We start from the raw sequence: 53915 nt of genomic DNA on the forward strand, positions 1-53915 counted from the left end.
CCACGAAGCGATTCTCCTATCAACCTTCAATTTAAGCTCAGAACGGTCAGGCGACCTCCTTTACGAGGTTCACCTGACCGTTCCTATTGATAGAAACCTGGCGCTAAGAGCTAGCCCTTCTTGGTCAATTCCAGCCCTACCAATACCGGATCATGATCCGAGGAGCGATACTGATTTGCACTGAACAGGTCCGTGACGTTGTAGTTGTGGCGGCTGTACTCGTAGCCCACAGATTCGGTAGCGTTGATATTCCAGATGTCTTGACCGGTCACCTTCGGAGTCAATTCAGGCGAGGTCAAGATGTGATCAAGGGAGCCACTGAGACCGTCATAAACGTAGCTCTGCGAGTCGGCACCTGCACCAATATCAGTGAACCCGGCTTCCTTCAAAACCCGAATAGGATCCTCCGCCGAGTAGGAATTGAAGTCACCGGCCAGCAGTACCTTCTTGGTATTGCGTGAAGCCTTCAGTTCCTGCGTGAACTTCACCAAGGCCTTGGCCTGCTCTACTCGGTCGGCGTTCCAGGCACCTTGTCCATCGCCGGAGTCGACGTTGCCGGAGCCATCCTGGGGTCCTGAGCCCTTGGACTTGAAGTGATTGGCTACCACCACGAAGCGGGTCTTCTGATTGCCGCCCACCTTCTGGAACGCTTGGCCCAGCGGATCGCGCGCATTATCAAAGGCTGGATCCTGCAAGATCACCGACTCATTAATCGGCTTCACCGCCTGAGAACGATAGATGATCGCCGTACGAATCACGTCTTCGTCGCCCGGAACCGTCTTTGGGCTCGGAACAAACCTCCACACTTTCGCGCCGGCCGCAGCGTTCAATTCATCCACGAGGTGAGCCAGGGAAGCATCGCGGTCCTCTCCAAAGCGTGCCGAGTTCTCAATTTCCTCCAGAACTACGACATCTGCGGTGAACTTGCTTAAAGCCGAGACAATCTTTGATTGCTGTCGAGTGAAGTTTTCAGCGTCAGCCGCTCCGCGAGCATCTCATCCCGAACGAACTGTCAGCGGGTTGCCGTCGCGATCACGATAATAGGTGCACCCTTCAAGCTGATCACCGGTGGTGGTGAAGTAGTTGAGCACGTTGAAACTACCAACGCTCACGTTGCCACCAACCGACTCGGGCGCCTGGGTGCTGATCTGTTCAAAGTTCAATGCAATATCGGCATCTTCGGCACCGATCACCTGACCCTGAGGCTGCAAACGCCACAAATCATAGCGATAGTCCAAAATCATTGGACCGGTAAAGGTGGCCTTGGCTCCAACCGTAACTCGTTGCTTGGCATCAATGTAGGGCAGAGCTACGGAGGTGTTCTTGGCGGTACTGAAGTTCAAGGTCGCACCATCATCAACCACAATGGCACGTTCTTCATTTTCTGCTGCCAGGGCTTTGACTTGGGCGCTATTGGGCGCAAATACATCGGTAGGCTGTCGAAGCAGTTTTTCGCCAGGCAAAATGCTACTTGTGCCCTGAGCCAAGCTCAGCTCACCGTACTGGTTCAGCGAGTAGTTATCCGAAACAGTGAAGTCCCCTTGGGGCTCAACGAGCATGGACTCGATCTGTTCGCGCGCTTCGTCTCCGCTGGGCAATGACACCGCCAATGGCTTAACACTCTCGGCTGGCTCATCCAGATGCGTGACTTCTTCGGCCTTGATTTGAGTCAGCCCGTAATATTCGCTGACATTGCCTGAGACTTGTACGTAGTCACCGACCTGCACCGAGCTGACGTCATCGGGGGCGTAAATGAAGATAGCTGGGCTACCTTCGGTTGGTACTTGACCTCCAGTACCGGGAGTCTGCACGTAGAATCCGCGGATCCCGCCATCGGCGTAGGCACCGGTGACGACACCGCGCACCGTTGCCTGAGCACCGACCATCGGCGAGCTGGCACCGGTACCCTGCACTTGTTCGATGGGGACGATCTCGCCTGTGTCCGCTTGGACTACCGAGGCACACGAAAGTGCTACGGCACCACCCAGAAGGGCGGCGGCAATGCGAGTAGTTGACCTCTTGCTCATATTTTCCTTTGGGTGATGATGATCGTTTGATCTTGAGGTAATCAAAGTACGGTGAACTACTCGTAAACTTTGGCCCGCTTTCATGCGAGCACCCCAAGAACCATCCAAAAGCATCAAGCGGTTTACGTCTAGGGGTGATTAAAAGAATATTGTCACTAATTGAACTGACCGGTCAGTTCAATTAGTCTGGTCTTGTGCTTATCGCAGATTCTGTCACCGTCAACGGCCGCCACGAAGAACTAGTGTCGCCCACCTCCTTATCCGTGGGCCGCGGAGATGTCCTCTTGGTTGTTGCCGACCCGCAGATTTCTCGCACCGCCCTGGCCCTTGCCTTGAGCGGGCGGATGCAGCCCAGTACCGGAACGGTTGCTTGGGGCCATACGGACTCCCTGAAGTCCCTGCGTCAGCATAGCGCTCTACTGGACTCCCCCGAGGTCAACGAGCCCGAAGCTCATATGAAGGTCCGAGACCTTGTCGGCGAAGATCTTGCGCTCATTCCCGGCCCTATTTGGCGCAAGCCACGAGCCAAGAAGTGGATGGAAGAACACGGATTCACCGATGTAGCCACCCACTGGGCCGATGCCATCGACCCAGCGCGCCTCCTTCACTTGCAGCTGTCACTCGCAGCGGAAAACCCCAAGCTGGAACTACTCGTTCTAGACTCCCCGGATCGTCACGATATGCACGATGAGCAGTGGATGGATCTGCTCGCCGACTTTGCTTCCTCACCTCGCGAATTCGCCGTCGTGGCCATCGTGAGCAATGTTCCTTACGACTGGGATGGTCCGGTGAGCTACCTCGGGTCAATGACACAAGATCCCGTTCTGGCCACAATCCCTGAAATCGAGCCCTTGCTCGACGAAGAAATCGACGAAGACACCACCGAAGAAGCTAACGAAGAATTTGTGCAAGAAGAACTGGATCTGGATCTGCCAGAACCAGAACTTCCAGAAGAAGATTTGCCAGAAGAAGAACACCCGCTTGTGTTGGCAGAAGACGAAAACGCCGCTGAGGGCAGCGAAGCGAAGGAAAACTAATGACGACGTTGCAACTGGCGCTCTCCGAACTCAAGCGCATGACCCGCGGCACCCTGCCGAAACTAGCGATCATCGCACTGACCTGTGTCCCCCTGCTTTACGGCGCCCTCTACCTGTACGCCAACTGGAACCCACAAGGTAACTTGGACCAAGTCACCGCAGCGGTGGTGAACCTCGACGATGGAGCCAAAAAGGACGGCAAGTTCACTCGCATTGGCGATGACGTAGTCGATAATCTTGAAGAAGACGGCACGTTCAGCTGGGCGCATCTCGACTCACGTGAAGAAGCCCAAGATGCGGTAGCCAGCGGCCAATATGCTTTCGCGCTAGTGCTCCCCGACGACTTCTCAGCAGCTCTGGTCTCCCCCGGCGACTTCAAAGACGCAGACCAAGCAGATCTTGAACTCCTGACCAACGACGCCAACAACTTCATGGTTTCCAACTTCGCCCGCACCTTAGCCGGCGAGGTACGCACCTCGGTCTCCGAAGAAGTCGGCACCGAAACCGCCTCGGCGATGATCGCCGGTTTTGTGGACATCCACGACTCCATGGGTGAGGCCGCCGATGGCGCAGAAAAGCTCTACGACGGAACCATGAGTCTGGGCGACGGCGTGGTGACCTTGGCCGATGGCACCACCAAATTGGTGGATGGCAGCAGCGAGTTGAGCGACGGCAGCGTCAAACTCAAGTCCGGCACCGCTCAGCTTTCCTCCGGGCTGCAAGAACTTTTGACCGGTCAGAAGAAGCTGAGCAACGGCACCAGCGAGCTAGCCGATGGCACCAGCAAACTTGCCACCGGCGCGGACAAGCTTAGCTCTGGCCTTAACACCATGGAATCTAAAACCGCGACCCTGCCCAGCTCGGTGAACAAGCTCAACGACGGTGCGCAGAGCGCTGAAAGTGCTGCTCAAAAGTTGGCCACTGGCTCACGTCAGGTAGCCGACGGTAACAAGCAGCTGGCCACCACCGCCGATGACGCCATCTCGGTAATCAACCAATTGCAAACCGACGCACAGAAGAAGCTGGACAAGGCTAAGACCGATACCCAGTCACAGATCGATCAGCTGGTGGCCGACGGGGTCTTGACCAAGGAACAAGCCGAAACCATTGAGACGACCGTAACCCAAAGCATCGAGGATTCCTCCGTGCCCGATGCACTGGATTCCAAGGTCACCGAGGTCAATTCCAACCTGAGCACCATGCAGGATAAGTTGCATACCCTTTCCGATGGCTCCGAACAGGTGGCTGACGGTAATCAACAGTTGGCTACCGGATTGGGCACCCTCGCCGACGGCACCAAAAAGCTGAACGCCGCGGTACCAAGCCTGGTCGAAGGCATCTCCAGCGCAGCTGACGGATCGGCCACATTGGCCAGCGGCGCACACAGCGCCAACGACGGAGCTCAGAAATTGGCAGACGGTCAAGTCTCCGCACTGAACGGCACAGCTAAGGCCGCAGACGGCGCTAAAACTTTGGATTCGGGCGCAGCGTCCTTGGTCGATGGCACCGACCAACTCCACAGCGGCCTGGTGAAACTTTCCGACGGCGTAGGCGATCTCTCCGATGGCGCCACCAAGCTCGAGGATGGTTCCGGCGACCTGGCCCACGGGCTCGATAACGGTGTCAAACAGGTCCCTAATCCCGATAAGAAGACCAGCGACAAGCTTGCCGATGTCATCGGTGCCCCTGTGGCCCTAGATAACGTCAAGCAGGCCGAGGCACAGTCCTACGGCGCCGGTTTGGCTCCGTTCTTCATGACCCTGGCAACCTACATGGGCGTTTTGGTGCTCACCCAGGTGATGCGCCCGATCACCAAGCGCGCATTGCTCTCCAACGGAAGCAACTGGAAGATCTCGATCGGCGGCTGGCTGCCCTTCGCGGCCATCGCAGTGGTGCAGACCAGTCTGCTCTATGCGGCCGTGCATTTCGGGCTGGGCCTGAACACTGCCCACCCATGGATGGCGTGGCTCTTGATGGTGCTCGCGGCTCTGTGTTTCAGCGCCCTGATCCAAGGGTTCTTCGCCTTGCTGGGCACCGCAGGTAAGTTCTTGGTTCTGGTCCTGATGGTGCTGCAGCTGATCACCGCGGGTGGCACCTTCCCATGGCAGACCCTGCCCGAGCCGTTGCAATTCCTGCACCAGATCTTGCCTATGGGCAACGTCGTGCTCGGCCTGCGGCACCTGGTTTACGGCGCCGACCTTAGCGTCATGTCCACCATCATCGGTTCCTTGATCGGCTACACCGTCCTTGGCCTGCTGCTGAGTATGCTCGCGGTGCGCAAGAATAAAACCTGGAGTCTGAAAACTCTGCAACCGGAGTTGAAAGATTGAGTGCCTCACCAGTCACCCGCCAACGTGTGCGCGCCACCAGTTCTAAGGAACGGCTTTTCGAGGCCGCAATGAAGCTGCTGGCCACGCGCTCACCCGAAGCGGTATCGGTCGATGAAATTGCCTCCGCCGCGGGGGTTTCCAAGGGCACCGTGTACTACAACTACGGTTCCAAGGACGAGCTGGTCAGCCAGATCCTAGATTTCGGTGCGCAGAAGTTGTTGCGCGAGCTCACCAAGGTCGCGACCGGGCCGGCGCCCTACCTAGTGCTGAAGTCTATGCTCGAATTCGCCATGGACTTTGTGGCCAGCTACCCAGCCTTCGTGCAACTGTGGATGCAAGAACAGCTGGGAGCCGACACCAGCAGCGTATTTACCACCATGCCCTTGCACTCCCAGGTTACCAACTTGATCATCGACGTTTTGGACCGCCTGGTGGAAATCCCAGAGTCCGAAAAGCTGCCGGTGGCTACCACTATTTTTGGTGCAGCCCTTTTTAACGCGCGCATGAGCTCGGCCCGCGAAGATGGTTTAGAGCGCGATCAGATGGTGCGTGCGGTGATGCTCATTGTTGATGGTTTGCTGGCGACCCGACCGGCTGCCACGAACTAGTCGGCTCAATTCCAGGTAGGTCGCCCGCGTAGATCACTACCCCCGGATAGTTGTTAATACGCCGCACCACCTGCTCGTACCCCTGTGCGGGTAACCGAGTCAGCAGCTCATCGAGTACCAGCACTGTCGGTTCGCGTAACAACGCGCGCGTCACCAGCAGCGCCGCCTGCTGGCTGCGCCCCAACGGCTCGCCGCCCCGGCGCAGCTTTGTCTGTTCGCGATCAGGCAACTGCTCCAAGTCCAGACCGCAATCCACCGCCAAGTCCAACGCCCGTGGCAAAGATGCCCCCGGATGACGATAGCGTAATGCCCGGGCCAGGGTGCCCCGTTCGGGAACCATCGATTCCAAAGCCGATCCAATCAGCTTTCGGCGATCCCTTGCTGGCAAATCTTCGCTACGTCCTTCGGCGATCCACACTCCAGCCAGCCGATCTTCATATTGGTCCAAGCTGCCGGTGGCAATGCCCCGAACTACTTCGGTCCGTTGCGCTTGCGTACCCTGAACCTGAATACGCTCGCCTGGCTGAGCACGTAATACCGGGAACTGCTCCCCGCCATCGGCAGGAAGCTGAATCCGCACCGCTGATCCATGCCCCAAAAGCTCCTTGGCGTCCCTGCTACTAAGCGATTCTCGATCGGCTTCTGACCACTTTCGCTGCTGTTGCCACAAAGGGGCGATAATTCGGCGCCCGGCCCTGTAGTTTTGTCGGTACTCCACCGCCTTGCCCCACTCGCCCAAGCTTCCGGAACAAATCCCCATCAGGGTCAGTGCCGTAGCCACCGCTGGGTGTCCAAGCCCCGCTAACGAAGCAGTACCCACCATCAAGGCAGTCCCAAATAGCGGCAAGGCGAGCGCTGATCCGCGTAGCGCGCCAGCATAGCGGGCACGCTGAACAGAAGCCTGAATAACTTTCAGCGACGAATCCTGCACCCGATTGACTTCACGATCGATGCCACCTGAGGCACTAATTGCCGTGCGAGCGGCCACGGTGTCAGAAATCCGCGCCGCCAAGTAGCCACGATTTTTTCGCAGTGCCCGGGCGCTATTAAAGGTTCCTGGAGCCAAGATCAGCAAGATTCCCGCTTCCAGCACAATGATCAGCACCAGGCTTCCAGCCAGTAGCGGGTGCAGCATCCATAACCCGACCCCGCTGACCACCAGCAGGGGCAGACCCGCCACCAATGGCACCAGTCCTTGCACAATCCAATTGCGGATTGAGGACAAGTCATTGGTAGAACGTGCGATGGTGATACCTGCCGAAGGACCTCGTGAGCTGCGTAAGGCATGAGACATCAGCCCACGACGCAATTGCGCCACATAATGTTGCCCCAGTTTTTCTGCCACTACACGCTCGAGATACTTGGAGCCAAAAAACCCGAGGATCAGTGCCACTACCAGCCACAGCACCCCGAGCGAGAAGCCCGAAGATAACCGCCCGATCAGCCAACCGATGCAGATGGAGAACAATCCGGCGAGGATTCCCACACCGAGCAACCCGGCCAGCAGCTTACGTCGCCCGGGTGCGATCAGCCTGGGAAGTGACGGTTCAGCGGACGAAGCAGACAATGGTGTTCCTATCGTGTGGGCAACAGGCTGGCGGCAATCTGCGGCTGGCATAGATCGTAGGTATTGATCACGGTGGTGGACAGTTGCCTTTGGGCTTCCTGAGCAGCCAGCGGCGAAGCAGTCAATACACCCGAAACAGCGGCAAGATCCAGACCCGCATCAAGCAAGATGCGCTCGCCCGCCTGTGCCCCCAGCGCGTCCTGCGAGCTAAACAGGACTCGGTCCACATGCTGCGAGAAAATTGGATCCGTCAACAGTCGCGAAGTTTCGCCTTGGAATAGGCCGTCAGCGATTTCGATCACCACAGCGTCGGCACCGGTAGCGCTCTGCTCGCGAATCATCGCAACCAACAACGAACGAACCGTCTCGTAATCCAGGCGATAGGTTGTGGGGAATCCAAAGTCGGTGAAATCGCAGACACTGAAGGCACCGGCATCGGTGAACAGGTTTGGGTCATTGCCTGCACCGGTTCCGGTGGCTTTGCCGGCGGCGACATTCATCCCGGCATTGACCAGACCATTGACCAGGCAGCCCAAAGTGGTCGATTTGCCCGAGTTCATCGAGCTACCTAGCACTGCGATCACGGGCGGACGAACTGTGTCGTTGTGTGTTGCTCGCGCCGAAATCTGTTCGATGTCTAGCGGCGCGAAGTCTGCAAGATTGACTACCTTGCCCCCGCGTGTCAGCAGTCCTACGGGTTGCAGTTGTGTGGCCATGTGGATCGACGCGTGCTGTTCAATGACCTCGCTGGCCACGCCGCCACCGGCCACTAACTGGCAGGGGCCAAGATCTTCGGGAACGTGAGCCAAGAACTGATCAGGGGCGTAGCGATGCCCGTAGGCAACCATAATTTCTTGCCCGACAAACATCAGCTGGCGACGTGAAACCGGGGACTGTAATGCCCTGTGCTTGCCAAGCTCGGTCACTGTGGCGATAACAACGTCGCCGGCTTGGGGTACGAGGTCAGCGCGGCGCACGATCTGGAAGTCTTGAGGGTTGCGGGTGAGCTCAGCACCGACAAATCGAGTCGTGTAAGCGGCGCGAATTGTGCGTGCGCGTCGCCCGTCCACATCTTGCTGCTCGTCGGTGACTACTTCGGACCCTCGAACTGGAAGCGATTGAGCGATGACGGCCATGGAACTATTTCCTCTACTAAGCACAATCCGGATCACACGTTGTGCTCCGGCGTTGGCGGTTGCGCCAACAGATCTCAGTGAAGCCAGTCTTGATTAATGAACGATTAATTACAGCTGGTGTTGTTCTGAGTTTCTGATGAGGAAGAACTCATCAACATCTCATAAACGCAGATCAACGGAGCAATGTTCAGTCCCTTGTCAGCCCGAAAATAGTGCATGAGACTTCTCTCATGCAGGCCGTGGCGCGATGAAGTGCGTAACCTTTGCATCTCGGGAATCCAAATGCGCGTACGGTTGTGTGGTCTCAAGCACCGTGGTGCCTAAGGTTGGATAGTCCATAGCCAGCTCGTACACCGATTCCTCGTCAGAATCGATCGATGCTAAGCGCATCGCCAGCTCTTGAAGCACGGGCTGGTGGCCGATCACTAGCAGGGTACTGACGGTGTCGGGCACCTCGTTGATGATGGAGCATAGTTGTGAGACGCCCGCGCCATAGATGCGCGAGTCCACATAGGGCGTTGGCCCCTTTTCACCCAGTTCTGAGAGAACCCAGGCGCAGGTCGAACGGGCTCGCAATGCGTCCGAACACAAGATGTAGTCCGGAATCAGATCGTTCTCAACAAGCCATGTTCCGGCCGATGGTGCCTCGCGGTGCCCCCGCGAAGCCAGTGGCCGCTCATGATCGCTCACGCCCAGGGGGAAGTCGGCTTTGGCGTGACGCATCAGGATGAGCTTTCGCGATTGCATGGTGTTCATCTTCCCAGCTTAAGACAGTAATGGCGGGCAAACCGAATGTGGTTCGCCCGCCATCGCTGGTTGTCTCTTTCGAAATGCTCTCTTTAGATGGAGTATTCAGGCGCTGCCCAAACAACTACCTCTGGGTGCTCATAGAAGCGGTAGCCCTGGCCGCGTACGGTGCGTACCGTGTTAGCCAAGCGGCCCAACTTGGAACGCAGACGACGAATGTGAACGTCGATGGTGCGTTCGTTAGGCACCTCTTCAGCATTGCGCCACAGGTTTTCTAGCAGTTCGTCTCGGCCCACGGTGCGGGTTCCGTTTTCAACTAGGAAGTTCAGTAGCTCAAATTCCTTGAAAGTCAGGTTCAAGGTCTCACCGTCTAGGTATACTTCGCGACGCGACAAGTCGATCAGTACACCCGATGGGCGTGGGGTGCTTGGGCGAGCTTCGGCGCGCGGACGACGCGAAACGGTTGGATCACCTAATGCCTGACGAACAACGTCGATTGGTTCACCCTGTGCGCTGGTTGGTGCCAGTGCAACTGCTGCGTGAGTCTGTGCCTGAGGAGACAGGGTGGCTAGGAAAGCGCGAACCTGGGTAGCCAGCTTGCCCAGCGAAGTTCCCTGCGCCTGAGCTGCCGTTTCGTCGAGTCCAACGTAGAGGACAAAACCGCGAGCGGAGGTATCTGCGGTGGCCGCACCAGTGGCCTGCACTGCAGTGGCGGTCGGCTGATGGGAAGTTTCGCGAGTTTCTGGGGTGTTGGAAACGGCTCGCAGTGGGCGATATCCCGCTGGTGCATAGTTACCAGCGGCCTGACGCTGTGCTGCAGCTGCGCGGTTCTGCGCATTGCGAATTGAAACGTGGACGTATCCGGATCCAGCCGACATAATATTTTCCTCTTATTAGTGCGAAGGCCAAGTGGTCTGGCGCTCGTGCTTCGGGTTTTGCTTGCGCTGTTCATGGCCTTCGTCCACGTTCAGCAGTTGGGTTTCCCGTCAGCGACAATCCAAATTTTCATCCTTCATGCCACCGACGCCGAGCATTCGATAACAAGTTGCATCGGCAAACCACGACTGTCCGTCGGGATGCGTTTTGCTGTTCTGCGCCGTACTCACACATCTAGTTTCCTCGTAACATTGTCAACTTGCAAGTAACAAACTAGAGCAATGTCCACATTGTGAGACAAATACGCCCAAAGGTGATGTACACCACTTTAGGCATTTCTGGGTTATCTAAGCGCTTAACTACTCATTATGTTCAAGCATTTCTCTTGAATAGAACATACTGACTAGCCCATACAAGAGGGTGAATATTCATTCATGGCAACACGCTGTCCACACTTCAATCATTCGTCGATCGTTCCCCTTGACCAAATTAAGTACTTCCGGTTAGCAGAAATCCTGCATAAACTCGACATACAGTCATAGCTGACGCACAGTAAAAACATATTCTCGCCCCAAGGCAATAGGAGACGCTGTTAAACATGAATGATTCTCGGTTTTCACCTTCTCAGCTCCCCCGTCTCACCCACCCGGATGGCACGCCCATCAAAGTCCTCGTCGTCGACGACGAACCATCGTTGGCCGAACTAGTCTCCATGGGCACTCGTATGCTCGGCTGGGAAGCCACGATGGCGCACGACGGCCCAGAGGCTGTCGCTACGGCCCGCTCCCTGGCACCAGATGTATTGGTCTTGGACTGGATGTTGCCAGGTTTTGACGGTCCAGAAGTTCTACGCAAGGTCCGTACCCATTTCCCCGAAATTCCGGTCCTGTTCCTCACCGCTAAGGACGCCGTCGAAGATCGCATCGAAGGCCTGGGCGCTGGAGCCGATGACTACGTCGCCAAACCATTTAGCCTCGAAGAGGTATTGATCCGCCTGCACCGTCTGGTCGAGCGCTCCGGTGCCGCCGCTGCAGATACCGCGGAATTGGTGGTTGGCGACCTCATCTTGAATATGGACTCCCATGATGTCTCCCGCGCGGGACGCGAAATTTCCTTGACCGCCACCGAGTTTGATCTGCTCAGCTACCTAATGAGCAACGCACGACGAGTCGTTTCCAAATCTCAGATCCTCGATAACGTCTGGCACTATGACTTTGATGGTCAGGCCAACATCGTCGAGCTGTACATTTCCTACCTGCGCAAGAAGATCGACGTTGACGCAGAGCCAATGATCCACACCGTACGTGGCGTGGGCTACGTACTGAAGCCGGCGGCATGAGTCGTTTCACCCCGAGCACCAAAGTCAGTTCGCCGCATTCTCTGCAGCGCAAGCTGCTACTGATTCTGCTCACCTCACTCACAGCCGTTTCCGTGTTGCTCGGTGTGCTTTACAACGCCGGCATGCGCCAAACGTTGATGGACCAGCTCAACAGCCAACTACGGCTAACCACCGAGCGCGCACTAAACTACTCACAGGGCGCGCCGGCAGTGAATTCTCGACTTGACGCTCCCGGACAATCCGCTGGAACGCTGACCGCTCGCTTTGTTGACAAGTACGTTTTCAACGGTGGGGTGCTCGATGAACGCACCGGTGAGCTGCAACAGCTCAGTCAAGAAGATGCGATTCCAATGGTTGATCTGGAACTCAGCGACGTGCATGGGGAAGGAAAATTCCACCCCATCAGGGCCCATTTGACCGTTGGCGATTATTATCTGGTCGCGGTCAAGGATTCAGGGTCCAATGGAATCCTGATTGTAGGTCTACCGCTACACAGCACCGATCTGGCCCTACGGGGCATGGCCTGGCTGACCTTATTCATCGCATTGATCCTAATTGCCGGAGCTGGTTTGGCCGGATCCTGGCTGATATCGCGTTCACTGGCCTCGCTCAAGCGCGTTGCGTCCGTCGCCGAATCGGTGGCCGCCGAAGATCTCGACTCCGGTAAAGTTGCTCTGACTCAGCGCGTGCCACAGGAAGATGCGGTGCCAGGGACCGAGGTCGGCAACGTTGGCAACGCACTGAACGCCATGATCAGCAACGTCTCTACGGCCCTAACCGCTCGCGAAAAGTCTCAGGCGCAGATGCGACAGTTTGTGGCCGATGCTTCCCACGAGTTGCGCACCCCGTTGTCCTCGATTCGCGGCTACACCGAATTGCTCTCTGCCACCGAGCATTTCTCCCCGGACGGTCAGCGCTCGGTTGACCGAGTGCTGCAACAAAGTAGCCGCATGGGATCCCTTGTGGAGAATCTGTTGCTGTTGGCACGTTTAGACGAAGAAACTTCGTTCAAGCGCAACAACTTAGATTTGGGTGTGCTCACTGCGGACATTACCGAGGACTTTAAGCTCACCGCCAGCGACCATCAGTGGGAATTTGAATGTTTGGCTGAGCAGACCACGGTCTTCGCCGATTCTGCGTCCCTGCGTCGGGTGATCACCAACCTGCTGGCCAACGCGCGCAAGCACACTTCGGCGGGCAATACCGTGACGGTGACCGTCGATCAGGACGATGAAACTGATGAAGCAATCCTCGAAGTGCGCGACACCGGGGAGGGCATCGCCGCCGAGTTCCTGCCCAAGGTTTTCGAACGTTTCACTCGTGCGGACACCGCACGCTCCGGTTCAGATGGAACTACTGGCCTCGGCTTGCCGATTGCCAAGAGCATCGTGGAAGCCCACGGCGGCAGTATTTCGGTAACCTCAGAACCGGGCAATACCGTATTTGAAGTTCGCCTGCCGTTAGCGGACGATGATCTCGAAGACAAAAAAGACAGCGACGAAACAACGCAGGCCACGGTCTAACGACCGTGGCCTGCGGGCTACTGCTGAGATTTCACTACTGCTGAAAAGTAATTAAGCGATAGGTGGGGTGACGCCGTACAGGCGATCGCCGGCATCTCCCAGACCTGGGATGATGTACGACTTTTCGTTCAGCTTCTCATCCAGCGAAGCAAGCACGATGTGCACGCGATCGTCGCCGCCGTGGATTTCTTCCAGACGAGCAACGCCCTCGGGGGCAGCGATCAAGCAGATGCAGGTGACAGATTCGGCTCCACGATCGAAGATGAACTTGATCGCTTCAGCCAAGGTTCCACCGGTGGCAAGCATTGGGTCAAGAACGAATACCTGACGGCCGGTCAGATCGTTAGGCACGCGATCGGCGTAGGTGATGATGTCAAGGGTTTCTTCGTTGCGAGCCATGCCCAGGAAGCCAACCTCTGCGGTCGGAACCAGTCGGGTCATGCCTTCGAGCATGCCCAGTCCTGCGCGCAGGATGGGAACTACCAGCGGGGTCGGCTTGGCGATGGCGGTACCGATGGTGGTGGCGACCGGGGTCTGAACTTCAACGCTTTCGGTGTTCACCTCACGAGTCGCCTCGTAGGCCAGCAGGGTGACCAGTTCGTCAGTGAGCTGACGGAAGATCGAAGACGGGGTGTTCTTATCTCGAAGAACCGAAACCTTGTGTGCCACCAATGGGTGGTCGACTACCTGTACGCGCATAAATAGAAATCTATCAGCACCACTATCGCTGAATCGATAGAAATCCCCGATTTTCCGCACTTAAACGAGAATGATGTGCCCAAAGAAACAGGAAACGGGCACCAGCACGTAAAGTGAAAGCACTATGGTGCACGAATACGATGCTTGGATGGACCTCGCGCTAGCCGAGGCACGCGCGGCGCTAGCCACCGATGATGTGCCGATCGGTGCCGTCATCGTCTCCCCTTCAGGGGAGGTTCTGGCAACCGGGCGCAATGAACGCGAAGCTATTAAGGACCCGACCGCCCATGCTGAAGTGGTCGCGATTCGCAACGCGGTGCGCGCTCTGGAAGCCCGTGGCAAAGACGATGGCTGGCGACTTTCTGACTGCACCTTGGTGGTCACCCTCGAACCCTGCGCGATGTGCGCCGGTGCGATCGTGCTATCCCGAATTCCCAAACTTGTCTTTGGCGCTTGGGATGAAAAGGCTGGAGCTTGCGGTTCAGTATTCGACATTGTGCGAGAGCCACGCCTGAACCATTGGGTCGAGGTCTATTCGAGGGTCAAAGAGCAGGAATGCGCTGAACTCTTACGCACGTTCTTCCGCTCCAAACGTACCTAGTCACGTTCGTTGGTGTGTTTCGAGCCACTTAGCGCCGAATATCGGGTACTCGTTTTTGTATTCACCTTTAGTTCGGTATAGAGTTATCAGGTCTGGTGACGTGTCCGAGCGGCCGAAGGTGCAACACTCGAAATGTTGTGTACGGTAACCCCGTACCGTGGGTTCAAATCCCACCGTCACCGCCAATGAAAACCCCGGAAATCCTTTGGATTTCCGGGGTTTTGCTTTGCCTGAACGCTGTTGGAATTTAGTTAGAGAACAAGTCAGTGAGCTTGCCCTTGGCATCCCACAGCGCCAAGGAGTCTCCCCCGTTGTTCAGCACGCCGGAGCCATCAACGTAGAACGCTTCGTCGCTGTTGGTCCCTGGGCCGGAATAGACGCGAAGCTTTTGCCCCGGAGCCAGCTCGTAACCTTCACCGATCTGCAACTTGTTGTTGGCTGCATCGCGAATCAGATAGCCGCTGACGTCGATGGTACGGCTGCCGGTGTTCTCCAAAATGACGTGTTCGCCAATTTCTGGGACCGTATCGTTGCCCGGAACGTCATTAACGGCCCCCGAAATCACGACTCCGTTGTTGGCGGGGAAGACTTTCTTACCGTCCAAGTGCCGGTCAATCTGCTGCGGGAAGTCACCGGTGATTCGCTCGACGCCCAGCGCCAACGCATCATCGACGACTTCTTCAGAGTCAACGGTATAGACACCTAGTCCTAATCCGGCGTCTTTCACACGTTGTGCACCAGCAGCGTCAAGAGTTCGGTAGCTGGTTCCGAACGCATCAGCATACGTTGCGTAGTGTTCCAGCTCCTGAGCCGAAGGAACTGTACCGGTTAGTTGCTGCAATGGAACTTCGGGAGCTAGCTGCGCAAAACGTTCATTGGATGCCGCGTCGAATCCGAGAACTTCGATCTTTCCTGCGTCGAGAAGTTCCTTCCACTCGGCGTCCTTGGCTAGTGCATCGGCGACGACCTGCTCGACGCCAGGTGACTTGGCTGGGTCCTTGATCTCGATGAACACACCCGTTTCACCGGTCAACGCCCCGGGAACATCATCAAATTGTGGAATCTTGGTGCCGACAAATTTTCCGGAGAAGTACGAACCTGCGTCGAGCTGCTGAAGTTCATCCCACGTAAATGAGGTGATGGGGTCGTTCGCTCGATCTGGGAACACATCTTCAACGTTGGTGGTGCGAGCTGGTGTGCCGTCATGGAAGATGAACGGCACACCATCTTTGGAAAGCTGAACATCGATTTCAACAAACTCTGCTCCGGACTGGCTTCCTGCCTTCAGAGCCGGGAGCGTGTTCTCCGGTGCTACACCGGCCGCCCCTCGATGTCCGATTACCAATGGAGAGGATTCAGCGGACTCGATGTTGGAGGCTAATGCTGGAGTGGATAATCCTGCAACCAAGCAGAGCGTCGCAGTACCCACAGTAATATTGCGCAGTTTCATGATGGCCTTCCTACGGCGTCATTAATGAACACCGGCCATACTTCCGCGCAGTAGTGGCTACCAATTCAAGATCAGTTGAATCAGAGATTAATCTTAACTACTCGATGTCGTGATCTTGGATCTGAGTTTCGAGATTCGTACCGTTAAGCTCCAGGTAAATCTGACCTTCAGTGACTGAAACAGACATGGTGTTACGTCGCGTCAGGGCATGGACTGCATCATCAATAAAAGAAGACTCGAACGAGCGGAAACGGATATCTTCCGATTGGTGAATAGTCTTGCCCCGCCATGACGAAATCAATTTGGCAGGATCGCGGTGGGTGTAAATGGCGGTACGTTCTGCTCGCTTGCTGCCCAAATGCAAGCGTTGAGCATCGGGTGCGCCGACTTCAATCCATGCCGTGATGAGTCCGGTTAGATCCTTGACGAGAATTGCAGGTTCATCTCCGGTGGACACACCGCCTGCAGAAAAAGTGATTCCTTCTTCATATTCCAAGCAGTAAGTGAGGACTCGGGTCACCATGTAGGCGTCGGTTTCGGAAGGGTGCTGAGCAACTCGAAGGGATAGATCCTCATAAACCCCGCGATCTACGTCAGCAAGTTGAATCTCAAAAGTGTGCATAGTCGCGCCAATAGCCATAGTTATCGAGTTTACCGTGGGCATGAGCTTGCCAAGGCATGTTCAGTCACTGGTGAAGCTAGGAGGCGTCAGGAAACCTGAAGAAAATCTGAGGTCGCTTCCCTAATTTTTTATCTAACTTCCGCACTTCGATCTGTTCGGTGAGCTTGTTTTCAGCTCTTACTAATCCGATGAGTGGAGGGGCAGTTGATTCAAACTCGACGTCCCCCGGCGGCTTGATCCTGATCTTGTGAGGATTTTCCTGGACGACTTCTTCAGTCCACCCCGGCGCTTCCTTGGCGTAGTTGCAACAGTCGCATTTCATTCCGCCATTGATTGAGCTCGTTTTTCCACCTTTGCAATGTTGCTCAATGTGATCCGCATGCCGGGGTTTGTTATTGCAATAGGGAGTCCGACAATACGGGTCTCTCAGCTCTAGAAACTTTCTTAATGAACCTTTGAAGAGACGTTCTTTGGAATCCATCGCTACTAGGTCTTTCCCACCGGGCACAATGTAAAGCCGCCGAATCACTGGGTAAGCCCGGATCCACTGACGCAACTCTTCGAGGTCCGAGGTTGGAGTGTGCTCATCGAACTGCGCGAAGGTTCCCATAATGCGCCGTGCATATCTTGCCGGCACGCTACCGTATCCACGGATTGAGGCTGGCTCTTCTCCGTCTAACAACAGCGCCAGGTCAGTCATGACGAGATTGACGTGAAGCTTAATTGGTAGCGGCGCATCATATGGGTGGCCGGTTATCTTAGCCACCAAGATGTCTGCTTTCAGTTGCTTGATGGTGCGCGGATCTCCGGATTTTTTGGCCTTCTGCGCCTCGTGTTCCAAAGCGGTCTCTATGGCCACGCCTACTTCTACGGGCAGCTGAACGTTCATGTTCACGCAGTCTTTTCCTTTGCGGAAGGCTACGCCGCGATGCTTCTTCTTGCGGTCCATTTCTTCATCGCGTTCTTCACCACGCGCTTCATCTATGGCCTTTTGAACGATGTTGTGAGCCTCTTTAGCGCCGGCATTATCAAACAGAGTGCGATTGTGAGCAAAGAAGTTATCAAAGTCCCTGCGCTCAAACGGTTCAACGTCATCAAGTGGAGCCAAAATGGACATCATCAGCTTTTCGCTGAAGTCTCCTTTTTCAAACCGAGAAAAGAGATATGGCATATCCGAGATCATAAAACGCATGCGCCGTACATAGGCGAGAGAAGCGTGCTGCGAACGCCTACGAGCCATTGCAACCTGGTGGGCAGTTCCACGTTGTTTTGTCGTGATCTGCTTTTCTGTGGTTTCTTCATTGACAACGTCAATGTGCGTCGACAAACGTGCTTGGACCGATTCGAGGAATGAGATTTGAGACTCGAGTTTCTGAAGCGCGATCTCAGAAAATGTTGGATCGTCTTGGATGAGAGCCAGATGAACCAGGGCGTGATCTTCTGAAGATAGGCACGGGGACCTACCGAAGCTGGTTCCTACCGGAATCCCATCTTCGATATTATCTCTAAACACGCCATTGTCTTCGAACATATATTCATTATACGCTCATAATTACCAAAATCACAGGGTTTTCCACAAGGGTGAACCGTGAGATCGTCGAGATATATTCGAACACTTCTCCGTATTATGAATCGTTGTCCGGGTGCTCGTCGGCCCATTGATGCGCACGCGAAACTAACTGTTCAGCGAGGGACGAAAGCTCACTTTTGCCGCTACCCAGAGCTACACCGAGCAAAAAAGTGCTCAGCGGCGCGGCCGGCCGAGCGACTTCATGGGCAACATGTTTAGCAACGTCCAAGACGGTTGCGATGTCGACGTCAGAAGAATCTAAGTCCAATTCTTTGGCCGCGGCTTCGAGCCAGCCGTTCAGTGCTTCGGGAGGTAGGTGCTGTGCCATTATCATTCCTTGTCGTTCTGGCGGGCGCGAGCAAGCGCCTGCGGGGTATCAATGTCGTCGGTGATTTCATCATCCACCCCAAGCTGCGCCAAATCTAGCTGGCCGAGAGCACGGCGCACCGGTGCGTTGATGAGTTGCTCGCCAAGTTGAGCACAGGCCGCCGCCACAGCGTCGGTGCGGTATAGGCCGGCGAGCCACTGTGTATACCCTTGGGCGTCGCGCAGCACTAGACCGTCGGCGGCTCGCTGCTCTTCATTCTCTAACAAAGCGGCAATTACCGCGTCGGGATGCTGCAGATCGCAGGCGAGAATCAGGCACCAGTCGCTGGTGACTTGGCCTATGCCAGCGGCGATGGAAGCCAACGGACCGGCAAACGGCGGGTCCTCACGCAGCACCGTATCGGCTAGTGCACCCGCGGAATCATCGCCGATCACCACTACGCGAGCTACACCGGCGCGACGGGATGCGCCGATAACGCGGTCCACAAGGCGCTGGCCGGCCACGAGCAGTTCGGGTTTACCGGCGCCGCCCAGACGGGTACCGCGGCCGCCGGCAGGGATCAACGCGTCGAATGTTCCGGCAATGATGCGCTCAGTCACGGCGCGATCCGCAAGACTTCGACGGTGTCGCCGGGGTGAATCTCTTCGATGCCTGCTGGGACAAGTGCGTAGCCCTGGGCCGAACCGAAACCACCGACCGAATGCGAGATACGGGAGGCAGCCACTGCCGGGGCGCATTGAAGCTGGCTGCCGTGTTGCAGATCCCCGTGCTGAAAAACAATAGGCAAGACTTGAAGTCGGTTGCCGGCGGCCCTCCAACCCACGGCAGCGACAGCCTGTAGGCGCGGACGCTGAACCTGGGCGTGACCCTGCATGGCGCGTAGCGCGGGGCGGACAAAAAGTTCGAAGCTGGCCGCCGCGCTGACCGGGTTGCCCGGCAAGGCGAAAATCATCGCACCACCGGCCAAACGTCCAGCACACTGCGGTTGGCCTGGGCGAACACGCACGCGAGTGGCGGTGACCCCCGGCTCGTCGGCTAAGACTTGGCGCATCACGTCGAAGTCGCCAGGACCCACCCCGCCGGTACTCAGGATCGCGTCGTGGATCGGTGCGAGCTTAGCGAGTTGTTCGCGCACGGCCTGAGGCTCATCAACACAGTGCACGATCGTGGCCGCACGGATTCCTGATTCGGCGAGCAGGCCGGCGATCAGTAGCGAATTGGTTTCCGGGATTTGTCCGCGGCTAAGTTCTTGGCCGGGCGGACGCAGCTCGGCGCCGGTGACCAGCACGGCCACCTTGGGGGCGATGCGTACCGTCAGCTCACTAGCGCCAGCAGCGGCCAGTGCCGAAAGCCGCGGCGCGGTGAGCTCATCTCCGGTGAGCGCGATCAGATCGCCGGCGCTCTTATCTTCGCCGCGCTGGCGAATGTCTTTGCCGGCGGCAACCGGCAATTTGATCTGCACGCTGGACACCTCCCAGCCGGTGTCCGCCGCGCTGGTGTCCTCGATGCGCACCACCGCGTCGGCGGTCGTGGGAAGCGGGGCGCCGGTCATGATTTTTACGCACTGGCCTTTGGCAATCTCCGGGTCGCGACTGCTGCCGGCGGGGATTTCGCCGATCACTTCTAAACTCACCGGGGCGCTGTCCGAGGCGGTGGTTGTATCGGCGCTACGCACCGCAAAACCATCCATCGCCGAGTTATCCCACAGAGGCAGAGGATGCTGTGCGTGCACGTCGCTGGCCAAGACCGCGCCGAGCAGCGCGGGGCCAATTTTTAGGGTGGCCGGAGGCAACTGGCGGACTAGGCAGAGCAGTCGGGCGCTATGTTCCTCGACGCTGATGGTCTGGTGGGAGCCGGGCATTAAGGCCTCTCTACTGCGGTGCTGGGCGGGATAGCCGGAAGGGTAGCGACCACCGCGCGCATAAAGCGGTTGGCCGGGGCGGAAAACACCTGGGCTACGGGGCCCGAATCGAGTATCTGGCCGCGTTCCAAGACCAGTAGTTGGTCGGCCAGCGCGAGGGCGTCGGCGGCCGAATGAGAGATGACGATGGCGCTGGTTGAAGTACGGGTCAACTCCTCGCGCACCAGGGCGCGCATATCCATGGCTGCTTCAACATCCAGCGAGGCGAAGGGCTCATCGATCAACAGTAGCTTGGGTCGGGCAGCCAGGGCTCGGGCCAGGGCGATGCGCTGGCGCTGTCCGCCAGAAAGCGCGGCCGGGCGCGAGCCTGCCAGTTCGACCAGGTCCAAACGCTCTAGCCAGGCTGCGGCGCTGCGCAGCGCTGCGGCCTTGTCCTGCCCACCGGCTCGGGCGCCAAAGGCGATGTTTTTGAGCGCGTCCAGATGTGGGAACAGGTGCGGTTCCTGACCGAGCAGCCCCACCCCACGCTGGTGCGGAGCTAGATGCACACGAGCATCGGCCAACAACTTGCCGTCGAGTTCGATCCGCCCGCGGCTAATCTGTTGGATTCCGGCGATCGCGTTGACGATGGTGGACTTTCCCGAACCGCTCGGGCCCATAATCGCCAGCGTTGTGCCGGAAAGAACCTCAAAGGCCACCTTCACCTCAAAGCCGGTGCGGGGCACGGTGAAGTCGGCCTTCAACCTCATTTCACTGCCCCCGGACGCCAGGCACGCACGCACAAGAGCACCAGCACCGCGGTGGCCAGCAACAACAAGGAGAGCGCAACAGCGGTATCTCGTCCGGTGCCCGCACCATTAAACGCGGTGTAGATCGCCAGTGGCATGGTTTGAGTGACCCCGGGAGCGTTACCGGCGAACAGCGCGGTGGCCCCAAATTCGCCGATGGCCCTCGCGAAGCACAAGATCACCCCGGCCACCAGACCGGGGGTGGCCATCGGCAGGGTAATGCGGCTGAGCACCATCCACCGTCCGGCACCCAGGGTCGCGGCGGCCTGTTCATAGCCGGTGCCGGCTGCACGCAATGAACCTTCGATCGAGAGCACCAAAAAGGGCAGGGCCACAAAACTTTGGGCGATCACCACCGCGGCGGTGGAAAAAGGCAGGGTGATCCCCCACAGCGAATCAATCAGTTGCCCCACCGGGCTGGTGCGCCCAAAAAGGAAAAGCAGCGCTACCCCGCCGACCATCGGCGGCAAAACAAGAGGAACAGCAATCAGCGCACGCAACAGTTGCGCGATCTTCGGGCTACTGCGGGCGATCACCAGGGCCAGCGGCACCCCGAGCACCGCACACAGCGCAGTGGCCGCCAAGGACGTGCGCAACGAAAGCCACAGCGCCGAAAGGGCTTGTGCGCTGGTGACATCGGAAATAATCGTGGGCCAACTAGCGCGGGAGAGCAAGGCGAGCAGCGGCAAAATCAGTAGGGCCACCGCCAGCACCGCCGGGGCGAAGGTCAGAGGCGGTACGCGTAACCCGGTGTCACTAGCCATTACCCTGCGCGGCTCCAGTGCCAAAACCGTACTCACTCAGAATTTTTTGACCGCGCTCGCCGGTGACAAAGTCGAGGAACTCGCCCGCGGCCGGATTATCGTCCAGCGTGGCGATCGGGTACTTATTCACTACCTTCGCCGACCCTTCGGGCACGATGGATTTCAGGTCCGGTTCGTCTATTACATCGGTGGCGTAGACCAGACCGGCATCGGCTTCCCCAGCGGCCAGCTTCTGCACTACGGCGGTGACATTCTGCTCTTCACTCACCGGGGTCACTTTGACCCCAGCATTTTTCAGTAATTGCTGCGAAGCATGGCCACAAGGCACCTTCGAAGCGCACAGCACCGTATCGGCGTCCGCCAAATCCTCCAACGAGGTGATGTTGGCCGGATTGTCTTTGGGCACCGCGATCACTAGGGTATTGCTGGTAAAAATAGTTGCCTTGTTGCCGATCCCTGCCTTGCTCACCGTGTCCATATTGTTTTCATCAGCCGAGGCGAAGACATCCACATCGGCGCCTTCCACAATCTGAGTGGCCAGGGTTGACGAGCCGTCATAATTGATGCCGGCGATCTTCACGTCCGGATGCTCCGCTTGAAATTCTTTGGCGATCTGGTCGAACGCATCATGCAATGAAGCGGCCGCAGAGACCGTAATTGTTTGCTGATCGGCCGGTTTATCACTGCTACAACCGGAGAGGGCAAGGGCGGCCATAGCGCCTGTCACAAGGATTCGAACAGGCAGTGGCCGAGTGTTGCGCATAAATTCTCCAGTGCTTAAGCTTTTTGCCCATGCTACAAGACTGATTGTTGTATTACTTGCTCGTCTTCCTCGGTTACCTCCGGGCAGTTACGCTGGTAGTTATGACAGTTCAACCGGCCGGGGATATCACCGACGCCCGCGGGCGGCCCCTGCATGACTTGCGGATCTCGGTGACTGACCGCTGTAATTTCCGTTGCGTCTACTGCATGCCCAAGGAAATTTTCGGTCGCGACTTCGCTTTCCGTGAGCGTTCTGAGCTGTTGAGTTTCGAAGAGATCGAACGTCTGGCCCGGGTTAGCGTATCCCTTGGCGTGAGAAAGCTGCGGCTGACCGGTGGCGAACCATTATTACGCCGTGGCATTACCGAACTTGTTTCGATGCTCTCCAGATTGCGCACCCCAGAAGGTGCACCGGTGGATCTAGCCATGACCACCAATGGCTCGGCCCTGCCTAAGATGGCGCAGTCGCTGAAGGACGCCGGCCTGAACCGTGTCACCATTTCGCTGGATTCCCTGGATGATGCCAAGTTCAAGGCGATCAACGACGTGAACTTCCCGGTCTCCAAGGTTCTGGAAGCCATCGAGGTGGCCCGCGAGGTCGGTCTGGGTCCGGTGAAAATTAATACCGTGGTTAAGCGCGGAGTCAACGACGATGAGATCCTAAAACTCGCCGAGCACTTCCGAGGCACCGGGGCGATCCTGCGCTTCATTGAGTACATGGACGTGGGCACCACCAACGGCTGGAAACTTGATGAGGTGTTGCCCTCGGCCGAAGTGGTTTCGATGATCAACGAACGTTGGGCGCTAGAACCTGTAACGAAGTCCGAACCCGGTGAAACCGCCAACCGCTGGCGCTATGCCGATGGCGCCGGCGAAATCGGCGTGATCTCCAGTGTCACCAATGCCTTCTGTGGCAATTGCTCTCGCTCGCGCGTTTCTGCCGAGGGGCAGCTGTACACCTGCCTGTTTGCCGGATCCGGTTATGACCTGCGCAAGTTAATGCGCGATGGGATCAGCGATGAGGATCTAGCCAAGGCGTTGACCGGGCACTGGCGCAAACGCGATGACAACTATTCCGAACTGCGCGCCGCGCTGACTCCGGGAAACCGCAAGCGCATCGAGATGTCTTACATCGGGGGCTAGGGGTTATTCTTGCGATTTAGTCGCCGTGCTGCGCTTATGGCTTCTTCTGCGACAATCGCATAATTTTCCTTGCTCTGGGACAACGGTATCGAGTCTTCTCCATACTTGTCGTACGCGAGTTCTAGTAATTCGCTGGAGTCGCTGAGCCGTAGAGCGTTCACTAGGTGCCCTAAGTCAAGAATGTCTTTATCGCGCTCGGCCGCCAGCTTCATGGCAGCCAAGGTCTGCAAATCAGCAACTTCGACTGCGGAAAGAATCGAATCCGATGCGAGTAGTAGGCATCGATATCTTCCGTGGCACGATCGATCAGACCATGAAGAAGCAGGGCCGAGCCGCCGACGACTCTAATTTTCACGCTGAGTCCCAGCTCATTCAAACGCCGTTCGAGTTCTGCGAGCAATTCAACGACTTTCTCTCGTCTCAGGCCCGATCCATTCATGCTGTTCCCAAGCTCCGTTGTCGCATCCACACGTTCAGTTCTCGAAGTTCTGGAGGCGTTTCAGCGCGAATCAGCTTTTTCATCTTCTCCCGTACTGGGTACAGCTTCTCCGAGAGGAACACTGCTTCCGATGGGCGTGCAATGTCCGCAGCCCACCGCGGGACTGGCGTATTGGTCTGACTCGAAATCCACTTGGTTACGGCCGCTAGTGCCACTTGGTATTGCCAGTCTTCCAATTCAGGCGACTGCGCCAAGAGAGGGCGCCCTTCTGCGAGGGATTCGGTCGAATATTCGCTGATAAGACGCAGCGCGAACTCGAAATCTTTGGCTTCCAAGGTCTCGCGAAAGCCTTCAGCTATTTCAGTGCCCCGGTCATTGATGCCTCGGTCATTAATAATGCGTAGTCCAGGTTCTTCAAACCCAAGTCGCTTCAGAACCTTGAACACTAGACCCAAAGCTACCGTTTCTTTTCCCGATTCCAGGTCAACGATGAACTTGCGAGAAACGCCTACCGATTTTGCCAAGGTAGCTTGGGACAGACCCAGGACACCACGTTGGGTCCGGATCTTATCCGCCAAGCTTGCGACAGTGAACGGTGAGGTTTCCATACACAAACTATGTCACCGTACGGTGACATAGTCCACGAGTTTGATAGCCACCTGTTGTCAGCCCATTGACTTCTGGCCATCCAGGGATTCCCGAATAATGTCCGCGTGCCCCGAATGCTGGGTGGTTTCGGCGATGATGTGCAGCAAGGTGCGGCGCACCGACCAATGGGTATCGACAAACCATGGGGCCGAGGGCAGCTCGTGCACGGTATCCAGGTCCACAACAGCTAGTAGTTCGTCGGTGCGGGCGGCAATCTGCGAGTAGTTTTCTAGCAGCTCTTCCACAGTGTCACCGTCCTGCATGCGGAATTCGTTGAGGAACAGTTCGACCGCTTCAGGAGGCATGTCGTTGAAATCTGCTCCATCCCACGCCATGGCCGCACGGCCCTTGAGCATAAATTCTTGCCACTGCTTTTCCACTGCGCTCACATGTTTGATCAAGCCGCCAAGGGTCAATTCACTCACGGTTGTGCGCTGCGCAGCCTGCTCATCATTCAAGGACTGGACGGTAAAACGCAGGAAATGCCGTGCGTTGCTCAGTGCCTGGAACAGGTCGGCGCGTTCGCCGGTCAGCGTGGTGTTGGTGATGGCCATGGTGCTCATGATTGCCTCCTGGCAAAATCTGCAGCCGGTATTTCCAGCTGGTATTAACCAGAGTAGAAGTGAAAAGTGCCATTTTCTGTCCTAAATCAAGGCAGACTTATTGCATGAGCACCAGCACCAGATTTTTGCGCTTGCTCTCGTTGTTGCAGACCCATCGTTATTGGTCTGGAGACGAGCTGGCCGAGCGCTTAGAAGTCAGCCTGCGCACTGTTCGCCGGGACATCGACAGGCTGCGCGATCTGGGTTACCCAGTACAAGCCGATCGCGGCGTGGGTGGTGGTTATCAGTTAGCCTCAGGAGCGGCATTACCTCCACTTGTGCTCGACGACGAGGAAGCCGTGGCATTGGTGGTCGCATTGCAGTCCACCGTGCACGGCGGATCGTCAATGCTGGCTGAAGCGGCGCTGCGGGCATTGGGCAAAGTTGTGCCGGTCCTCCCTGCCAGATTGCGTCAGCGAGCACACGCTTTGACCGGGAGTACAGTTCCACTCAATTCGTCGTCCGCTGCGCAAGAGCCCGTGGATCCCGGGGTACTGGTGGCCTTCGCCCAGGCCTGCCGCGATCATGAACGAATCACTTTCGACTACAAGGACGCCAAGGGAGCAGCGAGTGCGCGCAGGGTAGAACCGGCTCAACTGGTGAATGTGGGCAACCGATACTATCTGGTGGCCTTTGATTTGGATCGCGATGATTGGCGCAGCTTTCGTGTGGACCGTGCACAAAACGCCTCACCCAGGACCCTGCGGTTTACACCCCGCGTCGTGCCCGGTGGAGATGCGGCAAGCTTCGTTCGCGCTGGACTGCGTGGTAGCGGACAACCAGATGTGAGCGCGCGGATCCATGCCAGCGCCAAGAAGTTGGAGCCATTGATCGGGCGCTGGTTCCAGATCGAGGAAATCGATGCGGACAGTTGCCTAGTGCGCACCGAGAATATGGATCTGCATTGGGCAGCATTTGGTCTTGCCATGGGTCAAGCCAAGGTCAGCGATGTTCAGCCAAAGGAACTGCGCACACTCCTGGATACGTGGGTGAAGGATCTCAGCGCGTAATTGTTGCCGTGGTGTCAGTTCTCCGAATCTCAGTGAAAGTTGTGAGATGCAACAAACTTTGCCCCGGATTCCCCTGAGAGGCAATCGCGGGGAGTATAGTCACTGGCGTGTCGATGATCTTCAAATCATTCAGATTAAACCTCTCACTAGCTAATACTTAAAGATTTAATCATCAGCACGGCAATATTTATCGTCGCTCCCACCGCGACCACGAAAGGCTGATTCATGACCATTGCCGACTTCGCTAGCGATGCACAAGCCATGCTTCCCGAGCTAATTGATCTTCGTCGCGCGCTTCATGCTGATCCCGAGCTCGGGCTCGATTTGCCACGCACTCAGCAAAAAGTCCTCGCCGCCCTCGAAGGGCTCCCACTGGAAATCAGCACGGGAACGCGCACCAGCTCGGTCACCGCAGTGCTTCGAGGAGCACTGCCAGGTCCAACGGTATTGCTTCGCGGAGACATGGATGCGTTGCCGGTGAACGAAGAGACCGGGCTGAACTTCGCCTCTGCCAATGGCAACATGCACGCTTGCGGACACGACCTTCATACCGCGGGCCTCGTAGGCGCTGCAAAGTTGCTCTCCGCACGGGTCAATGAGCTTCATGGCTCAGTAATCTTCATGTTCCAGCCGGGCGAAGAAGGCCACGGTGGAGCGAAGATCATGATCGAGGAAGGTCTGTTGAATGCAACCGGCGAGCGTCCCGTGGCTGCCTACGCTATCCACGTAGCACCTGGCCCACGAGGGATCTTCGGAACCCGAGGCGGTCCAGTTGCTGCCGGTTCAAACCAACTGACGGTCAACCTGCATGGACGTGGCGGCCACGGTTCGCAGCCACACCTGACTTTGGACCCGGTACCAGCAGCTGCCGAAGTAGTTCTGGCGCTGCAGAGTTTTGTGACTCGACGGTTTAACGCATTCGACCCAGTTGTCCTGTCAATCACCCGCATGAACACCGGTGACGGCGCCATTAACGTCATCCCGGAAAGTGTTGAGATCGCAGCGACCATCCGCAATATGTCGCACGCTTCGTTGGACATCCTAAAAGAAGGATTGCCCCGGATCATCAACGGCGTAGCTGCAGCCCACGACCTAGCAGCGGATCTCAGCTTTGAAACGATGTACCCAGTCACCGTCAACGACGCTACCGAAACCGATGGAGCACTGGAAACTCTGCGCGGGCTATACGGTGAGCAACGTGTGGCGATCATGCCGTCGCCAATGATGGGCTCCGAGGACTTTGCATTTGTGCTCGACGAAGTGCCCGGCACCTTTATCGGGTTGATGACTTCGCCGGCTGAAATGACCGCCGAAAAGATCGAGTGGAACCACTCTCCACGGGTCATCTTTGATGACACGATTCTCGGGGATCAGGCAGCAGCCTTGGCAGCGATTGCGTTTGAGCGTACTGCCCGCTGAGCCTTGGGTGCTGCGCGCTAATTCTTGAGAATTACAGTGGTTTGGGTTCCCGCATACTCAAACCCAGCGCGCAGCGCCGTTCTGATCGACGCGAAATTCTCGACGTGCACGCGCCACTGAGGAATTAGGCCCGCGTCTATCGCATGCTTTTGGGCAATGGCAACTGACTGAGAGCCGAGTCCGATTTGCCGGCTGGCTGGTGATACGAGCGCCCCGAGGTGGGCCACGGTATCTTCCCACACGTCGTAGCCAGCACCTGCCACAGGCACCGGTTCTTCCTCAGAATCGCTAAGCAAAGTGAAGGTATTTTCCATCTGGCTCAACCGACTTCTGCGGTATCTGCGGGCGGGCAGGCTGCTTCGAGTTCAACGGCATGCGCTCGTGCACGGCTGACCTTTGCATTCGGCGATGGCAGTGTTGGTACTGAATCGCTGTAGTACAGCTTCGCCTCCCCGAGAGCCCGCCCACCATAGAGAGTACTGAGCTCCAACAGTTTCGCGTGGCTGGTCAGGTCCGAATCGGGAAGGTTTCGGCCAGCTTCCATGGCGCATGAAGGACCCAGCAAGATCCCCGTGCCGAACAGCGAAACGAACATGAGCACGGCACTATCGTTCTTTTCGCGATAGATGCGGCTCTCTCCCCGGGCCAAGGCTTCTGTCGATACTCCAAGGATCGATGCCCAAGATTGCCGGATAGTCGCGATGGTGTCGGGTTGAAGCGTCATGTCGAAAGACTAGCGGACTGCACGCTATTGATGCCCAGCCTGGAACGGACAGAAAACGTCCTAAGGACGAACGCGATCAATAGAACGTCCAGTGCGAGGATGGCTATCAGTGACCCGTGAGCCGCCACCCACATCAGGTTTGAGTGCGGGAGTATTAGTTCTGGGGCCACATGTGAGCCGGTTTCTGCGCCGCTGATCGCTTCACTATCCAGCCGATGCCACAACAAGTAGAAGATGATGAAGCAAATATTCAACATCAACAGGGTCAGAGCGGCGAGGAATCCATAAACTTTTCGCTCTGGAACTAGAATTCAAAACCTTCCAACAGTTTCTGAGCAGTAATGTTTTCAAGCCAAAAGTACGAATGAACCGCCAACAGAATGTCATCTACTAGCTCGTCTGTTGCTGGTGCGCCACGAAGGGCAATGATGACACTCGTGGCAGTCGCGATCGCTGAATTCTGACTCGTCCTGTCGAATTCAGCTCCGGCGAGGGCTAGCAAGTAGTCGTGTGCCAGGGTACGTAGATTCTGACCGGAGAGATTTTTCCGTGGCAGGTAGCCTAGTGCCTGTTGCATCTGCCCAGCAGCCGTCTCCTTATCAGGAATCGGCGTACATTGTTGTTGAAGTCTAGACAGCAAATGTTCGTCTTTGAGGACTTCACCCGGAATAATTTCCCTGTAGTCGGTTACGCTCCCTGGGTCACAGAATTCCTTAACCATGGTCTACTTCCTCTACAGCCCAACCCATTCAGAGCTACCGGAAGTAAAGTGCTGCTTCTTCCAGATGGGAACCTCAGCCTTAATGCGCTCCACCAGGTTCTCGATGGCGTCGAACGCTTCCTTGCGGTGAGCGGCCGCCGAGGCAGCCACCAACGCGGCATCCCCAATTTTCAACGGACCCACGCGATGTACTGCAGAGAGTTTGAGCCCAGTGCGTTCTTCTTCCTCGGCGATGATCTTCTCAAGGAAGTCCTGCGCCTGCGGGTGGTGCGAGTAGTCCAAGGAGGTCACCGATTGACCACCGTCGTGATTGCGAATAATTCCATGGAAGAGGACCACGGCGCCGGCTGTATCGGACTGCACGGCATCGCGGACCGCGGCCTCGTCGATAGGTTCTTCGGTAATCAGCGCGTAGCTCATGAGCGGGCTCCTTCGGTGTGTGCGGGTTCGGCCAATAGCTGCGGGGCTACCTCGGCCAGTGCGGGAAGCCCGCCTTCAAGATAATTCGTAGTGATGCCGCGACCGGCAAGCAAGGAAGCCGCACGTTGTGAACGCGGACCTCGGGCACAGTAGACCGTCACTTGCTCGGGAATCTGTTCCAGATCTGCACCGGATTCGATGGCCGCTTCCAGATCAGGTAGCGGTAAATGCAAGGAACCAGCAATGTGTTGCTGTGCGCGTTCGTCATCATTGCGCACGTCCAACAAAACTGGAGCGTCAGTCTCGGCCAGCAATTCGGCGAGCGCCGTCGCGTCGATGCCTTGGGCTTCGGGCAATGAACCGGAGCAGAAGAGCACGTAGTCGATCAGCTCGGTGACTTGTGTTCCCTGCGGATCTCGCGCGAATTCGAGGGTCCTGGTGCTGGCGGCCAGTGCGTCATAGATCAATACTTTGCCCACCAGCGGGGTGCCAATTCCGGCGATCAACTTCAAGGCTTCGGTGGCCAGCAGCGATCCGATGGTGCCGCACAATCCAGGCAGCACTCCCCCGGCGGCGCAGTCGGGAACGGTACCCGGCGCCGGCGGCACCGGGAAAAGATCACGGTAGCCGGGCCCATGCTCATGCCAGGCCACAGACACTTGTCCGTGGTGCTGGAGGATGGAACCCCAGACCAGTGGGATGCCCGTGAGCTGAGCTGCGTCATTAGACAGGTACCGGGTCGGGAAGTTGTCACTTCCGTCGATGACCAAGTCATAATTGGCAAAAATTTCGAGTGCGTTTGATGAGTCCAAACGCAAGTTGTGCTCGATGATTTTTACATTCGGATCCAGCGCTGTGGCAGCTTGGGCCAGTGAAGCGGTCTTGGCTAGGCCGATGTTAGCGGTGGTGTGGGTGACCTGGCGGTGCAGATTGGATAGCTCCACCACGTCGTCATCAACGATGCCGATGGTGCCCACCCCGGCTCCGACTAGATAAGGAACGCTCGCGCTACCCAGACCCCCGGCGCCGATAACCAGTACCCGGGCTGCGGCAAGTCTGCGCTGTGCGGTGTCATCAAATCCAGGCAAGCTCAGTTGGCGCGCGGCTCGTGCCGCCTGTTCTTCGCTCAGTGCTGGCCCTGGGGTGACCAGTGCGGGAAAGTCGCGTTCGCTTTTCATCGTGCTCCTTATCGCTGTGGCGCGATAGCATGAAGTCATGTCGAGAATTACGATACGCTACTTCGCTGCCGCGGCGGCGGCTTCGGGTACCGAAGAGGAAATATGGGATCGCCCTGAAACCTTGGCACAGTTGCGCACCGAGCTGATCGACGCATACGGCACCGATATGGCCCAGGTCTTGCGTGCCGGAAGTTTCCTCATTAATGGCGTGGTACGCCGTGATGCCGGCGAACTGGGCACTGCCCGCGACCTAACGGTGGACGTGCTACCACCATTTGCAGGCGGATAACCGATGACCTGCACCCTAGAAAAGCATCGCGCCGAGCTTGAAGCACTACTGTCTCCGGTTTTTTCTTCCTTAACCAGTGAAGTGTTGTCCACCGACAGCCACGAGGTCCTTGACCGGGTTCTCAGCGAGGATGTGTATGCGCTGTTGCCGATCCCTGCCTTCACCAATTCGCAGATGGATGGTTATGCAGCGCGCAGTTCGGATTTGGCTCAAGCGACGGCCGGATCCCCTGTCACCTTGCCTCTTGGATTCACTGCGGCCGCTGGCGACCCGCAGATCTCGCTAGCTGCGGGAACCGTCAGCCCGGTGATGACCGGTGCGATGATCCCCGATGGTGCCGATACCGTGATCCCGGTAGAAGAGTCTGCAGCGGGCCGCTTCCCGGAATTAGTCCGAGCAAACCAAGGCACCCCGACCGGTCACGCCGAATTCACTGCGCCCAGCGAACCGGGCCGCTTTATCCGTCCTGCCGGCGTTGATCTTGAAGCCGGAGCATTGGTGGCCAAGGCCGGAACCCGGCTGACCCCAACCATGATCGCGGCATTGGTTTCCAGCGGAGTACGCGAAGTTCCGGTCCGTCGCGCTCTGAAGGTCGCTGTGTGCACCACCGGGGATGAGCTCAGCGACGACCATCGCACCCAAGGCCAAATCCCGGACTCCAACTCCCCCATGCTTGTTGCGTGGTTCTCTCGCTATCAGGTGCAGGTACGCACCCTGCAATTACCTGATGATCCCCAGCGCTTCGCTCTGGCTATTGATGCATTGCAGGAACAAGTTGATCTGATTTTGACCGTAGGCGGTATCAGCGCCGGAGCCTACGAGGTGGTTCGCCAAGCCTTGTCACCATTGGGCGGCACCTTCCACCATGTAGCTATCCAGCCTGGCGGCCCGCAAGGTTTCGCCCAGCTACCTCAAGCCGCAGTCCTGTGCTTCCCCGGTAACCCGGTGAGTGCCCTGTTGTCAGCCGAGCTGTTTCTTGCCCCGCTACTGCGCAAGCTCAACGCGTTGCCTGAACCACTATCTCAGCAGTATTCATTGGCAGCGGATGTGACCTCACCCGAGCATAAACATCAGGTGCGTCGGGCGGTGATCCGTGATGGTCTAGTGGAGATCTTGGATCCGGGGTCGCATCTAGTTCACGACCTAGCCCGCGCCGACGCGTTGGTGCATATCCCGGTGGGCGTCAGCCAACTGAGCACCGGGCAGCAAATTGAAACTTGGAGCATGAATGTCTGAAAAACTCACCCACCTGCGCGAAGACGGCAGCGCCCACATGGTCGATGTTAGCGATAAAGCTGTCACCAAGCGCGTTGCTACTGCCGAGGCCATCTTTGCCACCCGTGAAGACGTGGTTCCGCTGCTGATGACCGGCAACCTGCCCAAGGGTGAAGCGCTGGGCACCGCCCGAGTCGCCGGCATCATGGCAGCCAAGCGAACCTGGGAATTGGTTCCGCTGTGCCACCCGCTGCCGATTTCTAAAGTCTCCATCGACTTCGAGGCCCAGGATTCTGCGGTACGCGTTGTCGCACAGGTGACCACCAAGGGCGTTACTGGGGTGGAGATGGAAGCGTTGACCGCAGCCAGCGTAGCCGCGTTGACCCTCTACGACATGGTCAAGGCCGTCGATAAGCACGCCGAGGTCCGCTCCGTGAAGGTCTTGGCAAAGTCTGGCGGCAAAAGTGGCGACTGGGTTCGTGAAGACTAACCGTCAAGCCAGCGTAGTGGTTGCCTCGACCAGCGCTGCCGCCGGGATAGCCGAGGACAAGACTGGCCCGCTGATCAGTCGATGGCTGCGTGAGCGCGGGTTCCAAGTGGTAGAACCGTTGGTGGTAGCCGATGGCCAGCCGGTACGTGATGCCGTTCAAAAACAACTGGTCCCTGGCACCTCGGTTGTTATTGTTACCGGTGGCACCGGTGTCTCCCCCGATGATCAGTCCCCCGAAATGGTTGAACCACTTTTGGACTTGCAACTTCCAGGAATCATCGAAGCCATCCGGCGCCGTGGCGAAGCCTCAACTGCGCTGTCAATCATCACCCGCGGAGTGGCTGGCTTTGCTGGTGAAACCTTTGTAATCACGCTGCCCGGGTCCACCGGCGGAGTCAAAGACGGGCTAGCCGTGCTGGATACAGTCCTAGAGCATCTGCTTACCCAACGTAGCGGTGGCGCCGGCCACGGACCGCGCTAGGCACCCGCTAAATTACTTGATCAGGAAGTCTGAATTATGAGAGTTGAAGCTGGAATCTACCAACACTTTAAAGGAGCACGCTACGAGGTGCTGGCCGTGGGCAAGCACAGCGAAACCGAAGAACCGTTGGTCTTCTACCGCAAGCTCTACGATGACTACAGCTTCTGGGCTCGGCCCTTGGAGATGTTTACCGAACATGTTGAGCGTGATGGCTACAGCGGGCCGAGGTTCGTAAAGGTGGCTTAGGCCGCAAGACTAGCGGCCAGGAATGGCCAAAAATAATCTGCTTCTACACCGAATTTCGAAATTTGAACCGTAGCCATTTTAGTGCCTCATTTGTCTCCCACGGCAAACGAAAATTCTCAGGCGACTTCAACACTGCCTTCGTCAAGGCACTTACTTCTCTTCGTTGGTCGAGAGTAGGCACGAAGTGGCGATTGTCGTGGGCCTGTCTAAGCGCTGAGCGAATCGCTTCGAGCCATTCAAGCAGTATACGTAGGTCAGACTCGTGTTCGCCTTCCTCGATACGAACCACCTCGATAGCTAATAGGTCAAGCTTGCAGGCTAGTTCTCCTCGCCGACGCTTGTCGACCCAAGAGCGCAAACCTTCGCCCGGAACACGAACCCGAGTCTTACTACTCACAGCGCCCATTATGCTCAGTTCCATCTGCGCTGCCTTCCTGACGGCAGCCAGATAGTTCTCTAATGAAAAAGTGTAGGCGGGCAGCTCTGAGATCCAATTGATCCAACCACTGTCATCTTCATTGGCCCACTGATCCCATGTCACGGTGTCCTCGATGATAGTTAATCGTGCCGTGAGCGCGCCTTCTCCGGGGTCGCCACAGGAGCAGAACATCAGCGGGATTCTGCCCGACACCGGAAATTCATCGTCCATCCGTTCCCTGTCTAGGAGCACGTCTTGGGCAAGTTTGATATCAGTTGCGTCAAAGATGCTGACATCACCACGGAAAGGATCGGCGTGTATCAGCTCGGATAGATCAGTTCCATCCAAAACAAACTCAAGCCGAGAACCTACTATGCAGGCATGCCAACTTCCTCGCTCGAATCCACCCTCCATATACGTCGAGGGCCTGACTGAAATATCAAGCGTGTTCATCCCCCAATCATCACACAGGCTAAGGTGGCGCGCTGGTCTCGACTGACTTTGTTGATTGTGGTCTGGAACGGTTCAACTTGCAGAGGCTCATCCGAGTTGGACGAACACGCTGCAAACAATCTTTGGCTACTGCGAATCCGCGTCGTTGTACCGCTCAAGAGCTGCAGCGAAATCGCTGATTTGTTCGGCACTCCAGCCTTCCAAGCGCTCACTGACTGCGGCTCGATGCACTGCGGCTGAAGCATCTAGCCGCTCTCGCCCAAGTTTGGTCAGCTCTAGAACTCGGCCGCGGCCGGCTTCGGAATCGTCGTATTCCGCGTAGCCCAAATCTAGCAATGTACCCACCTGTCGAGAGACCGTGGAACGGTTCAGCGAGAAAGCTTCTGCGATATCGGTGGCCCGGGTGCCAGGCGTATCGGCAATGAAACGTAGCAACGAGTGCTCCACCGTGCTCAACGGCTCGGCCAACTGGCGTGAGCGTGAATTGGCTCGTCGAGTGATCATTTGCATGTGGTGGTAGACCGACTCGATATCGGCTTCCCGTGGTTCCCTGCTCATATTTCAGAGTCTAGTACGTGGTACACAACTCAAGACAATCTGTTGCATTATGCAACATAAGGCGTATTCTTAAATACATCATGACTGCTACCGACACCACCGCACCCAGTACCCCAGCCGCCAAACATTCCAATATTTCACCGCAGAAGCCAGTCGCTCCCAAGCCCGTACCCAAGGGATGGGGCAAGCTGGCTCGAACCATGCTCATCCCGTTTTTCTTGTGCGCCATCATGGGCCTGTTCTACCTTGGGGCCTTTCACCAGCCAACCCCACACAACATACAGGTGGCAGTGGTTGGCGAAACGGCAGCAACCAAGGTCTTCGCACAGACCTTGCAGGACGAGTCGGATGGGGCGTTGAACGTACGTACCGTCCAGGACAGCAAGTCCGCTCAGGAAATGGTGGCAAATCGCGAAATCGTCGCAGCTTACGAGTCCACCAAGGATTCGGCAACGCTGTACGCCTCTAGCGCAGCATCGGAAACCTCGGTGAACGTGGCTCAAAAGGTATTCATGAATGTGGCCTACAAGCAGGGTCAGCCGTTCCACGTTAATGACGTGGTGCCTACCGGCGACAATGACACCAGCGGGCAGGGGCTATTCTTCCTACTGGTCGCACTGAGCATTGGCGGGTACGCCAGCGCCGTGCCGTTGGCAGGATTCATGGGCAAGGTTAAGCTACCAGTTCGTTTTGTCATGGCTGTGGTAGCCGCGGCGGTCATCGCGACCATCGCAGTGGTTGTCGCCGGTCCGATTTACCACGTGATCGAGAACCACTTTGCGGCCATCTGGCTAACCTCATGGGTCTACGCAGTATCAATCATCATGCTGGGCATGGGACTACACCCGATGCTTCGCCATTGGACTACCCCGGTTTTGACCATGTGCTTTGTTGCCTTGAACTTCACCAGCTCCGGCGGCATCTTCCAGCCAGCCATGCAGCCAGGATTCTTCGGCGCACTAAACACGTTCTGGAACGGCGCCGGATGGCTACACGCGGTACAGACCATGGTCTACTTCCCCGGCCAAGGCATCGGCTTGGATATTCTGCGACTGATCCTCTGGCTTATTCCCGGAGCTGCTTTGATGGTCGCAACGCACTTCTGGAGTGCGCATAAGACACGTCTAGCTAATGAGAATGCCAGGATTCAAGAGGTCGAACGGACCGTGGCAGCCTAGTCAATCTACAAAAATTGTCGCCGCTAGCATCACCAGAACGTGAGTTAGCGGCGACTTTTTTATGTGTCGGTTTTTATTTGTCAGCGCTCAGCGCGCTAACCACGTGCGAGCGAACATCCAAGAGTTCTTCGGCATTGATTCCGTGTGCTAAGCCTGGATAAGTGCGTTCGGTTAACGTGCCATGCTGCGGCAAGAACTCACTGGTCCGTTTAATAGCTACCGGTGCAATGACCTGATCCTGCTGACCTCTACCCCAGAAAATGGCCGGACGTTGCTCTGCAAGCAACTCATCGCCTGACTGGGCAGCACCGAGCACAAAACCGCCAAGGATCGTGGTGGCAACCACTCGTTCGGGACGTGTGCGCAGTAGCTGGCTGGCCATCAAGCCACCCTGGGAGAAACCAATGGGGATGATCTTGATTTCAGGGTCAAGGTTTTCATCCACCCAGGCCCAAATCATCTTGGTCGCCTGCTCCACCGGTGCCGCGTCAGGCACACCGGGAATTTCGATCTGGAACCATGCAGCTGCGCCTTGACCTAACTCCAGCGGTGCACGTAACGAGGCCCAAGGTAGTTCTAAATTCAGCGGTTGGGCAAGAGAGCTCAGATCATGCTCATTGGAGCCGAATCCATGCAAAAAGAGCAATACGGCGCCCGTTTCAGGCTTCGTGTTCCATCGCGTACTGCGCACATCATCAAGCGTTCGAACCATACTCACCGGCGCCCCTTCTAGTCTTTGGAAATGTCTATCATGAACAGCATAACTTATTTACTTGAAGCTACAACTAAAACTTAAACCCTAGACAATTCTCAGATTCACTGTGATCATGATCATTAGCTACTGACTGGTAACAGTCAGAGCCTCTCATCACTTCCACCGAAGGGCATCATGCAACGACGCATTTATTCCGCTCTGGCCGCCCTGTGCCTTGCAGCAGCCACGCTCATCGTTCCGATGACTGCCCCCAACGCAGGGACTACCGCGAGGGCAGAATCCACCAACACCGCTTCACTAAATCTCAACCCAATTGGTGCCAACAACTGGGACTGCACACCGAGCACAAAACATCCGAATCCGGTGATCCTCGTTCACGGAACCTTTGAAACAATGGCCACCAACTGGTTGACGCTCTCCCCTACGCTCAAAAGCCAAGGGTATTGCGTTTTCGCATTAAACTACGGCTTGGAAAAGGGGCTGCCCGGAAGTGGTGACATCCGCAAGTCAGCAGGTCAGCTCAGTGCCTTTGTTGACAAAGTACGTGCTGCAACTGGCGCACCAAAGGTAGATCTTGTCGGGCATAGCCAGGGTGGAATGATGCCTCGCTGGTACATGGGACACATGGGTGGCGCCAAATACGTCAATGACTTCGTCGCCGTCGCTCCATCAAGCCATGGCACGCAGGGGGTTATCGCTCCTTCAAGTACGGGAATGAAACTGATCAGCGTTGTGGGAGCTATTGCCTGCGATGCGTGCCTTGACCAGGTCGCTGGAAGCGAGTTCTTGGCCGACCTCAACGCCATAGGTGACACTGTTGCGGGCCCGGACTACACCGTTATTTCCACCAAATACGACGAGGTGGTCACCCCATATCGTTCGCAGTTCCTTGACGGATCCAAAGCGAAGGTTACAAATATCGTGATCCAAGATAAGTGTCCGTTGGATCTGTCAGCCCATATCTCGATCAATCATGATCCGGTTATGCATCGGCTAGTACTCAACGCACTTAGCACCGATGGACCGGCCGACCCAGCCTACCGCCCGTCCTGTTCACTCTAACTAGCGACTAGCGACTATTGCTTCGCGGACCTGACCGGCAGCTTCAAGCAGTGACGGCAAGATCGCCTGTGCCGCTTCTTCGGCCGATTGCTCACTGGCCGTATGCACACTCATTGATACGTTCATGGCCGCAGCAACCACGCCGTCGGCATTGTAAATAGGAACGGCAACCGAGCGTAGGCCGATTTCCAGTTCCTGATCAACCACGGCGTAGCCCTGCGTACGGATCTTTTCTAGTTCCTTGCGCAGGGCAGCTGGTGTTTTTATGCCCAACCCGGTGCGCGAGGCGAAACCAGCCGCCAAGACCTCTTCGCGAAGTTCCTCGGATCCAAAAGCCAACAACACTCGCCCCATGGAGGTGTTTACGGCGGGGAATCGGGTACCCACCGAAATTCCGACCCGCATGATCGAGCGGGTATGCACGCGAGCGATATACACAATCTGAGAACCATCTAGCACCGAGGCAGAAGCAGATTCGTGCACCTTGGCCGACAGGTCCTCCAGCACCGGTTCGATCATCTGTGGCAAAGTCGCGCTAGAGAGATAGGAGTAGCCCAACTGCAGGACCTTGGAGGTCAATTCAAAGTGCTTGCCATTAGAGCGCACATAACCAAGCTCTTGCAGGGTGAGCAAAAAACGTCGTGCGGTGGCACGCGAAAGTTCGGTTCGCACAGCAACTTCAGAGAGGGTCATCGAAGAATGCTCCGCGTCAAAACAGCTGATTACGGCCAAACCACGAGCCAGAGACTGAACCGATGCTGAAGGTGTTGCCTGCTCGCTCACCATACTCCTTGCACATACTGAATTAGTTGGGACTCCCCCTAATCTACTGTGTCTCTAAGCCCAGGTCAGTTCCACTGGCACTTTGGCGGCCAGTTCATCAAAGCTGATGCCGTGCACCGAGCGGACAAAGACCTTCGAATCGCGCAACTCAAAGATGGCCACCTCGGTATAAATACGCGAGACGCAGCCCAGCCCGGTGACCGGGTAGCTCAGGGTTTCAACCAGTTTTGATTCGCCGGTTTTGGTGAACAGGCTCATCATCACCCAGGTTGCCTTGGCACCAATGGCCAGGTCCATAGCACCGCCCACGGCAGGAATCGCCCCTTCGGCGCCGGTATGCCAGTTGGCCAGGTCTCCGTTTTTGGAAATTTGGAAGGCACCGAGCACACACACGTCTAGGTGGCCGCCGCGCATCATCGCGAAGGAGTCGGCATGGTGGAAGTAGGCAGCTCCCGGTAATTCAGTCACCGGGATCTTGCCCGCGTTGATCAAGTCCTCATCAACTTCCTCGCCGGTTGCGACCGGGCCCATGCCAAGCATGCCGTTTTCGGTATGTAGGGTGACACCCTGCTGCGCGGTGAGGAAGTTAGACACGTTGGTCGGCTGACCGATTCCCAAGTTCACAAAAGCGCCGGCAGGAATATCGCGAGCAACTAATTGCGCCATTTCATCGCGGGTCAGTTTTTCTTCGGTGTTGCGCGTATCAGTCATTACTTTTCTCCTCCAAGAGCTACCACGGTGTCCACATAGATCCCCGGAGTGATCACGTGTTCCGGATCGATGCCTCCCACCTCAACAACTTCGTCAACCTGCACGATCGCAGCCTTGGCGGCGGTAGCCATAATCGGCCCAAAGTTTCGAGCGGTTTTGCGATAGACCAAGTTGCCGAAGGTGTCGGACTTCAGCGCCTTGATCAGCGCAAAGTCAGCGTGGACCGGTGTTTCAAGGACATAGCCTTTGCCGTCGATCATGCGGGTTTCCTTGCCTTCGGCCAGCAGCGTGCCGTAACCGGTAGGCGTGAAGAACCCGCCGATGCCAGCTCCGGCAGCGCGGATGCGCTCGGCCAGGTTGCCCTGTGGGACCAGTTCCAGCTCGATGTCTCCGGCACGGTAGGCCTCATCGAAGTGCCAGGAATCGGACTGGCGTGGGAAGGAACAGATGATCTTCTTTACTCGGCGTTCCTTGATCAGCAGTGCTAGGCCTGCGTCAGCTTGACCGGCATTATTGTTAACCACGGTCAGGTCGGTGGCGCCGCACTCCATGAGCGCATCAATCAGTTCCATGGGTTGCCCGGCGTTGCCGAAGCCACCAATCAAGATGGTCGAGCCGTCACTGATTTCCGCGACGGCGTCCGCCGCTGAATTGGCAATACGTGGTGCCATGCTAAATCCCCCTCGAAGCTATTTGGTAGCGTTGACGTTTTCGATGACCACGGCGAGACCCTGGCCTACACCGATGCAGATGGCGGCCAGCCCGTAGCGTTCGCCTGATTCAGCCAGACGTTTAGCTAGGGTGCCCAGAATGCGCAGGCCGGAGGCCCCCAGTGGGTGACCGATGGCGATGGCTCCGCCCCAAGCGTTGAGAATCGTAGGGTCGATATCCCAGGCGCGGATGCAAGCCAGGGACTGAGCCGCGAAGGCTTCATTCAGCTCAACAGCGGAAATATCCGACCAGCTCAACCCGGCCTTTTTCAAGGCTCTGTTGGCTGCTTCTACCGGAGCGAAGCCGAAGAACTGTGGCTCCAAGGCGAAGGATCCGTTGGAGACGATGCGCGCGATGGGTTCCTGGCCAAGGAGCGCACCGCCCTTTTCAGAACCGATAAAGGCGGCCGAGGCGCCATCGTTCATCGGCGAAGCATTGCCAGCGGTGACCGTCGCATTCTCCCCGGTGCGGAAGACGGTGCGAAGCTGCGAGAGAGTCTGGGCGGTGGAGTCGGCGCGGATGGTTTCATCGCGCGTGGCCTCGGTGCCACGTTTGGTGGCTGGTGGCACTGGAACAACCAGGTTGTCATACTTGCCGGCATCCCAGGCGGCTGCCGCCTGCTGGTGCGAGAGGGCAGAGAATTCATCTTGGTCTTCGCGGGTGATGCCACGCTTTTCGCGCAGCTGCTCGGTGGCCTCTCCCAGTGAGACGGTCCATTCCCCCGGCATGGCGGGGTTGACCAGCCGCCACCCGAGGGTGGTGTTGGCCAGTTCTAGGTTGCTCATCGGGAAGGGGCGTTCGGTTTTTGGCAGTACCCATGGGGCACGGCTCATCGATTCCACACCACCTACCAAGACCAGGTCCGCATCGCCGGTGGCGACTTGGCGGGAGGCTGCGATAGAGGCATCTAGGGAGGAACCGCACAGGCGGTTCATGGTGGTCCCGGGCAGTGAGGTAGGCAGTCCGGCGAGCAGGGTGGCCATGCGGGCGACATTGCGGTTTTCTTCGCCAGCACCGTTGGCGTTGCCGAAGATCGATTCATCGATGGTGTTCACATCCAGCTTGGGCGAACGTGCGACAAGTTCACGCACAACGTGTGCGGCGAGGTCATCGGGGCGGTGGCCCGATAGTGCTCCGCCGATCTTGCCAAAGGGGGTGCGAATTGCGTCGTACAGATAGGCCTGCTGCATTGTCTCACTGCTCCATTGCTGAAAGTTGTTCACCATGTGAACTTAAGTTCGTAGAATGAACTATACCAGTCGACAATGATGCATTCAAGAGTCTTCATTTGTTCGCATCACGAACATTAGTTCACCCTGCGAAATTAGTGCTAGTATCACCAAGTCGTGACTCGCATCACGCACCGTGCACATAGATCTCGAAGGGGCGACTCATGTCTTCACCGCAACCTGCCACCCAACAATTCAAACTCGGCGGCTGGATCGCTGCCCTCTGCTTCTTTATCGTGGTCTTTGAGGGCTACGACATCGTTGCTTTGGGTGCCACCATTCCCGTGCTGACCGATCCAAACGTTGGCGGGTTCAGTGTCAGCGAAATGAACTGGGTAAACACCTTTTCGCTGATCGGCGTGGGCGTGGGTGCAGCAACTATGGGACGGCTGGCTGACCGGTTTGGGCGACGCCGTCCACTGCTGATTGCAGTGCTCATATTTTCGGTGTTCACCTTGGTCTTCCCCTTTCTACCGACCGCATTTTTGATGGGTCTGTTCCGCTTCATCGCCGGTCTTGGCCTTGGTGGTTGCATGCCGGTAGCCCTGGCCTTAATGCAGGAGAACGCTCCGGTGGGACGGCGTGCACTGGCCAATAACCTGCCTATGGTCGGCTACCACCTCGGCGCGGTGTTGGCCTCGTTGGCTGGCAAGGCCGCCGGGGTGCACTGGTCCGTGCTGTACTTCCTCGGTGGCGGGCTGGGCCTGGCCTTACTGGCTTTGCTCTGGTTCAAGCTTCCCGAAAGCGAAGTTGTTTCAAGCAGTGAACGCACCTCGATCTCCGATGTACTCAAGCCGCAATACCTGCGCACCTCGATCGGCTTATGGATTGCCGCATTTATGGGTCTGGTCCTGGTTTACGGACTGAACGCCTGGCTGCCCAAGATCATGGGCGCCGCTGGCTACCCGGTCGCCGATTCGCTAACCATGCTCTTTGTGCTGAATCTGGGAGCTATCGCGGGCCTTTTCATCAGCGCCTATGCTGCCGATTCCAAGGGGATCAAACTCGTCTCACTCATCTGGTTCGCCGCTGCTGCGGTTTTGCTTCTGGTGCTGGCGATACCTTTTGGAAGCCAAGCGCTTCTGACCGCTGTCCTCTTTGTCACCGGCGTATTCGTCTTCTCCGCCCAGTGCCTGATGTACGCCTTCGCCGGGCACGTTTACCCACGCAATTTGGTGGCTACCGGCATCGGGTTGGCCTCGGGCATCGGCCGCTTTGGCGCCATCATCGGCCCTTACATCACCGGCCTGATGGTAGCGGCAGGAACCGCCTACCCAGGAGCGTTCTTCCTCTATGGGGGCGCGGCGCTGCTGGCGGTTCTGGTTATTGCTCAGATCCCGAAGCCGCAGCGTGGTTAGAGTTGTTCCATGGCCAATTCTCCTAGCGGGGATTCAATGCTGGACCGCCTGGTGCGGATCCTTGATTCCTTTGACGCAAATAATCCTTCATTAAGCGTCAGTAGTCTGTCCCGTCGCGCCGACATCCCGAAAGCAACGATGTACCGGTTGCTTGATGAGCTGGTCAGCCATGACTTGCTGGCTCGGGATAACTCGGGAAACGTTCGGCTGGGCCTGCGACTTTGGGAGCTCGCCAACAGAAGCGCGACCACGCAGGATTTGCGCACCGCCGCGATGCCGTTCATGGAAGATATCAATCAGCTCATCGGGCAGAACACCCAGTTATCGGTCCTGCACCAGGATGAAGTGCTGATTATCGAGCGGCTTTCGCGCCCAGGTTCGGTCGCCAATCAGGCGAATGTCGCGGGCCGCATGCCGGTGCATCGCACGTCCATGGGCATGGCCTTGCTGGCGTTTTCACGCCCAGAGGTCATTCACGGTTTCTTAGAACGGCACAGGGAGTTGATGGCCGCCACCCATCCGAATTTTCGGGCCGAAATGGCGGAGATTCGACGCAACGGTTTTGCTTCCTTTGATGGATTCATCGATCCGGAAACCACGGGAGCGGCAGCCCCCATCCTTGATGAGTCGGGTTACCAAATTGCTGTGCTTTCAGTGGTGGTTCCGCGTGAGTCCGATACTTTGCTGTCGGTGGCACTAGCCTTGCGCACCGCAGCGCGCGGCATTTCCCGCGCGCTGAGGGCTAGATCTTAACGATAATTCGGCACGCTATTTCACGCGGAATACGTCGATGCGCACACCTTCTGGCCGGCGTTCTCCGGTGCCCAGAAAGAACGTCCGATTCATCCAGGCATATGGCCCAGATTCGTCGGCGGACAGTGACGGGACGCAGCGGAAATACACTCGGCGTGGATCCACGTGCTCGCCGGCCATCATGCTGGCTAAGTCCTGGGCACTAGCTACGCGCATCGCACGGTTTTCCACCAGAATCCGATGCCCGTCGTGCAGCTCCAACACGTAGTTCGCTTCCAACAACGCAAGGTCTTCGCTTGGGTAGGGTTGGAAATCTGCGCCGGCATCCAGCACTCGGCCAGAAATTCGGGGGCCTGTAACCGTACCGCCACGAATCGGCGCCACCCTGCGCATGCCTTGTGCAGTGGTGCCAATGGTGATGGTTTCGCTGACTTCGACTTCGATTGATGCCACAAATTCCAAGGCCGGCGGGGTTGGATAACGCACTTTGATCAGTCCTTTCCGAGTTGCCACCGATGTTACCTAGGTGGTCAATTATTCGACCAAAACCAGGCATATTTCTCATTCAATGAGACCGTTGCTGTCTGCGAGGTCGCACTCATCGCACACTTGATGAAGTTTCATTCGCACACAGACAGGTGGACCCATGGCAAAGACGCCACGCATCCTGAAGACCAAGGTCGGCATCATCGGCGGTGGCCCCGCCGGCCTGATGCTCTCACACCTGTTAGCCCAATCGGGCATCGAGAACATCGTGGTGGAGATGCGCGATCACGAAACGATCCGCAATACCCATCGCGCCGGCATCCTCGAAGCTCAAGCAGTCAAAATGCTCACCGAGACTGGGGTGGATGGACGGGTCCTCACCCACGGCGATGAGCATACCGGCATCGACCTGCGCTTCAACGGTGAATCCCACCCGCTGGACTTCCGCGATCTGGTGGACGCCACGGTCACCCTGTATGCGCAGAACGAGGTGTTCGTCGATCTGGCCGCCGCCCGGCAGCGCGATCAGGGAGATGTGCGCTACGGCTGCGAAGTCACACAGATCCTCGATATGGAAACCTCCACCCCGAAGTTCCGCTTCACCGACGCCGAAGGCAACTTATTTGAAGTGCACGCCGATGTGATCGTAGGCGCTGACGGCTCGCGCTCCTTCGCCCGCCGCCAGATGCCCGCAACCCTGCGCCAAGAATTTAAGGTCACCTACCCCTTCGCCTGGTTCGGCATTCTCACCGAGGCACCAAAATCTGCACCGGAACTGATCTATGCCAACTCGCCCCATGGTTTCGCACTGATCTCGCAGCGCAGCGAATCCGTGCAGCGCATGTACTTCCAATGCGACCCCAATGAAGACGTGAACGCGTGGAGCGATGATCGCATCTGGACCGAACTGCAAAAGCGCGTGGACGGGCCGGATAACTTTCAGCTGAAGACCGGGCCGATCTTCGACAAGACCGTGCTGGGATTCCGTTCCTTTGTCCGCGAGCCACTGTCCCACGGCCGGATGTTCCTGATCGGCGATGCCGGGCACACGGTTCCGCCCACCGGTGCCAAGGGACTGAACCTAGCCTTCGCAGACGTCAAAGTGCTCTTTGAAGCGCTGGATTCCTTCTTCTCCACCGGCAGCGAGAAGTTGCTGGATGGGTATTCGGACCTGGCCCTGAAGCGGGTCTGGAAGGCGCAGAACTTCTCCTACTGGATGACTTCCATGCTGCACACCCCGGTGGGCGGTGACCCGTTCATGGCCAAACGCGCCCTGGGCGAACTGGAAACGGTCACCTCCTCACGCTTCGGACAGCAGTACCTGGCCGAGTCCTACACCGGCTGGCCACACGCTTAAACCACACCAACATTTTTGAAAGGAGCCGAGATGAGCGCCAATACCAATGCACTGGATCCAGCAGCCACCACGGCCACGCAGGAAGAGATCAGCGCCGAAATCTCCAGCACCCATGAGGACTACCGCCAGCAGCTGCTCGCCGGCAAGAAAGCCGAGACCCAGCCTCGCGTGGACTTCGCCCCCTACCGTTCCTCGCTGCTGCGCCACCCAACCAAAAACCTGCACCACGCAGACCCCGAAACCATCGAGCTGTATTCCCCGGCCTTCGGCCAGCGTGACGTGCACGCTCTGGAATCGGATCTAACCATCCAGCACAATGGCGAGCCGATCGGCGAGCGCATCGTGGTCTCCGGCCGAGTCCTTGATGGCGATGGCCGCCCGGTGGCCGGGCAGCTGGTGGAGATCTGGCAGGCCAACGCCGCCGGCCGCTATGTGCACAAACGTGATCAGCATCCAGCCCCGATCGACCCGAATTTCACCGGGGTGGGGCGTGCGATCACCGGCGCCAACGGCGAGTACTCCTTCACCACCATCAAGCCCGCCCCCTACCCGTGGAAGAACCACCACAATGCGTGGCGTCCGGCGCATATCCACTTCTCGCTGTTCGGCACCGATTTCACCCAGCGCATGATCACCCAAATGTACTTCCCGGGTGATCCGCTCTTTGCATTGGATCCGATCTACCAATCGATCACGGATCAGGATGCACGTGACCGGCTGGTGGCCACCTACGACCACTCGATCACCTCCCACGAATGGGCCACCGGCTATAACTGGGACATCGTACTGACCGGATCCAACCGCACCTGGATGGAAGAGGAAGAGGGAGAGCACTAATGACTAACACTCCAGAGCTAAAACTGACTCCCACCCCGGGCCAGACCATCGGCCCGTTCTATGGATATGCCCTTCCTTTTGAGAAGGACAACGAACTGGTCAATCATGCGCACCCAAACTCTGTGCGACTGCACGGCGTGGTCTATGACGGCAACGGTGAAGTCATTCCCGACGCACTGCTGGAAATCTGGCAGGCCGATGAAGACGGCAATGTGGTTTCCCGCGAAGGCTCGCTAGTTCGTGACGGCTACACCTTCACCGGCTGGGGACGCACCGCAGTGAACAACGTCGGCGGCTACAACTTCACCACCGTGAATCCTGGTGCCACCGATCAGGGCAAGGCCCCGTTCATTATGCTCACGGTATTCGCACGCGGTTTGCTCAACCGTCTGTTCACCCGGATCTACCTGCCCGAGGACGCCGCCGCACTCGCCAACGATCCGTTGCTGGCATCGCTGAGCGAGGCCGAGCGACAGACCTTGATCGCCACCCGTGAAGCCGACGGATCCTTGCGCTTGGATATCCGTTTGCAGGGTGAAGACGAAACAGTGTTCCTCTCCTACCCACGCGAAAGCTAGAGTTCAACACTGAGCGTACAAATTTGATCAGCGAAGAATCGAGGGACCTAATGGACGGTGCAGATTACGGCGTACTCGCTGCCGCGTGGGCCGGGACTGCGGCCGCTTCCTTGTCCAGCGACACCGCATTTGTTCAGTCCATGCTGGATGTGGAGGCCGCTTGGGTACAGGTTCAGGCGGAGGCCGGATTATGCAGCGCCGAGGACGCGCAGGCTGTTGATCAGGTGGCTAGCGTCGAGCGTTACGACCTGAGGTTGTTGGCTTCGAGGACTCCCGATGGGGCTAATGCGTTGATCCCGTTGTTGGGCATGATGCGCGAACTGCTCGCCCACGATAATGCGCCTGCCTCGGCAAGTACGGCGTTGCATCGCGGGGCGACCAGCCAGGACATTATTGACACCGCCCTGATGCTGGTACTTGCCAAAACGGTGGCCCAGACCCAGGCTGATCTGCGCAGCACCGCCGACGGGCTTGCCGGCCTCGCCCAAGCTCACCGCCAGACTCTGTGCATCGCTCGGTCTTTGACCCAGCATGCCCTGCCAACCACCTTCGGCTGGAAGGCGGCTAGCTGGCTTTCGGCGGTTTTGGATGCCGAAAAGCAACTGGAAACGGCATCCCTGCAACTACGGTTGCAGTGGGGTGGCGCGGTGGGAACTCTAGCTTCCTTGGAACAATTCCTCGCCGACAAAAAAAGCGCTGAAACCAGCAGCCGGCAGCTTAGCTCCCGGCTTGCCGAGCGCTTGGGTTTGCAGGATCCAGTGGCACCATGGCATACCAACCGCATGCCAATCCTTCAGCTCGGCTCGGCCCTGGGTGCCGTGATTGCAGCTCTGGGCACCTTTGGTGCAGATGTGCTCACCGCGTCCCGCCCGGAAGTCGGTGAGTTGTCCGAACAGCGCGAAGCAGGCAAGGGTGGATCCTCGGCCATGCCACAAAAGCAGAATCCGGTGCGCTCGGTATTGCTACGCAATGCCGCGTTCGCCTCCCCCGGGCTACTCTCCACGCTGTTCACCGCCGCCGGAACCGCGGTGGATGAACGCCCCGACGGTGGTTGGCACGCCGAGTGGAGTGCCCTACGCGAGTTGGCGCGTCTGGCCGTGGGCGCCGCATTCCATGGATCGTTCCTGGCCAATGGTTTAAATGTGAATCTTGAAGCCATCGGTCGTAACCTCGCCTTGGGTGGGGATGCGGTGCTCTCCGAGCGCTTAGCCAGTGTCTTGGCACCACTGGTTCCCGGAGGCAAACCTGCCATTCAGGCCCTTGTACGCCATAGCCTGAATGAAGACGCATCCCTCTTTGAACTACTGCGTAAAGAAATTCCCGAGGAAGATCTTAGCGATGATGCGCTGAGAGAACTTTTTGATCCCGCAGGCTATCTCGGGGCCGCGGATCGCTTTACCGAAACCATATTGGCCGAGTACTCGGCACGGAAGGAACTATGGCAGTCCCAGAACTAACTCCGTCGCTACTGCATACCGGTAGCGAACTGCCCACCCTCATTGCAGGCCCATCATTGGGCACCGCGGCCTTGGCGTTGTGGGGTCCTGCTGTTCCATATCTCAAAAAGCATTTCCAGGTCATCGTTTGGGATCTGCCCGGACATGGGGTCAGCAAGCCCTCAACCCAAGAGTTCACACTGGCCGAACTGGCTACCGGCGTCACCAAGATGGTTGAGGCCTTGCGGGCTGACAGGGTGATCGCCGATGGCAGCAAGTTGTTTTATGCCGGAGTCTCGGTCGGCGGCGCCACCGCACTGCAGCTGGCCGTGGATCATCCAGGTTTCTTCACCGCCCTCTCTTCGATCTGCTCGGCAGCCAAGATTGGCACGCCCGAGGGCTGGAGAGAACGAGCAGAGCTCGTAGCGAAGGCCGGAACCCCAATCATGGTTGCCGGTTCCGCTCAGCGATGGTTCGCTCCCGGATTCATCGAGAAGGAACCGGAAATTTCAGCCAGCTTGCTGCTCAGCCTGCAGGACGCTGACCGTTTTTCCTACGCCCACGTCTGCGGTGCCTTGGCAGGCTTCGACGTGCGCGAGCAGTTATCCAGCACCACTGACCCAGTCTTGGCCATCAACGGTGCGCAAGATCAGGTATGCCCTCCATCCGACGCGCAGTTCATCGCGCAGAACGCACCCAAGGGCCACGCCGCCGTCATTGAATCCGCAGGGCATCTGGCTTGCGCCGAAGCGCCAGAAGAGACCGCGGCTTTGCTGGTCGATTTCCTTCTGTCCAACTAAGAAAGGGCAACTTTAGAATGTCTGATTCATCGCGCCTACCGGGCGACACCTACGACGCGGGCATGGCAGTGCGTCGCCAAGTACTCGGCAACGAGCACGTTGAGCGTTCCACCGACAATTCGAACGAATTCACCGACGAGTTCCAGGAAATGATCACCCGCTACGCATGGGGAACCATTTGGACCCGTGACGGATTGCCGCGCACCACCCGTAGTGCGATTACCCTGACCGCCATGATTGCCGGCGGCTACTGGGAAGAACTAGAAATGCATGTGCATGCTGCCCTACGCAACGGAATGATGCCGGAAGAAATCAAGGAAGTCTTCCTGCAGTGCGCCATCTACTGTTCCGTTCCTGCCGCGAATGTTGCCTTCAAAATTGGCAAAAAGGTCCTGGACGAATACGCAGCAAAGTAGCACCCGCCAACAGTGCCAAGAACCACTTGATCTGGCTGACAATTATTTCTGGACTCCAGTTCAGGAACACAAATTAGAAGCGCGCAATGGGCATTCTTCTGTTGTTGTCGGCTTGGCGGGTGGTTCTCGGCCCGGTGCCGCACTCATGAGTCTTCCGACTTCTCTAGATTGAAAGGGCGCAGGACTGCGCACCCACCATGGTCTTTCTGGGCTTCAGCCGGCTCGCAATGTCATGAAAACATCGATGTTGTCCTCGTTATCAACTACGAATCCGAAGCGTTCATAGAGCCGACGTGCTGCGCTTCCCTGCAAGACGTTGAGCCGGGTGTCGCCATCATGCGGTTCATCAAGTACCTTGCGCAAAACCTTAGAGCCAATCCCTTGACACTGCACATCCGGTGACAGATAAAAATGCTCGATCCAGCGATCCGCCCCGTCAGGCCTGGCCGTGATCGAACCGACGTCGGTCCCATCGAATACAACGATTCTTGACCAAGCCGGTACGAAACTCGCCCGCATCCGTTCGCGCACACGCACTGCCTCATATCGCCCAAGACGCTCAAGATCAGCTCGCAGGACCACAGCCCGCAGCTCTACCAGCCATCCGATGTCTTCGGGAGTGCTAGGTCGCAATGAAACAGTCATGAAGTACAAGATATCGAATATGACACGGACAACGGGCTTCCGGGCGAAAAGACAATCAGCACCGCTACCACTGTCCGTTCACGCGATAGCTACTCAGAAGATCAGCAACCCCACTCGTCTCAAGAATTATCGGGGCTTATTAACGATGCCTCCAACCAGTCTCGTTCTTGGTCGGTGAGCACTCTTGAGGACACCCCGTCTGCAGCCAACGGAACCATTACGGTGGTCGAGTCGAACACCGGCTGGCCGTCCTGGTAACCGATCCCTCGCACGATGAAGGACTTGTTGCCTACACGGCTGATCCCCATGCGGATCAGAAACTCAGGCTGGTAATACAGTGGCCTTTTGTAGTCGACCTTGACGGAAGCGACAACCGTTCCGAACTCGAACCGTCCGGCATTGCCGTCTTCACGGGTCCATCGGATACGCGCCTCTTCCATCAGCGTGATAATACGGGCGTTGTTCACGTGTCCCAACGCATCCTGATCCGACCAACGCAGTTGCAACACCATTTCAGTTGCCACCGCTAATTCGTTTATTGCTTCTTCGCTCATGAACTCATTGGAACAGACTTTCAGAGCTACTTCCCCCAGCGTGACAGAGCGTTAACTCTTAGAGTCTTCGTCCATGATCCAGTGTGCATCGTTGCTATGAACATCCACGCATTTCCAGTTTTGCGAATGCTCACTATCGCGCAAGTCATCGATGAACCAATATGTTTTGTCCGGGTCCCACCCTGCCATGATCGTAGCGAATTTAGTATCAACCGACAGGCATTCTCCGGCGAGCGCCAGATAGGCCCCGATACTCAAATGCACCCCGTCATAATTGCGTGCTACTGCTAGCCAATCTGGGATAACCCATGCGCCATCACGACCTGTGACGTGATACCAGTCGTGGCGCTTCTGCCAGGTGACCTCTATGCCATGGTCTTGGCAGAGCTTGACCCATTGCTCCGCTGAGGAAATTTCCAGGACCTTATCGCTACGAGGGATGTCCACCTTTGTGGCGGTTGCTTTCTCCCATCCAAACCCATCTTCCACGCAACTCAGACCTACCGGTTGCCCATCAGAAAACTCTCCACAGGTCGAATCTACGTACATGCTGGGTGCAGACCACCATTCCCCGCTGAAAGTCCCCAATGAATATTTCTTTGACGTCCGTACTGAACGCGCCTCGGTTACGATTACATGTTCTTTCCAAGCAAGCAAAGACTCGATCCCTGTGCGCCACAATGGTTGGGGGCTTTCATATGGCTCAGGTGTTTCAAAGTACACGCGATGCTGCGTATCCCGGTCAACAGGTTCAAACCATTGCTCTGCCAGTCCGGAACGCACGATATGTTCAGCGACGCGTGCCAGTTGAGATTTCAACGCTTTGGAAGCCAGCAAGCTGTCTATTCCGTCTGGCGCCTGCCAGTAACGGGCAGCATCGGTCGAGATACTAAGCAAGCTGCGCAGCAACGGTTCAGTAGTCGGAATCAGCGCAGTACAGCCCAACAAATCGGCAAGTTCTTCCACTCCCACGCTGATCTGTTCTCTGTCTTCCGCTCCCGGACCGAACATCACGACGCTGTCACCCCGTGCATTTTCTATCTGATAGGAGGCGTGGGACATGCCTATGTAAAGGTGGCGCTGGCTATCGTTGGCAACCAGTTTGGCCTCACTAGCCACCGCGAACTCCCACAACAGCCGACGCCCGCGCTGGCCGTGCAGTAGTGCGTCAATAATTTCCATAGTCACTAGCGCTTTCCCTGTTCGAAGGTAGCTAAATAAGCCCAAGACACCTTGCAAGTATTAACTGAATCGATTATTCGACATTACCTGAGAGCGGGCTGTTATTCACCTTAGATTGACAGCGTTGGCAAAGGCCGGTCAAAGGGCCGGCAGATTGTCACCACCCCGGAGGAACGTACGTGAAATTCTTCGCTCGACCCGGCAAAACCAATCAAATTACCCCGCTACGCATTACCGCAGGCACGCTCGTTGTTCTGGCGGCCTCAGCAGGACTCACCGCAGCAAATTCCGTCCCAGACCCAGAACCAGCAGCTAAGACGACTGCAGACTGGAATTCTTCGGCTTACCGAGGATCAGTTCAGGTTATCCGCGCCCAGGATGAAAAATCAGCAGCAAAAGACAATACTCTCGAAGGCGTCGTTTTCGAGGACCGCAACAAAAACTCCAAGCAGGACGCCAATGAGCCAGGCCTGCCCAACGTCACCGTTTCCAATAGCCGCGACGTAGTCACTACCGACGGACAAGGACGCTATGAGCTGCCCGTCTTTGAGAATATGACCGCCTTTGTCACTCAGCCGCGAGGCTTTCAGGTCCCAGTTGATCAAGACAACGTCGCACAGTTCTCCTACATTCACCTGCCCAAAGGCTCGCCCAAGCTGAAGTACGGTGGCATTGCACCGACCGGCGAACTTCCTGAAGCAGTGAATTTCCCCATGACTCGAAGTGCGGCCACACAGTCACCTGATCAGAGCTGCGCCATCGGCGCCGATGTGCAGACCTATAACCAAAAGGAAGTTGAATATGCCCGCAAGGGTGCCTTCACCGACCTTGTAGCCCGCACGGACTACACCGGCTGTGGCGCACTGTTCATCGGAGACCTCGTGGGCAATGACCTGTCTGTATTCGCACAGACTCGCGAACTAACCTCCATGCTTAACGGCCCGGCTCGTTTCCTTCCTGGAAACCACGACATCGACTTCGATTCGCTCGATGGTGTGCACGAATTCGCTACCTTCCGCGCCAAGCTTGGTCCTGAATACTACTCCTATGACACCGGTAAGACCCACGTGGTTGCGCTCAATACCATTGAGTACCCCACCAAGGTTCCTGCAAAGCGTAGCGACTACACCTATCAGCTAGGCAAGCAGCAGCTTCAATGGTTGCGCGCCGACATCGCTAAGGTTCCAAAGAACAAGGCTATTGTTCTGGCCGGTCACAGTCCGTTGCTGGAATTCTTCTACAACGACGAACACAGCACCAAAGAGGTCAAAGATATCTACAAGATCCTCAAAGGCCGTGAAGTTGTTTCCTTAGGTGGCCACACCCACATGTCTGAGAACCTTCGTAAGGGCGACTTGATGAAGGGATGGCTCGACGAAGTTGGCGAAGCTGGGTTACCCTTCACCCACCTGACCGTTCCGGCAGTTGCCGGTCAATGGTATGACGGACGAGTCACCGAAAATGGTTACCCTACCTCTATCCAGCGTGACGGAACTCCTCCCGGTGTACTGACCTTGGATATCAAGAACTCCAAGATCACCGAGCGTTTCACTCCCACCGGTGGTGATGAAAGCAAACAGATGGCCGTAGGACTGAACACTCCTGCGTACCGTGATTGGTACGAAGAGAATGTGGACAAGGACTACGGCACCGTGCCAGCTTTGAAGAATCCGCTGTCGGTGAGCCGTGCTGATCTGGCCAAGGATACCTGGGTTACCACCAACTTCTGGATGGGAAGCACCGGGTCCACGGTCAACGTTTCCATTGATGGGAAAGCCCCGGCCAAGTCCGTACGCACCCAGTCACTGACCGGCGAAAGTGCGCTCACTGGAGCCCAGTATTCGGACCCAGTGGCCATCGCTGAGCAGTTTGTTCATGGCGGTGGATTGGCTGAAAAGACTAGCCACCTGTGGCGCCTTGAACTGCCAAATAACCTGAAAGTCGGATCGCACACCGCGAAGGTCACGGCGACCGATGTTCATGGTCGTTCGTTCACCGACAAGCTTGAATTCGAAGTCACCGACTAGTCTTCAGT

At 57.1% G+C, this 53915-nt stretch carries 60 protein-coding genes, 1 tRNA gene and 1 pseudogene; 26 read left to right on the top strand and 36 right to left on the bottom strand.

The features are described 5' to 3' along the window. Positions 1 to 110: 110 nt before the first annotated feature. Both FJV47_RS16605 and FJV47_RS16610 read right to left on the bottom strand, forming a co-directional pair. Positions 111 to 980, bottom strand: a pseudogene (locus FJV47_RS16605) (ExeM/NucH family extracellular endonuclease); the annotation flags it as partial. A gap of 15 nt (positions 981 to 995) precedes the next feature. Further along, positions 996 to 2027: a hypothetical protein gene (locus tag FJV47_RS16610; RefSeq protein ID WP_235026443.1), complete on the bottom strand. Its 1032-nt coding sequence runs from the start codon at positions 2025 to 2027 to the stop codon at positions 996 to 998. A 194-nt stretch (positions 2028 to 2221) separates the two neighbouring features. Here FJV47_RS16610 and FJV47_RS11925 point away from each other — a divergent pair, with 194 nt between their 5' ends. From FJV47_RS11925 to FJV47_RS11935, 3 genes are read left to right on the top strand one after another with little or no spacing between them, the layout of a single operon-like run. After that, the gene (locus FJV47_RS11925) at positions 2222 to 3064 is read left to right on the top strand and encodes an ABC transporter ATP-binding protein (protein ID WP_159613294.1); all 843 of its coding nucleotides are present in this window, start codon (positions 2222 to 2224) and stop codon (positions 3062 to 3064) included. Beyond that, positions 3064 to 5394 (top strand): YhgE/Pip domain-containing protein, encoded by a 2331-nt coding sequence (locus FJV47_RS11930; protein WP_159613296.1) that lies wholly within the window; start codon positions 3064 to 3066, stop codon positions 5392 to 5394. The genes FJV47_RS11925 and FJV47_RS11930 overlap by 1 nt, the downstream gene beginning before the upstream one ends. Further along, positions 5391 to 6002, top strand: a complete 612-nt coding sequence (locus FJV47_RS11935) for a TetR/AcrR family transcriptional regulator (RefSeq protein ID WP_159613298.1) — start codon at positions 5391 to 5393, stop codon at positions 6000 to 6002. Before FJV47_RS11930 ends, FJV47_RS11935 begins: the two co-directional genes overlap by 4 nt. Here FJV47_RS11935 and FJV47_RS11940 read toward each other — a convergent pair. The 4 genes from FJV47_RS11940 to FJV47_RS11955 all read right to left on the bottom strand — a co-directional run bounded on the left by FJV47_RS11940 (position 5956) and on the right by FJV47_RS11955 (position 10330). Continuing rightward, a complete protein-coding gene (locus FJV47_RS11940; protein WP_159613300.1) occupies positions 5956 to 7569 on the bottom strand; it encodes an ABC transporter ATP-binding protein in 1614 nt (537 codons plus the stop codon). The two genes, FJV47_RS11935 and FJV47_RS11940, sit on opposite strands and share 47 nt — an antisense overlap. 8 nt (positions 7570 to 7577) lie before the next feature. Next, positions 7578 to 8705, bottom strand: a complete 1128-nt coding sequence (locus tag FJV47_RS11945) for a DUF1611 domain-containing protein (RefSeq protein ID WP_159613302.1) — start codon at positions 8703 to 8705, stop codon at positions 7578 to 7580. Between the two features lie 228 nt (positions 8706 to 8933). Next, a complete protein-coding gene (locus tag FJV47_RS11950; protein WP_159613303.1) occupies positions 8934 to 9461 on the bottom strand; it encodes a histidine phosphatase family protein in 528 nt (175 codons plus the stop codon). An 83-nt stretch (positions 9462 to 9544) separates the two neighbouring features. Then, on the bottom strand, positions 9545 to 10330 hold the full coding sequence (locus FJV47_RS11955) for a winged helix-turn-helix domain-containing protein (protein WP_159613305.1): 786 nt from the start codon (positions 10328 to 10330) through the stop codon (positions 9545 to 9547). Positions 10331 to 10926: 596 nt separating this feature from the next. Between FJV47_RS11955 and FJV47_RS11960 the strand changes: the two genes are divergently transcribed. Both FJV47_RS11960 and FJV47_RS11965 read left to right on the top strand, forming a co-directional pair. Next, positions 10927 to 11667, top strand: a complete 741-nt coding sequence (locus FJV47_RS11960) for a response regulator transcription factor (protein WP_159613307.1) — start codon at positions 10927 to 10929, stop codon at positions 11665 to 11667. Next, on the top strand, positions 11664 to 13190 hold the full coding sequence (locus FJV47_RS11965) for a cell wall metabolism sensor histidine kinase WalK (RefSeq protein WP_159613309.1): 1527 nt from the start codon (positions 11664 to 11666) through the stop codon (positions 13188 to 13190). Before FJV47_RS11960 ends, FJV47_RS11965 begins: the two co-directional genes overlap by 4 nt. Before the next feature lie 51 nt (positions 13191 to 13241). On the opposite strand, the gene upp is transcribed toward FJV47_RS11965, so the two are convergent. After that, entirely contained in the window at positions 13242 to 13889 is a 648-nt protein-coding gene (gene upp / locus FJV47_RS11970) for a uracil phosphoribosyltransferase (RefSeq protein WP_159613311.1), read from the bottom strand. Positions 13890 to 14013: 124 nt separating this feature from the next. Between upp and tadA the strand changes: the two genes are divergently transcribed. Together tadA and FJV47_RS11980 are read left to right on the top strand one after the other, a co-directional pair. Next, the gene (gene tadA, locus FJV47_RS11975; protein WP_159613313.1) at positions 14014 to 14490 is read left to right on the top strand and encodes a tRNA adenosine(34) deaminase TadA; all 477 of its coding nucleotides are present in this window, start codon (positions 14014 to 14016) and stop codon (positions 14488 to 14490) included. 94 nt (positions 14491 to 14584) lie between these two features. Further along, positions 14585 to 14675, top strand: a tRNA-Ser gene (locus FJV47_RS11980). A 62-nt stretch (positions 14676 to 14737) separates the two neighbouring features. Here the strand turns inward: FJV47_RS11980 and FJV47_RS11985 are convergent. From FJV47_RS11985 to modA, 9 genes are all read right to left on the bottom strand, one after another. Then, the gene (locus FJV47_RS11985; RefSeq protein ID WP_159613315.1) at positions 14738 to 15940 is read right to left on the bottom strand and encodes a glycerophosphodiester phosphodiesterase family protein; all 1203 of its coding nucleotides are present in this window, start codon (positions 15938 to 15940) and stop codon (positions 14738 to 14740) included. A gap of 97 nt (positions 15941 to 16037) precedes the next feature. Then, positions 16038 to 16580, bottom strand: coding sequence for a YaeQ family protein (locus tag FJV47_RS11990; protein WP_159613317.1), 543 nt, complete (start codon positions 16578 to 16580; stop codon positions 16038 to 16040). Positions 16581 to 16638: 58 nt separating this feature from the next. After that, on the bottom strand, positions 16639 to 18093 hold the full coding sequence (locus FJV47_RS11995; protein ID WP_159613319.1) for a DUF222 domain-containing protein: 1455 nt from the start codon (positions 18091 to 18093) through the stop codon (positions 16639 to 16641). 94 nt (positions 18094 to 18187) lie between these two features. After that, positions 18188 to 18460, bottom strand: coding sequence for a DUF6457 domain-containing protein (locus FJV47_RS12000; RefSeq protein WP_235026444.1), 273 nt, complete (start codon positions 18458 to 18460; stop codon positions 18188 to 18190). A 2-nt stretch (positions 18461 to 18462) separates the two neighbouring features. Next, positions 18463 to 19059, bottom strand: a complete 597-nt coding sequence (locus FJV47_RS12005; protein ID WP_159613323.1) for a molybdenum cofactor guanylyltransferase — start codon at positions 19057 to 19059, stop codon at positions 18463 to 18465. After that, positions 19056 to 20321: a gephyrin-like molybdotransferase Glp gene (glp, locus tag FJV47_RS12010; RefSeq protein ID WP_159613325.1), complete on the bottom strand. Its 1266-nt coding sequence runs from the start codon at positions 20319 to 20321 to the stop codon at positions 19056 to 19058. The genes FJV47_RS12005 and glp (FJV47_RS12010) overlap by 4 nt, the downstream gene beginning before the upstream one ends. Next, on the bottom strand, positions 20321 to 21070 hold the full coding sequence (locus tag FJV47_RS12015) for an ATP-binding cassette domain-containing protein (RefSeq protein ID WP_159613327.1): 750 nt from the start codon (positions 21068 to 21070) through the stop codon (positions 20321 to 20323). Before FJV47_RS12015 ends, glp (FJV47_RS12010) begins: the two co-directional genes overlap by 1 nt. Next, positions 21067 to 21873, bottom strand: a complete 807-nt coding sequence (locus tag FJV47_RS12020) for an ABC transporter permease (protein ID WP_159613328.1) — start codon at positions 21871 to 21873, stop codon at positions 21067 to 21069. The genes FJV47_RS12015 and FJV47_RS12020 overlap by 4 nt, the downstream gene beginning before the upstream one ends. Further along, positions 21866 to 22588: a molybdate ABC transporter substrate-binding protein gene (gene modA / locus FJV47_RS12025; protein ID WP_235026445.1), complete on the bottom strand. Its 723-nt coding sequence runs from the start codon at positions 22586 to 22588 to the stop codon at positions 21866 to 21868. Before modA ends, FJV47_RS12020 begins: the two co-directional genes overlap by 8 nt. A 149-nt stretch (positions 22589 to 22737) precedes the next feature. Between modA and moaA the strand changes: the two genes are divergently transcribed. Continuing rightward, positions 22738 to 23778, top strand: a complete 1041-nt coding sequence (gene moaA, locus FJV47_RS12030) for a GTP 3',8-cyclase MoaA (protein WP_159613332.1) — start codon at positions 22738 to 22740, stop codon at positions 23776 to 23778. Here the strand turns inward: moaA and FJV47_RS16615 are convergent. Genes FJV47_RS16615 through FJV47_RS12045 form a run of 4 tightly spaced genes read right to left on the bottom strand, consistent with a single transcriptional unit; the run spans position 23775 to position 25428 of the window. Then, positions 23775 to 24008 carry a hypothetical protein gene (locus FJV47_RS16615; RefSeq protein WP_235026446.1) on the bottom strand — a complete coding sequence of 78 codons (234 nt, stop codon included), beginning with the start codon at positions 24006 to 24008 and terminating at the stop codon, positions 23775 to 23777. The genes moaA and FJV47_RS16615 overlap by 4 nt on opposite strands. Continuing rightward, positions 23987 to 24217: a DUF6036 family nucleotidyltransferase gene (locus tag FJV47_RS16620; protein ID WP_235026447.1), complete on the bottom strand. Its 231-nt coding sequence runs from the start codon at positions 24215 to 24217 to the stop codon at positions 23987 to 23989. Before FJV47_RS16620 ends, FJV47_RS16615 begins: the two co-directional genes overlap by 22 nt. Next, on the bottom strand, positions 24214 to 24825 hold the full coding sequence (locus FJV47_RS12040) for a helix-turn-helix domain-containing protein (RefSeq protein ID WP_159613334.1): 612 nt from the start codon (positions 24823 to 24825) through the stop codon (positions 24214 to 24216). The genes FJV47_RS16620 and FJV47_RS12040 overlap by 4 nt, the downstream gene beginning before the upstream one ends. Positions 24826 to 24882: 57 nt before the next feature. Continuing rightward, positions 24883 to 25428: a DinB family protein gene (locus FJV47_RS12045; RefSeq protein WP_200832010.1), complete on the bottom strand. Its 546-nt coding sequence runs from the start codon at positions 25426 to 25428 to the stop codon at positions 24883 to 24885. A 104-nt stretch (positions 25429 to 25532) separates the two neighbouring features. Between FJV47_RS12045 and FJV47_RS12050 the strand changes: the two genes are divergently transcribed. Beyond that, complete coding sequence (locus FJV47_RS12050; RefSeq protein WP_159613336.1) at positions 25533 to 26477, top strand: YafY family protein; 945 nt, start codon at positions 25533 to 25535, stop codon at positions 26475 to 26477. A gap of 225 nt (positions 26478 to 26702) precedes the next feature. Beyond that, on the top strand, positions 26703 to 27896 hold the full coding sequence (locus FJV47_RS12055) for a M20 family metallopeptidase (RefSeq protein WP_159613338.1): 1194 nt from the start codon (positions 26703 to 26705) through the stop codon (positions 27894 to 27896). 17 nt (positions 27897 to 27913) lie between these two features. Here FJV47_RS12055 and FJV47_RS12060 read toward each other — a convergent pair whose 3' ends face one another. The 5 genes from FJV47_RS12060 to FJV47_RS12080 all read right to left on the bottom strand — a co-directional run bounded on the left by FJV47_RS12060 (position 27914) and on the right by FJV47_RS12080 (position 30939). Next, positions 27914 to 28210 carry a GNAT family N-acetyltransferase gene (locus FJV47_RS12060; RefSeq protein ID WP_235026466.1) on the bottom strand — a complete coding sequence of 99 codons (297 nt, stop codon included), beginning with the start codon at positions 28208 to 28210 and terminating at the stop codon, positions 27914 to 27916. 5 nt (positions 28211 to 28215) lie between these two features. Further along, positions 28216 to 28620 carry a hypothetical protein gene (locus FJV47_RS12065; RefSeq protein WP_159613342.1) on the bottom strand — a complete coding sequence of 135 codons (405 nt, stop codon included), beginning with the start codon at positions 28618 to 28620 and terminating at the stop codon, positions 28216 to 28218. A gap of 304 nt (positions 28621 to 28924) precedes the next feature. Beyond that, entirely contained in the window at positions 28925 to 29341 is a 417-nt protein-coding gene (locus FJV47_RS12070) for a hypothetical protein (protein WP_159613344.1), read from the bottom strand. Between the two features lie 12 nt (positions 29342 to 29353). Beyond that, positions 29354 to 29761 carry a molybdenum cofactor biosynthesis protein MoaE gene (locus FJV47_RS12075; RefSeq protein ID WP_159613346.1) on the bottom strand — a complete coding sequence of 136 codons (408 nt, stop codon included), beginning with the start codon at positions 29759 to 29761 and terminating at the stop codon, positions 29354 to 29356. Continuing rightward, entirely contained in the window at positions 29758 to 30939 is a 1182-nt protein-coding gene (locus tag FJV47_RS12080) for a ThiF family adenylyltransferase (RefSeq protein ID WP_159613348.1), read from the bottom strand. The genes FJV47_RS12075 and FJV47_RS12080 overlap by 4 nt, the downstream gene beginning before the upstream one ends. 37 nt (positions 30940 to 30976) lie before the next feature. On the opposite strand from FJV47_RS12080, the gene FJV47_RS12085 reads away from it, so the two are divergent. The 5 genes from FJV47_RS12085 to FJV47_RS12105 are packed head-to-tail and all read left to right on the top strand — an operon-like array spanning position 30977 to position 33660. Further along, positions 30977 to 31228: a MoaD/ThiS family protein gene (locus FJV47_RS12085; protein WP_159613350.1), complete on the top strand. Its 252-nt coding sequence runs from the start codon at positions 30977 to 30979 to the stop codon at positions 31226 to 31228. A gap of 3 nt (positions 31229 to 31231) precedes the next feature. Further along, positions 31232 to 32464 (top strand): gephyrin-like molybdotransferase Glp, encoded by a 1233-nt coding sequence (glp, locus tag FJV47_RS12090; RefSeq protein ID WP_159613352.1) that lies wholly within the window; start codon positions 31232 to 31234, stop codon positions 32462 to 32464. Then, the gene (gene moaC, locus FJV47_RS12095; RefSeq protein ID WP_159613354.1) at positions 32457 to 32933 is read left to right on the top strand and encodes a cyclic pyranopterin monophosphate synthase MoaC; all 477 of its coding nucleotides are present in this window, start codon (positions 32457 to 32459) and stop codon (positions 32931 to 32933) included. The genes glp (FJV47_RS12090) and moaC overlap by 8 nt, the downstream gene beginning before the upstream one ends. After that, positions 32923 to 33414, top strand: coding sequence for a molybdenum cofactor biosynthesis protein B (locus FJV47_RS12100; RefSeq protein ID WP_159613356.1), 492 nt, complete (start codon positions 32923 to 32925; stop codon positions 33412 to 33414). The genes moaC and FJV47_RS12100 overlap by 11 nt, the downstream gene beginning before the upstream one ends. A gap of 36 nt (positions 33415 to 33450) precedes the next feature. Next, positions 33451 to 33660 carry a DUF1653 domain-containing protein gene (locus FJV47_RS12105; RefSeq protein ID WP_159613358.1) on the top strand — a complete coding sequence of 70 codons (210 nt, stop codon included), beginning with the start codon at positions 33451 to 33453 and terminating at the stop codon, positions 33658 to 33660. 43 nt (positions 33661 to 33703) lie between these two features. Here FJV47_RS12105 and FJV47_RS12110 read toward each other — a convergent pair whose 3' ends face one another. After that, the gene (locus FJV47_RS12110) at positions 33704 to 34531 is read right to left on the bottom strand and encodes a hypothetical protein (protein ID WP_159613360.1); all 828 of its coding nucleotides are present in this window, start codon (positions 34529 to 34531) and stop codon (positions 33704 to 33706) included. Positions 34532 to 34657: 126 nt separating this feature from the next. Continuing rightward, positions 34658 to 35089, bottom strand: a complete 432-nt coding sequence (locus FJV47_RS12115; protein ID WP_159613362.1) for a MarR family winged helix-turn-helix transcriptional regulator — start codon at positions 35087 to 35089, stop codon at positions 34658 to 34660. A gap of 80 nt (positions 35090 to 35169) precedes the next feature. Here FJV47_RS12115 and FJV47_RS12120 point away from each other — a divergent pair, with 80 nt between their 5' ends. After that, positions 35170 to 36267, top strand: a complete 1098-nt coding sequence (locus FJV47_RS12120) for an ABC transporter permease (protein WP_159613364.1) — start codon at positions 35170 to 35172, stop codon at positions 36265 to 36267. Positions 36268 to 36340: 73 nt separating this feature from the next. Here FJV47_RS12120 and FJV47_RS12125 read toward each other — a convergent pair whose 3' ends face one another. Next, the gene (locus FJV47_RS12125; RefSeq protein WP_159613366.1) at positions 36341 to 36979 is read right to left on the bottom strand and encodes an alpha/beta hydrolase; all 639 of its coding nucleotides are present in this window, start codon (positions 36977 to 36979) and stop codon (positions 36341 to 36343) included. Between the two features lie 177 nt (positions 36980 to 37156). Between FJV47_RS12125 and FJV47_RS12130 the strand changes: the two genes are divergently transcribed. After that, positions 37157 to 38044: a triacylglycerol lipase gene (locus FJV47_RS12130; RefSeq protein ID WP_159613386.1), complete on the top strand. Its 888-nt coding sequence runs from the start codon at positions 37157 to 37159 to the stop codon at positions 38042 to 38044. Here the strand turns inward: FJV47_RS12130 and FJV47_RS12135 are convergent, their stop codons facing one another. The 4 genes from FJV47_RS12135 to FJV47_RS12150 are packed head-to-tail and all read right to left on the bottom strand — an operon-like array spanning position 38045 to position 41439. After that, on the bottom strand, positions 38045 to 38830 hold the full coding sequence (locus tag FJV47_RS12135; protein WP_159613388.1) for an IclR family transcriptional regulator C-terminal domain-containing protein: 786 nt from the start codon (positions 38828 to 38830) through the stop codon (positions 38045 to 38047). Positions 38831 to 38881: 51 nt separating this feature from the next. After that, positions 38882 to 39538, bottom strand: a complete 657-nt coding sequence (locus FJV47_RS12140) for a 3-oxoacid CoA-transferase subunit B (RefSeq protein ID WP_159613390.1) — start codon at positions 39536 to 39538, stop codon at positions 38882 to 38884. Beyond that, positions 39538 to 40209, bottom strand: a complete 672-nt coding sequence (locus FJV47_RS12145) for a 3-oxoacid CoA-transferase subunit A (protein WP_159613392.1) — start codon at positions 40207 to 40209, stop codon at positions 39538 to 39540. Before FJV47_RS12145 ends, FJV47_RS12140 begins: the two co-directional genes overlap by 1 nt. Before the next feature lie 18 nt (positions 40210 to 40227). After that, positions 40228 to 41439, bottom strand: coding sequence for a thiolase family protein (locus FJV47_RS12150; RefSeq protein WP_159613394.1), 1212 nt, complete (start codon positions 41437 to 41439; stop codon positions 40228 to 40230). Between the two features lie 203 nt (positions 41440 to 41642). Here FJV47_RS12150 and FJV47_RS12155 point away from each other — a divergent pair, with 203 nt between their 5' ends. Then, a complete protein-coding gene (locus tag FJV47_RS12155; RefSeq protein WP_159613396.1) occupies positions 41643 to 42836 on the top strand; it encodes an aromatic acid/H+ symport family MFS transporter in 1194 nt (397 codons plus the stop codon). A gap of 9 nt (positions 42837 to 42845) precedes the next feature. After that, a complete protein-coding gene (locus FJV47_RS12160) occupies positions 42846 to 43589 on the top strand; it encodes an IclR family transcriptional regulator (RefSeq protein WP_159613398.1) in 744 nt (247 codons plus the stop codon). Between the two features lie 15 nt (positions 43590 to 43604). Here the strand turns inward: FJV47_RS12160 and FJV47_RS12165 are convergent, their stop codons facing one another. Next, positions 43605 to 44102, bottom strand: coding sequence for a DUF3237 family protein (locus tag FJV47_RS12165; protein ID WP_235026448.1), 498 nt, complete (start codon positions 44100 to 44102; stop codon positions 43605 to 43607). Positions 44103 to 44235: 133 nt separating this feature from the next. On the opposite strand from FJV47_RS12165, the gene FJV47_RS12170 reads away from it, so the two are divergent. The 6 genes from FJV47_RS12170 to pcaC are packed head-to-tail and all read left to right on the top strand — an operon-like array spanning position 44236 to position 49499. Then, complete coding sequence (locus FJV47_RS12170; protein ID WP_159613400.1) at positions 44236 to 45432, top strand: 4-hydroxybenzoate 3-monooxygenase; 1197 nt, start codon at positions 44236 to 44238, stop codon at positions 45430 to 45432. 30 nt (positions 45433 to 45462) lie between these two features. Further along, positions 45463 to 46269: a protocatechuate 3,4-dioxygenase subunit beta gene (gene pcaH / locus FJV47_RS12175; protein ID WP_159613402.1), complete on the top strand. Its 807-nt coding sequence runs from the start codon at positions 45463 to 45465 to the stop codon at positions 46267 to 46269. After that, positions 46269 to 46847 (top strand): protocatechuate 3,4-dioxygenase subunit alpha, encoded by a 579-nt coding sequence (pcaG, locus tag FJV47_RS12180; RefSeq protein ID WP_159613404.1) that lies wholly within the window; start codon positions 46269 to 46271, stop codon positions 46845 to 46847. Before pcaH ends, pcaG begins: the two co-directional genes overlap by 1 nt. A 50-nt stretch (positions 46848 to 46897) precedes the next feature. Then, entirely contained in the window at positions 46898 to 48304 is a 1407-nt protein-coding gene (locus FJV47_RS12185) for a lyase family protein (protein WP_159613406.1), read from the top strand. Further along, the gene (locus FJV47_RS12190; RefSeq protein WP_159613408.1) at positions 48286 to 49083 is read left to right on the top strand and encodes an alpha/beta fold hydrolase; all 798 of its coding nucleotides are present in this window, start codon (positions 48286 to 48288) and stop codon (positions 49081 to 49083) included. Before FJV47_RS12185 ends, FJV47_RS12190 begins: the two co-directional genes overlap by 19 nt. A 17-nt stretch (positions 49084 to 49100) precedes the next feature. Then, positions 49101 to 49499, top strand: a complete 399-nt coding sequence (gene pcaC, locus FJV47_RS12195) for a 4-carboxymuconolactone decarboxylase (protein WP_159613410.1) — start codon at positions 49101 to 49103, stop codon at positions 49497 to 49499. A 213-nt stretch (positions 49500 to 49712) separates the two neighbouring features. Here pcaC and FJV47_RS12200 read toward each other — a convergent pair whose 3' ends face one another. From FJV47_RS12200 to FJV47_RS12210, 3 genes are all read right to left on the bottom strand, one after another. Continuing rightward, positions 49713 to 50144, bottom strand: a complete 432-nt coding sequence (locus tag FJV47_RS12200) for a GNAT family N-acetyltransferase (RefSeq protein ID WP_159613412.1) — start codon at positions 50142 to 50144, stop codon at positions 49713 to 49715. Between the two features lie 119 nt (positions 50145 to 50263). Further along, the gene (locus FJV47_RS12205) at positions 50264 to 50698 is read right to left on the bottom strand and encodes a thioesterase family protein (RefSeq protein ID WP_159613414.1); all 435 of its coding nucleotides are present in this window, start codon (positions 50696 to 50698) and stop codon (positions 50264 to 50266) included. Positions 50699 to 50749: 51 nt separating this feature from the next. Then, positions 50750 to 51880, bottom strand: a complete 1131-nt coding sequence (locus FJV47_RS12210; protein WP_159613416.1) for a hypothetical protein — start codon at positions 51878 to 51880, stop codon at positions 50750 to 50752. 179 nt (positions 51881 to 52059) lie between these two features. Between FJV47_RS12210 and FJV47_RS12215 the strand changes: the two genes are divergently transcribed. After that, positions 52060 to 53907, top strand: coding sequence for a calcineurin-like phosphoesterase family protein (locus FJV47_RS12215; RefSeq protein ID WP_159613418.1), 1848 nt, complete (start codon positions 52060 to 52062; stop codon positions 53905 to 53907). Positions 53908 to 53915: the final 8 nt, after the last annotated feature.

It is taken from the genome of Glutamicibacter sp. JC586, assembly GCF_009805585.1.
In the GTDB taxonomy this organism is placed as follows: Bacteria; Actinomycetota; Actinomycetes; order Actinomycetales; family Micrococcaceae; genus Glutamicibacter.

Bases quoted from the DNA above. Each gene is read 5' to 3' on its own strand.
- FJV47_RS16610 (WP_235026443.1), bottom strand. From the start codon at position 2,027: ATGAGCAAGAGGTCAACTACTCGCATTGCCGCCGCCCTTCTGGGTGGT.
- FJV47_RS11930 (WP_159613296.1), top strand. From the start codon at position 3,064: ATGACGACGTTGCAACTGGCGCTCTCCGAACTCAAGCGCATGACCCGC.
- FJV47_RS11945 (WP_159613302.1), bottom strand. From the start codon at position 8,705: ATGGCCGTCATCGCTCAATCGCTTCCAGTTCGAGGGTCCGAAGTAGTC.
- FJV47_RS11950 (WP_159613303.1), bottom strand. From the start codon at position 9,461: ATGAACACCATGCAATCGCGAAAGCTCATCCTGATGCGTCACGCCAAA.
- FJV47_RS11955 (WP_159613305.1), bottom strand. From the start codon at position 10,330: ATGTCGGCTGGATCCGGATACGTCCACGTTTCAATTCGCAATGCGCAG.
- FJV47_RS11960 (WP_159613307.1), top strand. From the start codon at position 10,927: ATGAATGATTCTCGGTTTTCACCTTCTCAGCTCCCCCGTCTCACCCAC.
- FJV47_RS11965 (WP_159613309.1), top strand. From the start codon at position 11,664: ATGAGTCGTTTCACCCCGAGCACCAAAGTCAGTTCGCCGCATTCTCTG.
- upp (WP_159613311.1), bottom strand. From the start codon at position 13,889: ATGCGCGTACAGGTAGTCGACCACCCATTGGTGGCACACAAGGTTTCG.
- tadA (WP_159613313.1), top strand. From the start codon at position 14,014: ATGGTGCACGAATACGATGCTTGGATGGACCTCGCGCTAGCCGAGGCA.
- FJV47_RS11985 (WP_159613315.1), bottom strand. From the start codon at position 15,940: ATGAAACTGCGCAATATTACTGTGGGTACTGCGACGCTCTGCTTGGTT.
- FJV47_RS11990 (WP_159613317.1), bottom strand. From the start codon at position 16,580: ATGGCTATTGGCGCGACTATGCACACTTTTGAGATTCAACTTGCTGAC.
- FJV47_RS11995 (WP_159613319.1), bottom strand. From the start codon at position 18,093: ATGTTCGAAGACAATGGCGTGTTTAGAGATAATATCGAAGATGGGATT.
- FJV47_RS12000 (WP_235026444.1), bottom strand. From the start codon at position 18,460: ATGGCACAGCACCTACCTCCCGAAGCACTGAACGGCTGGCTCGAAGCC.
- glp (WP_159613325.1), bottom strand. From the start codon at position 20,321: ATGCCCGGCTCCCACCAGACCATCAGCGTCGAGGAACATAGCGCCCGA.
- FJV47_RS12015 (WP_159613327.1), bottom strand. From the start codon at position 21,070: ATGAGGTTGAAGGCCGACTTCACCGTGCCCCGCACCGGCTTTGAGGTG.
- FJV47_RS12020 (WP_159613328.1), bottom strand. From the start codon at position 21,873: ATGGCTAGTGACACCGGGTTACGCGTACCGCCTCTGACCTTCGCCCCG.
- modA (WP_235026445.1), bottom strand. From the start codon at position 22,588: ATGGCCGCCCTTGCCCTCTCCGGTTGTAGCAGTGATAAACCGGCCGAT.
- moaA (WP_159613332.1), top strand. From the start codon at position 22,738: ATGACAGTTCAACCGGCCGGGGATATCACCGACGCCCGCGGGCGGCCC.
- FJV47_RS16620 (WP_235026447.1), bottom strand. From the start codon at position 24,217: ATGAATGGATCGGGCCTGAGACGAGAGAAAGTCGTTGAATTGCTCGCA.
- FJV47_RS12040 (WP_159613334.1), bottom strand. From the start codon at position 24,825: ATGGAAACCTCACCGTTCACTGTCGCAAGCTTGGCGGATAAGATCCGG.
- FJV47_RS12045 (WP_200832010.1), bottom strand. From the start codon at position 25,428: ATGAGCACCATGGCCATCACCAACACCACGCTGACCGGCGAACGCGCC.
- FJV47_RS12050 (WP_159613336.1), top strand. From the start codon at position 25,533: ATGAGCACCAGCACCAGATTTTTGCGCTTGCTCTCGTTGTTGCAGACC.
- FJV47_RS12055 (WP_159613338.1), top strand. From the start codon at position 26,703: ATGACCATTGCCGACTTCGCTAGCGATGCACAAGCCATGCTTCCCGAG.
- FJV47_RS12060 (WP_235026466.1), bottom strand. From the start codon at position 28,210: ATGGAAAATACCTTCACTTTGCTTAGCGATTCTGAGGAAGAACCGGTG.
- FJV47_RS12065 (WP_159613342.1), bottom strand. From the start codon at position 28,620: ATGACGCTTCAACCCGACACCATCGCGACTATCCGGCAATCTTGGGCA.
- FJV47_RS12070 (WP_159613344.1), bottom strand. From the start codon at position 29,341: ATGGTTAAGGAATTCTGTGACCCAGGGAGCGTAACCGACTACAGGGAA.
- FJV47_RS12075 (WP_159613346.1), bottom strand. From the start codon at position 29,761: ATGAGCTACGCGCTGATTACCGAAGAACCTATCGACGAGGCCGCGGTC.
- FJV47_RS12080 (WP_159613348.1), bottom strand. From the start codon at position 30,939: ATGAAAAGCGAACGCGACTTTCCCGCACTGGTCACCCCAGGGCCAGCA.
- FJV47_RS12085 (WP_159613350.1), top strand. From the start codon at position 30,977: ATGTCGAGAATTACGATACGCTACTTCGCTGCCGCGGCGGCGGCTTCG.
- glp (WP_159613352.1), top strand. From the start codon at position 31,232: ATGACCTGCACCCTAGAAAAGCATCGCGCCGAGCTTGAAGCACTACTG.
- moaC (WP_159613354.1), top strand. From the start codon at position 32,457: ATGTCTGAAAAACTCACCCACCTGCGCGAAGACGGCAGCGCCCACATG.
- FJV47_RS12105 (WP_159613358.1), top strand. From the start codon at position 33,451: ATGAGAGTTGAAGCTGGAATCTACCAACACTTTAAAGGAGCACGCTAC.
- FJV47_RS12110 (WP_159613360.1), bottom strand. From the start codon at position 34,531: ATGAACACGCTTGATATTTCAGTCAGGCCCTCGACGTATATGGAGGGT.
- FJV47_RS12115 (WP_159613362.1), bottom strand. From the start codon at position 35,089: ATGAGCAGGGAACCACGGGAAGCCGATATCGAGTCGGTCTACCACCAC.
- FJV47_RS12120 (WP_159613364.1), top strand. From the start codon at position 35,170: ATGACTGCTACCGACACCACCGCACCCAGTACCCCAGCCGCCAAACAT.
- FJV47_RS12125 (WP_159613366.1), bottom strand. From the start codon at position 36,979: ATGGTTCGAACGCTTGATGATGTGCGCAGTACGCGATGGAACACGAAG.
- FJV47_RS12130 (WP_159613386.1), top strand. From the start codon at position 37,157: ATGCAACGACGCATTTATTCCGCTCTGGCCGCCCTGTGCCTTGCAGCA.
- FJV47_RS12135 (WP_159613388.1), bottom strand. From the start codon at position 38,830: ATGGTGAGCGAGCAGGCAACACCTTCAGCATCGGTTCAGTCTCTGGCT.
- FJV47_RS12140 (WP_159613390.1), bottom strand. From the start codon at position 39,538: ATGACTGATACGCGCAACACCGAAGAAAAACTGACCCGCGATGAAATG.
- FJV47_RS12145 (WP_159613392.1), bottom strand. From the start codon at position 40,209: ATGGCACCACGTATTGCCAATTCAGCGGCGGACGCCGTCGCGGAAATC.
- FJV47_RS12150 (WP_159613394.1), bottom strand. From the start codon at position 41,439: ATGCAGCAGGCCTATCTGTACGACGCAATTCGCACCCCCTTTGGCAAG.
- FJV47_RS12155 (WP_159613396.1), top strand. From the start codon at position 41,643: ATGTCTTCACCGCAACCTGCCACCCAACAATTCAAACTCGGCGGCTGG.
- FJV47_RS12160 (WP_159613398.1), top strand. From the start codon at position 42,846: ATGGCCAATTCTCCTAGCGGGGATTCAATGCTGGACCGCCTGGTGCGG.
- FJV47_RS12170 (WP_159613400.1), top strand. From the start codon at position 44,236: ATGGCAAAGACGCCACGCATCCTGAAGACCAAGGTCGGCATCATCGGC.
- pcaH (WP_159613402.1), top strand. From the start codon at position 45,463: ATGAGCGCCAATACCAATGCACTGGATCCAGCAGCCACCACGGCCACG.
- pcaG (WP_159613404.1), top strand. From the start codon at position 46,269: ATGACTAACACTCCAGAGCTAAAACTGACTCCCACCCCGGGCCAGACC.
- FJV47_RS12185 (WP_159613406.1), top strand. From the start codon at position 46,898: ATGGACGGTGCAGATTACGGCGTACTCGCTGCCGCGTGGGCCGGGACT.
- FJV47_RS12190 (WP_159613408.1), top strand. From the start codon at position 48,286: ATGGCAGTCCCAGAACTAACTCCGTCGCTACTGCATACCGGTAGCGAA.
- pcaC (WP_159613410.1), top strand. From the start codon at position 49,101: ATGTCTGATTCATCGCGCCTACCGGGCGACACCTACGACGCGGGCATG.
- FJV47_RS12200 (WP_159613412.1), bottom strand. From the start codon at position 50,144: ATGACTGTTTCATTGCGACCTAGCACTCCCGAAGACATCGGATGGCTG.
- FJV47_RS12205 (WP_159613414.1), bottom strand. From the start codon at position 50,698: ATGAGCGAAGAAGCAATAAACGAATTAGCGGTGGCAACTGAAATGGTG.
- FJV47_RS12210 (WP_159613416.1), bottom strand. From the start codon at position 51,880: ATGGAAATTATTGACGCACTACTGCACGGCCAGCGCGGGCGTCGGCTG.